Annotated in this window: 55 protein-coding genes (1 of these 55 cut by a window edge); 31 read left to right on the top strand and 24 right to left on the bottom strand. The window is 59.2% G+C overall.

Annotated elements, in window-relative coordinates:
* The 4 genes from GBC55_RS01830 to GBC55_RS01810 form a co-directional block, all read right to left on the bottom strand.
* A protein-coding gene (locus GBC55_RS01830; RefSeq protein ID WP_162436679.1) for a YifB family Mg chelatase-like AAA ATPase crosses the window boundary here: on the bottom strand, positions 1-1,012 show its 5' portion. It extends 482 nt beyond the left edge of the window; only the first 1,012 of its 1,494 coding nucleotides appear in the window; the start codon lies at positions 1,010-1,012; its stop codon lies beyond the left edge, outside the window.
* Positions 1,013-1,188: 176 nt separating this feature from the next.
* Positions 1,189-1,359 (bottom strand): hypothetical protein, encoded by a 171-nt coding sequence (locus GBC55_RS01825; protein ID WP_178114278.1) that lies wholly within the window; start codon positions 1,357-1,359, stop codon positions 1,189-1,191.
* A gap of 407 nt (positions 1,360-1,766) precedes the next feature.
* Positions 1,767-2,294 carry a Bro-N domain-containing protein gene (locus tag GBC55_RS01815; protein ID WP_162436680.1) on the bottom strand — a complete coding sequence of 176 codons (528 nt, stop codon included), beginning with the start codon at positions 2,292-2,294 and terminating at the stop codon, positions 1,767-1,769.
* Positions 2,295-2,696: 402 nt separating this feature from the next.
* A complete protein-coding gene (locus tag GBC55_RS01810) occupies positions 2,697-2,957 on the bottom strand; it encodes an accessory factor UbiK family protein (protein ID WP_162436681.1) in 261 nt (86 codons plus the stop codon).
* Between the two features lie 417 nt (positions 2,958-3,374).
* Here GBC55_RS01810 and glnK point away from each other — a divergent pair, with 417 nt between their 5' ends.
* From glnK to sutA, 4 genes are all read left to right on the top strand, one after another.
* Positions 3,375-3,713 (top strand): P-II family nitrogen regulator, encoded by a 339-nt coding sequence (gene glnK, locus GBC55_RS01805; protein ID WP_002555808.1) that lies wholly within the window; start codon positions 3,375-3,377, stop codon positions 3,711-3,713.
* A gap of 39 nt (positions 3,714-3,752) precedes the next feature.
* Complete coding sequence (locus tag GBC55_RS01800; RefSeq protein WP_162436682.1) at positions 3,753-5,090, top strand: ammonium transporter; 1,338 nt, start codon at positions 3,753-3,755, stop codon at positions 5,088-5,090.
* A 212-nt stretch (positions 5,091-5,302) separates the two neighbouring features.
* Positions 5,303-5,728, top strand: coding sequence for a secondary thiamine-phosphate synthase enzyme YjbQ (locus tag GBC55_RS01795; protein ID WP_046818495.1), 426 nt, complete (start codon positions 5,303-5,305; stop codon positions 5,726-5,728).
* Positions 5,729-5,830: 102 nt separating this feature from the next.
* Positions 5,831-6,154 (top strand): transcriptional regulator SutA, encoded by a 324-nt coding sequence (gene sutA / locus GBC55_RS01790; RefSeq protein WP_094470027.1) that lies wholly within the window; start codon positions 5,831-5,833, stop codon positions 6,152-6,154.
* A 178-nt stretch (positions 6,155-6,332) separates the two neighbouring features.
* On the opposite strand, the gene GBC55_RS01785 is transcribed toward sutA, so the two are convergent.
* The 6 genes from GBC55_RS01785 to GBC55_RS01760 are packed head-to-tail and all read right to left on the bottom strand — an operon-like array spanning position 6,333 to position 10,946.
* Positions 6,333-7,043: an HAD family hydrolase gene (locus GBC55_RS01785; RefSeq protein ID WP_162436683.1), complete on the bottom strand. Its 711-nt coding sequence runs from the start codon at positions 7,041-7,043 to the stop codon at positions 6,333-6,335.
* Complete coding sequence (gene xerC, locus GBC55_RS01780; protein WP_162436684.1) at positions 7,040-7,939, bottom strand: tyrosine recombinase XerC; 900 nt, start codon at positions 7,937-7,939, stop codon at positions 7,040-7,042. Before xerC ends, GBC55_RS01785 begins: the two co-directional genes overlap by 4 nt.
* A 2-nt stretch (positions 7,940-7,941) precedes the next feature.
* A complete protein-coding gene (locus tag GBC55_RS01775; RefSeq protein ID WP_162436685.1) occupies positions 7,942-8,667 on the bottom strand; it encodes a DUF484 family protein in 726 nt (241 codons plus the stop codon).
* A 13-nt stretch (positions 8,668-8,680) separates the two neighbouring features.
* Positions 8,681-9,511, bottom strand: coding sequence for a diaminopimelate epimerase (gene dapF / locus GBC55_RS01770; RefSeq protein ID WP_162436686.1), 831 nt, complete (start codon positions 9,509-9,511; stop codon positions 8,681-8,683).
* 4 nt (positions 9,512-9,515) lie between these two features.
* A complete protein-coding gene (lysA, locus tag GBC55_RS01765; RefSeq protein WP_052964521.1) occupies positions 9,516-10,763 on the bottom strand; it encodes a diaminopimelate decarboxylase in 1,248 nt (415 codons plus the stop codon).
* Positions 10,764-10,772: 9 nt separating this feature from the next.
* Entirely contained in the window at positions 10,773-10,946 is a 174-nt protein-coding gene (locus GBC55_RS01760; protein WP_162436687.1) for a lipoprotein, read from the bottom strand.
* Between the two features lie 306 nt (positions 10,947-11,252).
* Between GBC55_RS01760 and cyaY the strand changes: the two genes are divergently transcribed.
* The 3 genes from cyaY to rnk all read left to right on the top strand — a co-directional run bounded on the left by cyaY (position 11,253) and on the right by rnk (position 12,375).
* Positions 11,253-11,585, top strand: coding sequence for an iron donor protein CyaY (gene cyaY / locus GBC55_RS01755; protein WP_162436688.1), 333 nt, complete (start codon positions 11,253-11,255; stop codon positions 11,583-11,585).
* Positions 11,586-11,589: 4 nt separating this feature from the next.
* A complete protein-coding gene (locus GBC55_RS01750) occupies positions 11,590-11,808 on the top strand; it encodes a DUF1289 domain-containing protein (protein ID WP_162436689.1) in 219 nt (72 codons plus the stop codon).
* Positions 11,809-11,964: 156 nt separating this feature from the next.
* Positions 11,965-12,375: a nucleoside diphosphate kinase regulator gene (gene rnk, locus GBC55_RS01745; RefSeq protein ID WP_162436690.1), complete on the top strand. Its 411-nt coding sequence runs from the start codon at positions 11,965-11,967 to the stop codon at positions 12,373-12,375.
* 6 nt (positions 12,376-12,381) lie between these two features.
* On the opposite strand, the gene GBC55_RS01740 is transcribed toward rnk, so the two are convergent.
* From GBC55_RS01740 to GBC55_RS01730, 3 genes are all read right to left on the bottom strand, one after another.
* Positions 12,382-15,219 carry a class I adenylate cyclase gene (locus tag GBC55_RS01740; RefSeq protein WP_162436691.1) on the bottom strand — a complete coding sequence of 946 codons (2,838 nt, stop codon included), beginning with the start codon at positions 15,217-15,219 and terminating at the stop codon, positions 12,382-12,384.
* A 207-nt stretch (positions 15,220-15,426) separates the two neighbouring features.
* On the bottom strand, positions 15,427-15,672 hold the full coding sequence (locus GBC55_RS01735; protein ID WP_162436692.1) for a TIGR02647 family protein: 246 nt from the start codon (positions 15,670-15,672) through the stop codon (positions 15,427-15,429).
* Positions 15,673-15,900: 228 nt separating this feature from the next.
* On the bottom strand, positions 15,901-16,185 hold the full coding sequence (locus GBC55_RS01730; protein WP_008150274.1) for a hypothetical protein: 285 nt from the start codon (positions 16,183-16,185) through the stop codon (positions 15,901-15,903).
* A 125-nt stretch (positions 16,186-16,310) separates the two neighbouring features.
* On the opposite strand from GBC55_RS01730, the gene GBC55_RS01725 reads away from it, so the two are divergent.
* Positions 16,311-16,970 (top strand): glutathione S-transferase, encoded by a 660-nt coding sequence (locus GBC55_RS01725; RefSeq protein ID WP_162436693.1) that lies wholly within the window; start codon positions 16,311-16,313, stop codon positions 16,968-16,970.
* A gap of 107 nt (positions 16,971-17,077) precedes the next feature.
* On the opposite strand, the gene argH is transcribed toward GBC55_RS01725, so the two are convergent.
* On the bottom strand, positions 17,078-18,472 hold the full coding sequence (gene argH / locus GBC55_RS01720) for an argininosuccinate lyase (protein ID WP_162436694.1): 1,395 nt from the start codon (positions 18,470-18,472) through the stop codon (positions 17,078-17,080).
* 461 nt (positions 18,473-18,933) lie between these two features.
* On the opposite strand from argH, the gene GBC55_RS01715 reads away from it, so the two are divergent.
* From GBC55_RS01715 to rsd, 7 genes are all read left to right on the top strand, one after another.
* Positions 18,934-19,680: a LytTR family DNA-binding domain-containing protein gene (locus tag GBC55_RS01715; protein WP_162436695.1), complete on the top strand. Its 747-nt coding sequence runs from the start codon at positions 18,934-18,936 to the stop codon at positions 19,678-19,680.
* 138 nt (positions 19,681-19,818) lie between these two features.
* Positions 19,819-20,760 (top strand): hydroxymethylbilane synthase, encoded by a 942-nt coding sequence (gene hemC, locus GBC55_RS01710; RefSeq protein WP_162436696.1) that lies wholly within the window; start codon positions 19,819-19,821, stop codon positions 20,758-20,760.
* Positions 20,757-21,524: a uroporphyrinogen-III synthase gene (locus tag GBC55_RS01705; protein WP_162436697.1), complete on the top strand. Its 768-nt coding sequence runs from the start codon at positions 20,757-20,759 to the stop codon at positions 21,522-21,524. The genes hemC and GBC55_RS01705 overlap by 4 nt, the downstream gene beginning before the upstream one ends.
* A 16-nt stretch (positions 21,525-21,540) precedes the next feature.
* On the top strand, positions 21,541-22,695 hold the full coding sequence (locus GBC55_RS01700) for a uroporphyrinogen-III C-methyltransferase (RefSeq protein WP_162436698.1): 1,155 nt from the start codon (positions 21,541-21,543) through the stop codon (positions 22,693-22,695).
* The gene (locus tag GBC55_RS01695; RefSeq protein WP_162436699.1) at positions 22,692-23,930 is read left to right on the top strand and encodes a heme biosynthesis protein HemY; all 1,239 of its coding nucleotides are present in this window, start codon (positions 22,692-22,694) and stop codon (positions 23,928-23,930) included. Before GBC55_RS01700 ends, GBC55_RS01695 begins: the two co-directional genes overlap by 4 nt.
* Before the next feature lie 229 nt (positions 23,931-24,159).
* Positions 24,160-24,711, top strand: coding sequence for a disulfide bond formation protein B (locus GBC55_RS01690; protein ID WP_162436700.1), 552 nt, complete (start codon positions 24,160-24,162; stop codon positions 24,709-24,711).
* 178 nt (positions 24,712-24,889) lie between these two features.
* The gene (rsd, locus tag GBC55_RS01685) at positions 24,890-25,348 is read left to right on the top strand and encodes a sigma D regulator (protein ID WP_162436706.1); all 459 of its coding nucleotides are present in this window, start codon (positions 24,890-24,892) and stop codon (positions 25,346-25,348) included.
* A gap of 58 nt (positions 25,349-25,406) precedes the next feature.
* Here rsd and GBC55_RS01680 read toward each other — a convergent pair whose 3' ends face one another.
* Entirely contained in the window at positions 25,407-26,072 is a 666-nt protein-coding gene (locus tag GBC55_RS01680) for an FKBP-type peptidyl-prolyl cis-trans isomerase (RefSeq protein ID WP_162436701.1), read from the bottom strand.
* Between the two features lie 192 nt (positions 26,073-26,264).
* Here GBC55_RS01680 and GBC55_RS01675 point away from each other — a divergent pair, with 192 nt between their 5' ends.
* A complete protein-coding gene (locus GBC55_RS01675; RefSeq protein ID WP_162436702.1) occupies positions 26,265-27,392 on the top strand; it encodes an AlgP family protein in 1,128 nt (375 codons plus the stop codon).
* On the opposite strand, the gene GBC55_RS01670 is transcribed toward GBC55_RS01675, so the two are convergent.
* A complete protein-coding gene (locus tag GBC55_RS01670; protein ID WP_162436703.1) occupies positions 27,389-27,853 on the bottom strand; it encodes a TIGR02444 family protein in 465 nt (154 codons plus the stop codon). The genes GBC55_RS01675 and GBC55_RS01670 overlap by 4 nt on opposite strands.
* Positions 27,854-27,903: 50 nt before the next feature.
* Here GBC55_RS01670 and GBC55_RS01665 point away from each other — a divergent pair, with 50 nt between their 5' ends.
* The 5 genes from GBC55_RS01665 to GBC55_RS01645 all read left to right on the top strand — a co-directional run bounded on the left by GBC55_RS01665 (position 27,904) and on the right by GBC55_RS01645 (position 33,933).
* Entirely contained in the window at positions 27,904-29,814 is a 1,911-nt protein-coding gene (locus GBC55_RS01665; protein ID WP_247266849.1) for an ATP-binding cassette domain-containing protein, read from the top strand.
* Complete coding sequence (locus tag GBC55_RS01660; protein WP_162440478.1) at positions 29,814-30,395, top strand: mechanosensitive ion channel family protein; 582 nt, start codon at positions 29,814-29,816, stop codon at positions 30,393-30,395. The genes GBC55_RS01665 and GBC55_RS01660 overlap by 1 nt, the downstream gene beginning before the upstream one ends.
* 237 nt (positions 30,396-30,632) lie before the next feature.
* On the top strand, positions 30,633-31,265 hold the full coding sequence (locus GBC55_RS01655) for a LysE family transporter (protein WP_162440477.1): 633 nt from the start codon (positions 30,633-30,635) through the stop codon (positions 31,263-31,265).
* 284 nt (positions 31,266-31,549) lie between these two features.
* Positions 31,550-33,448: an FTR1 family protein gene (locus GBC55_RS01650; protein ID WP_162440476.1), complete on the top strand. Its 1,899-nt coding sequence runs from the start codon at positions 31,550-31,552 to the stop codon at positions 33,446-33,448.
* 29 nt (positions 33,449-33,477) lie between these two features.
* Positions 33,478-33,933, top strand: a complete 456-nt coding sequence (locus GBC55_RS01645; RefSeq protein ID WP_075946435.1) for a YaiI/YqxD family protein — start codon at positions 33,478-33,480, stop codon at positions 33,931-33,933.
* Positions 33,934-34,012: 79 nt separating this feature from the next.
* On the opposite strand, the gene elbB is transcribed toward GBC55_RS01645, so the two are convergent.
* Complete coding sequence (gene elbB, locus GBC55_RS01640; RefSeq protein ID WP_162440475.1) at positions 34,013-34,681, bottom strand: isoprenoid biosynthesis glyoxalase ElbB; 669 nt, start codon at positions 34,679-34,681, stop codon at positions 34,013-34,015.
* A 115-nt stretch (positions 34,682-34,796) separates the two neighbouring features.
* On the opposite strand from elbB, the gene GBC55_RS01635 reads away from it, so the two are divergent.
* Positions 34,797-36,032: a sterol desaturase family protein gene (locus GBC55_RS01635; protein ID WP_162440474.1), complete on the top strand. Its 1,236-nt coding sequence runs from the start codon at positions 34,797-34,799 to the stop codon at positions 36,030-36,032.
* Here the strand turns inward: GBC55_RS01635 and GBC55_RS01630 are convergent.
* Complete coding sequence (locus GBC55_RS01630; RefSeq protein ID WP_162440473.1) at positions 36,013-36,645, bottom strand: DedA family protein; 633 nt, start codon at positions 36,643-36,645, stop codon at positions 36,013-36,015. The two genes, GBC55_RS01635 and GBC55_RS01630, sit on opposite strands and share 20 nt — an antisense overlap.
* A gap of 208 nt (positions 36,646-36,853) precedes the next feature.
* On the opposite strand from GBC55_RS01630, the gene hemB reads away from it, so the two are divergent.
* Positions 36,854-37,867, top strand: coding sequence for a porphobilinogen synthase (gene hemB, locus GBC55_RS01625; protein ID WP_162440472.1), 1,014 nt, complete (start codon positions 36,854-36,856; stop codon positions 37,865-37,867).
* Positions 37,868-37,884: 17 nt separating this feature from the next.
* Positions 37,885-40,107: a polyphosphate kinase 1 gene (gene ppk1, locus GBC55_RS01620; RefSeq protein ID WP_162440471.1), complete on the top strand. Its 2,223-nt coding sequence runs from the start codon at positions 37,885-37,887 to the stop codon at positions 40,105-40,107.
* Positions 40,108-40,292: 185 nt separating this feature from the next.
* On the opposite strand, the gene ppx is transcribed toward ppk1, so the two are convergent.
* Positions 40,293-41,795 (bottom strand): exopolyphosphatase, encoded by a 1,503-nt coding sequence (gene ppx, locus GBC55_RS01615; protein ID WP_162440470.1) that lies wholly within the window; start codon positions 41,793-41,795, stop codon positions 40,293-40,295.
* A 304-nt stretch (positions 41,796-42,099) separates the two neighbouring features.
* Here ppx and trxA point away from each other — a divergent pair, with 304 nt between their 5' ends.
* From trxA to GBC55_RS01590, 5 genes are all read left to right on the top strand, one after another.
* A complete protein-coding gene (trxA, locus tag GBC55_RS01610) occupies positions 42,100-42,429 on the top strand; it encodes a thioredoxin TrxA (protein WP_003177349.1) in 330 nt (109 codons plus the stop codon).
* Positions 42,430-42,677: 248 nt separating this feature from the next.
* Positions 42,678-43,937, top strand: coding sequence for a transcription termination factor Rho (gene rho, locus GBC55_RS01605; protein ID WP_007942421.1), 1,260 nt, complete (start codon positions 42,678-42,680; stop codon positions 43,935-43,937).
* Positions 43,938-44,075: 138 nt separating this feature from the next.
* A complete protein-coding gene (gene ubiD / locus GBC55_RS01600) occupies positions 44,076-45,542 on the top strand; it encodes a 4-hydroxy-3-polyprenylbenzoate decarboxylase (protein ID WP_162440469.1) in 1,467 nt (488 codons plus the stop codon).
* Complete coding sequence (locus GBC55_RS01595) at positions 45,542-46,510, top strand: CDP-6-deoxy-delta-3,4-glucoseen reductase (protein ID WP_162440468.1); 969 nt, start codon at positions 45,542-45,544, stop codon at positions 46,508-46,510. The genes ubiD and GBC55_RS01595 overlap by 1 nt, the downstream gene beginning before the upstream one ends.
* 233 nt (positions 46,511-46,743) lie before the next feature.
* Positions 46,744-47,412, top strand: a complete 669-nt coding sequence (locus GBC55_RS01590) for a gamma-glutamylcyclotransferase (RefSeq protein WP_162440467.1) — start codon at positions 46,744-46,746, stop codon at positions 47,410-47,412.
* Here the strand turns inward: GBC55_RS01590 and glpT are convergent.
* Positions 47,388-48,737, bottom strand: a complete 1,350-nt coding sequence (gene glpT, locus GBC55_RS01585) for a glycerol-3-phosphate transporter (protein WP_162440466.1) — start codon at positions 48,735-48,737, stop codon at positions 47,388-47,390. The genes GBC55_RS01590 and glpT overlap by 25 nt on opposite strands.
* A 324-nt stretch (positions 48,738-49,061) precedes the next feature.
* Here glpT and GBC55_RS01580 point away from each other — a divergent pair, with 324 nt between their 5' ends.
* Complete coding sequence (locus tag GBC55_RS01580) at positions 49,062-49,676, top strand: energy transducer TonB (protein ID WP_162440465.1); 615 nt, start codon at positions 49,062-49,064, stop codon at positions 49,674-49,676.
* A 61-nt stretch (positions 49,677-49,737) separates the two neighbouring features.
* On the opposite strand, the gene GBC55_RS01575 is transcribed toward GBC55_RS01580, so the two are convergent.
* Positions 49,738-50,715 (bottom strand): NADPH:quinone oxidoreductase family protein, encoded by a 978-nt coding sequence (locus GBC55_RS01575; protein WP_162440464.1) that lies wholly within the window; start codon positions 50,713-50,715, stop codon positions 49,738-49,740.
* Positions 50,716-50,865: 150 nt separating this feature from the next.
* Here GBC55_RS01575 and GBC55_RS01570 point away from each other — a divergent pair, with 150 nt between their 5' ends.
* Positions 50,866-51,273: a flagellar basal body-associated protein FliL gene (locus tag GBC55_RS01570; protein ID WP_162440463.1), complete on the top strand. Its 408-nt coding sequence runs from the start codon at positions 50,866-50,868 to the stop codon at positions 51,271-51,273.
* A gap of 59 nt (positions 51,274-51,332) precedes the next feature.
* Here the strand turns inward: GBC55_RS01570 and GBC55_RS01565 are convergent, their stop codons facing one another.
* From GBC55_RS01565 to GBC55_RS01555, 3 genes are all read right to left on the bottom strand, one after another.
* Positions 51,333-52,451: an ABC transporter permease gene (locus GBC55_RS01565; RefSeq protein ID WP_162440462.1), complete on the bottom strand. Its 1,119-nt coding sequence runs from the start codon at positions 52,449-52,451 to the stop codon at positions 51,333-51,335.
* Positions 52,451-55,180, bottom strand: coding sequence for a ribosome-associated ATPase/putative transporter RbbA (gene rbbA / locus GBC55_RS01560; RefSeq protein WP_162440461.1), 2,730 nt, complete (start codon positions 55,178-55,180; stop codon positions 52,451-52,453). Before rbbA ends, GBC55_RS01565 begins: the two co-directional genes overlap by 1 nt.
* On the bottom strand, positions 55,177-55,675 hold a 499-nt coding region (locus GBC55_RS01555; protein ID WP_247266848.1), incomplete at its 5' end, for an HlyD family efflux transporter periplasmic adaptor subunit. The genes GBC55_RS01555 and rbbA, both read right to left, overlap by 4 nt.

Here is a 55,675-nt window from a genome sequence, read left to right as displayed (position 1 = left end):
AGCGAGCCGGAAACCGCACCCGGTCTTTGGCCCGGGAGATCACGATATGTCCCGACTCCAGCGGCTCCCTCAGCACTTCCAATACTTTGCGATCAAACTCGGGAAGCTCGTCCAGAAACAGTACGCCGTGATGGGCGAGGGTGATTTCGCCGGGTTGCGGTTTCGAGCCGCCGCCGACCAATGCAGGGCCGGAAGCCGAGTGATGGGGCTGCCGGAACGGGCGCTGTGGCCAGTGACTCAAGGGGACGCAACTGACCACCGACTTGATGGCCGCGACTTCCAGTGCTTCGCTCTCGGCCAGCGGTGGCAGCAAGCCTGGCAGGCGGCTCGCGAGCAACGTCTTCCCCGTCCCCGGAGGTCCGCTGAATAACAGGTTATGCGCACCCGCCGCGGCAATCAGCAAGGCACGCTTGGCCGCCATTTGGCCCTGCACCTCGTTTAAATCCGGGTAGGGCCTGCTGGCATGCATCAAGCCATCTGAAACGTAAGGCGCAATGGGCAGGTGCCCATTGAAATGCGAAACGGCTTCCAGCAGGTGATCCACTGCGATGACCTTCAACCCTGACGCCAGACAAGCCTCCTCTGCATTTGCCCGCGGCACCATCAACGAACGCCCGGCCTTGCGCGCCGCCAGTGCTGCCGGTAGCACGCCTCGCACGGCCCTTACTGCCCCCGACAGCGCCAACTCTCCCAGACACTCGATGTCATCCAGTGTGAGCGCCGGCACCTGGACACTGGCCGACAGAATCCCCAAGGCAATCGCCAGATCAAACCGTCCGCCATCTTTGGGCAGATCTGCCGGTGCGAGATTCAGCGTGATGCGCCGCGCCGGAAATTGCAGCCCCGAATTGATGATCGCACTGCGTACACGGTCCTTGCTTTCCTTCACCGCAGCTTCAGGCAAGCCGACCATTGTCAGTGATGGCAAGCCGTTGGCGAGGTGGACTTCGACGGTCACGGCAGGTGCTTCCACGCCAACCTGGGCACGGCTGTGGACGATGGAGAGGGACATGGTCGTTCCTTGAGCTGAAAGAGGACCGCTTCCTGCGGCTTTTCAAGGGTAGTCGTGAGTAGGTGGTTTAGCCTGTTGGCGCAGGCGTCAAACTTTCGCAGGATGTTGCGAGTGTCGGTGAGCTAATGTGGATGCGAAAAAAAACCGCCACTTGGCGGTTTATTCGGGGATCACGGTCAGCCTCGTGCACCTGCAAGCAAGCCATCAGGTTCAAGCTCTTTGCCATACATTGCTGCCACTTTGAAAAAGCGATGTTGGCTGGTAGAAACGCTCCCGGCCAAACGGAGCGCCTCGGCATGATAGTCAGCAATCATTAGCGGCTTCGCTTTTTGCTTTTTACGTTTCATAGACATCTCGCATGCCTGGATGAGTAGATTGATCTTATTGGTCGTCTATAGAAATGACAAGGCGGTTGGTCTTGTCAAAAATGAATCCAAGTTTTTGATAATAGGAGATGGCACCCGGGTCGGGTTCTTGCACCTCGATCTCAACGCAACCGAGCATCAGACTTGAATATCTGATTGCGGAGTTCTGTGCCTTTTCCCTTTCTTCTCATCGCGTTTGTACTACTAAGGTCGAGCCAAAAAAGGTAGCGGACGCAGGTATGGTCACGTAATCAGTTGCAGGAGTTGGCTAATGTAGGACCGTGCCGAGATCAATGAAGGGCGCCAGAAGCGTGGCGGGTGAACTTGGGTTTGGTTATGGAAAAGGACTACGTCTGTTAAGGGGCAAACGTAGTCGTTGAAAGTGAATGTCAAAACGATTGCAGCGCCTGCGAAGCTCGCTTCCACCACGGCGTAAGGATTGCCGGTCTTGGTGCCGTGCGATCAGGCAGTACTAGCGGCACGTCTTGTAATCGAATCCACGGTTGGTTGTTCCAGTGCAGCAGGCTCAATGACATTCCCGGCCAATTGAGCAGGCTTAGTTGCGGGCGTTCTGTTGCGGTCGGTTGCTTTGCGTCTCGGAGTGCTGGCACCACGTCGTGGGTGAGCCATTCGCGCAGGCTTCGGTATTCGGGGCAGTAGTGGTAGACGAGCAGTGCGTAGACGCCGGATTCGCTGATCAGCAGGGTTTTTTCGAGGCTGCCGTGGAGGAGCATTCGGGCGGTTTGGTGTTGGTCGGAGTCGAGTTTTCGAATAGTGCGCTCATCGATGTGTAGACGTATGAGGCGGCCGAGGTCGCGGGCGCTGAACCAGGGTTGGTTTTCGAGTAGAAGGGCGTGGAGGTGGAGTTTGTGGCGGGTGAAGACGTGCGGGGTTAGATAATCGTCATTGCAATTCATTGATACAGCTCCTTTTGCCTAAAGGGCTGCCAGTAATTGTCGCCAAACAATTGGGTGGCAGTTGTGCGCGGGTTGGCGAGCCGGAGCAAAAGGAACCCGGCAGACCCGAAGGTCTCCCACGCACAACCGCCATGACTCGAGTCGATGGTCGTCGCGCTCCTTAAACTTCCAGGTCGCCAAACCCAGTGCTGAACATTCAGCAGTGGGTGAGCTTAGGAACCGGAGCTGTGCGGCGCAATCGGACGGCGGATGAGAATTTTGTAGGACGTTGCCGGGATGTTTGCAGGCTTTAAGATCAAAAGATCGCAGCCTGCGGCAGCTCCTACAGGGAAGCAGTTTGGTGTCATTAAAATTGTGGTGAGGCCATCGCGGGCGAGCCCGCTCCCACAGGGATTGCGGTGTTTATTCGGTCGGCGGGGTCAGCTTCGCTTCCATCTCGGCGACTTTCGCCTCAAGGCTTTCCAGCCGCGCACGGGTGCGTGCGAGCACGACCATCTGACTATCAAACTCTTCCCGGCTCACCAGGTCCAGCTTGCTGAAGCCGCTCTGCAACAACGCCTTGAACTGGCTTTCGATTTCGCTTTTCGGCAGCGGGGTGTCGCCGCTGAAAAGGCGGGAGGCAGTGCCTGTCAGGGCGTCGAGGAAGTCTTTGGGCGCGAGCATGGGAAAGGTCCTGGAAACAATGGCGGGCAGTGTATCACGCAGTGTCTATAGTCAATCTCGATGCCAGGGGTGCACGCTTTTCGCGCATGCGGACGGACGGCAGCGCACCGTTGTTGTGCGTATACAGCGGGGCATTCGAATGAAGTGGTCGGTCGTCGAGGCCAATGGATTGAATTCAGTGGTTTTTGTGGAGATGGCAAGCTTTCTGCTTAGTGCCTAGTGACCCATGCACTGATGCAGTCGCTGTGACGAATGCAGTGCGCCGAGCGGAACGGGGAAGTGTTTCGTCAGGAGCGGTTAACTGGCGTCGGACGGGCAGGTAAGGCCGACGATGCGTTACAAAGCCAGGCACTGCGCTTAGACTTGAGTCGGGTTTGTTTTCCTGGGGCAAGTCCACCAATTCGGGAGAGAGTTTTCATGAAGCTAGTCACTGCCATCATCAAGCCGTTCAAACTGGACGACGTGCGCGAGTCGCTGTCCGAGATCGGCGTGCAGGGCATTACCGTTACTGAAGTCAAAGGCTTCGGTCGGCAGAAGGGTCACACCGAGCTGTATCGCGGCGCGGAATACGTGGTCGATTTCCTGCCAAAGGTGAAGATCGACGTCGCCATTGACGACAAGGATCTTGATCGGGTTATCGAAGCGATAACCAAGGCAGCCAACACCGGCAAGATCGGTGACGGCAAGATCTTCGTGGTTAATCTGGAACAGGCGATTCGCATCCGTACCGGCGAAACCGATACCGACGCAATCTAAAAAAGCCGCCACAAACCCAACGCCCCAGGAGAAAACAATATGACTCTGCGTAAATTCGCAGGGCTAGGAGCCCTGTTGTCCCTCGTAATGCCCAGCCTGGCTATGGCGGCAGACGAAGTGGCGGCCCCAGTCCTCAACTCCGGCGACACCGCCTGGATGTTGACCTCGACAGCCCTCGTGCTGTTCATGACCATTCCCGGCCTCGCGCTGTTCTACGGCGGTATGGTTCGGTCCAAAAATATTCTTTCCGTGATGATGCAGTGCTTCGCCATTACCGGTCTGATCAGCATCCTTTGGGTCATTTATGGCTACAGCATTGCGTTCGACACTACCGGCATGGAGCAGGGCGTCGTCAACTTCAACTCGTTCTTTGGCGGCATGGGCAAGGCGTTCCTCGCCGGTGTCACGCCCTCGAGCCTGACCGGTCCTGCGGCACTGTTCCCTGAGGCGGTGTTCATCACCTTCCAGATGACCTTCGCCATCATCACCCCTGCGTTGATCGTCGGTGCGTTCGCCGAGCGGATGAAGTTCTCCGCCATGCTGATCTTCATGGGCATCTGGTTCACCCTGGTTTATGCGCCGATCGCGCACATGGTCTGGTCCGGTAACGGTGGCCTGATGTGGGACTGGGGCGTGCTGGACTTCGCTGGCGGCACCGTTGTGCACATCAACGCCGGTGTGGCTGGTCTGATTTGCTGCCTGGTACTGGGCAAGCGCAAAGGCTTCCCGACCACGCCAATGGCGCCGCACAACCTCGGTTACACGCTGATGGGTGCTGCAATGCTGTGGGTAGGCTGGTTCGGTTTCAACGCCGGCTCTGCTGCTGCAGCAAACGGCACTGCAGGTATGGCGATGCTGGTCACCCAGATCGCAACCGCTGCTGCTGCATTGGGCTGGATGTTCGCTGAGTGGATTACTCACGGCAAACCAAGTGCTCTGGGTATTGCATCGGGTGTTGTGGCCGGTCTGGTAGCAATTACTCCTGCCGCTGGCACTGTGGGCCCGATGGGTGCACTGGTGATTGGTCTGGCAGCGGGCGTCGTGTGCTTCTTCTGCGCGACTACGCTGAAACGCAAACTCGGTTATGACGATTCCCTGGACGCATTTGGCGTACACGGCATCGGCGGTATCCTCGGCGCGATCCTGACCGGTGTGTTTGCCGCACCGTCCCTGGGTGGTTTCGGCACTGTGACCGACATTGCCGCACAAGTCTGGATTCAGTGCAAAGGCGTCGGCTTCACGGTGATCTACACCGCGATCGTCACCTTCATCATCCTCAAGGTCCTGGATGCCGTCATGGGTCTGCGCGTGACCGAGGAAGAGGAAGCGGTCGGTCTCGATCTGGCACTTCACAACGAACGCGGCTACAACTTGTAAGTACGCGCAAAAATAATGCCCGGTTCGCCGGGCATTTTTTTGTCCGGGATTTGTCATTGAAGGTGAGGCTGAAAGGTTTTTTCTGTCAGCTTTCGACACCTTTTCAACAGGCAATTTTGTACGGCCAATCGCTTACAACGTTGAAGGAATATTAGGGCCTTTGTTTTTTCCCAGAGCGCGCTAGAATGCGCCCCGAACGTGCGGAGAACTGTATGTGGCAACAGACTCTGATTACCTTGCGGGCAAGGCCCCGAGGCTTTCATCTGGTAACGGACGAGTTACTCGCCGGCTTGCCTGAACTCAAGGCATGTCGGGTCGGTCTGTTGCACTTGTGGCTGCAGCATACCTCGGCGTCGTTGACCATCAACGAGAACGCCGATCCGGCGGTACGTCGCGACTTCGAACGATTTTTCAATCGTCTGATCCCACAAGGAACAGACGGCTATGAGCATAACGACGAAGGCCTGGACGACCTCCCGGCGCACTTCAAGGCCAGCGTACTTGGCTGTCAGCTCAGTTTGCCGATTTCGGCAGGCCGACTGGCGTTGGGCACCTGGCAAGGCGTTTATCTGGGCGAGCACCGTGATCATGGCGGTGCCCGTAAAGTCCTCGCCACCTTGCACGGTGAAGGGGCATAAGCCGTTGGTCACCAATGGCGGTGGAATTTTTTCCGGCAGCCGTCGACAGACGGTGAAGCTGGGCTATAACTAATCTGCTTTTCGCAAGTCATGAGGTAGAACATGAGCGACGATGATCTGGAAAACGACGACCTCGAAGTAGGCGACGACGACGAAACCGAAGAAGGTCTGGAAGCAGCGGCGGAAGACGTCGCTGAAGACGATGGCGGTGAAACGCCCGTTCCGACCGCCAAAGGCAAAGCCAAGGCTGCGGTTTCGGTCGATGAGCTGCCGAGCGTCGAAGCGAAGAATAAAGAGCGCGATGCGCTTGCGCGGGCCATGGAAGAGTTCCTGGCCAAGGGCGGCAAGGTGCAGGAAGTGGAGGCCAATGTGGTCGCCGATCCTCCCAAGAAGCCTGATAACAAGTACGGCAGCCGGCCTATCTAAGCGTCTGCCCTTGCTTGCTGAAAAAGCCCGCCGTCGCTGCGGGCTTTTTCATGGGTTAAACAAAGATCCCCTGTAGGAGTGAGCCTGCTCGCGATTGCGGTGTGTCAGGCAACATAAATGCTGAATGTCACACCGCAATCGCGAGCAGGCTCACTCCTACAAGGGGATATCGGTGATATCAGGACGGGTGTCGGGAGTTCCAGCGAGCCAGCAACGCCGGCAATTCGGTCAGGCTGCGAATTTCGGCATCAGGCGAGTGATCGGCCTCCCAGATTTTACCCGCCGGATTAAACCAGATCGCCCGCAAGCCAGCCTGCTGAGCCCCCGCGATGTCATCACCCGGATGATCACCGATGTGCACCGCCGTCTCAGCCGTGGCGCCGCCGCGCTGCAAGGCCTCATGGAACAGCCGGGCGTCGGGTTTGGCGATGCCGATGTCTTCGGCGCACAACGCGAACTTGAAGTAGTCCGCCAGCCCTAAACGACGCACGTCAGCGTTGCCATTGGTGACCACGCCGAGAGCGTAATGGTTGGCCAGCAGTTCCAGGGTGGGTTGCACCTCAGGGAAGATTTCCAGCTGGTGCCGGGCATGCAGGAACACTTCAAAACTCTGATCGGCCAGTTCAGACGCCTCTGCGTGAGGGTAGCCGGCTTCTTCCAGCGCCTGGAACAACACGCGTCGACGCAGGGCACTGATGCGGTGCTTGAGGTTTGGCTCGATGCTCAGGATGCGTTCGCGAATGGCCCACAGATGTTCCACCGGCACCGCGCCCAGGTTGGGCGCATGATCGGTGAGCCAGGTGCGCAGTATCGCTTCAGCGCTGATGATCACCGGGGCGGTGTCCCAGAGCGTGTCGTCGAGGTCAAAGGTGATCAGTTGGAGAGTCATGAATCATCGCCCTTAATGCGTTTGGCCCGTGGATGGGCACTGTCGTAGACCGTCGCCAGGTGCTGGAAGTCCAGGTGGGTGTAGATCTGCGTCGTCTTGATGTCCGAATGGCCGAGCAATTCCTGCACCGCGCGCAAGTCCTGGGAGGACTCCAGCAAGTGGCTGGCAAAGGAATGTCGAAGCATGTGTGGGTGCAGGTTCTGCCCCAGCTCGCGTTCACCGGCGGCCTTGACCCGTACCTGAATCGCGCGCGGACCCAGGCGCCGACCTTGCTGGCTGACAAACACCGCATCGTCCGCCGGGTTGGTCAAGGCCCGCAACGGGAGCCACAGCTCCAAGGCTTCGCGGGCTTTTTTACCCACTGGCAACAGTCGCGTCTTGCTGCCCTTGCCCAGGACCTGAACCATGCCGTCAGCGAGGTCCAGCTGATCGAGATTGAGGCCGGTCAGCTCCGAAAGTCGCAGCCCGGAAGAATAGAACAGCTCCAGAATGGCCTGATCCCGACGCGCCAGGAAATCATCCTCCACCGCGCCTTCAAGCAGCTGTAGCGCGCGGTCAGTATCGAGGGTTTTGGGCAGACGGCGTTCACCCTTGGGCGGTGCCAGGCCGTTGGCCGGATCGTGGTCGCACAAGCCCTCGCGATTCAGATAATGGTACAGCCCGCGCACTGCGGACAGCAGTCGCGCCAGGCTGCGGGACGATTGGCCCTGAGAGTGTAAACGAGCGATCAAGCCGCGCAGACGCTGGATGTCCAGGGCCGCCCAACTACTGATGTTCTGTTTGATGCACCAGCCCAGAACCTTGTCGAGGTCGCGGCGATAGGCATACAGCGTGTGAGGCGACACCTGCCGCTCACTGCGCAGGTGTTCGCAGTAAGCGTCCAGTTGCCGTTCCATGGTTAACGTACCGAGCGCAGGGAGTTGTTGACCCGTGGCAGCACGCGACCCATGACTTCAGCGATGTAGCTCAGGAACAGCGTACCCACGGAGCTCTTGTAGTGCTGTGGGTCGCGGCTGGCGATCGCGAGCACACCGTGGATGCCTTGATAGCTGATGGCGACGACGGCGGTGGAGCCGATCTGCTTGCGCTGCTCTTCACCGAACAGGAAGTCCAGCTCATGCTCGCGCAGGCTGCCGCTGACACTTTTGTCTTCCGAGAGCAGGCCGCCAATGGCTGTCTGCGCGTCGGCATGAGTGACCCAGCGGCCGACCGGCATCGGGTTGTCACCGAGCAGGATCAGGCTGACAAAGGGCACCTGGAAGTCCTGGCGCAGGCTGTCTTCGACACTGATCACCACATCTTCAAGGCTGTTGGCGTCCATCAGCGCGAGAATCAAGCGGCGGGTCTTGTCGAAAAGGCGATCGTTGTCGCGGGCGACATCCATCAAATGCGAGAGGCGGTGACGCAACTCGATGTTGCGGTCGCGCAGGATGGTCATCTGACGTTCGACCAGCGAGATGGTGTCCCCTCGCTGATGCGGAATGCGCAAGGACGGTAGCAGTTCTTCGTGCGCGACGAAAAAGTCCGGATGAGCCTCCAGGTACGCGGCAATCGCCGCCGCCTCAAGGCTTTCGGAAGGGGATTCGTCGGGCTGTAGGGCGGGAACCTGGGGCTTGTCGGTCATGGGTTTGACTCACTCAAAGACGTACTTGTCCTTCATAAACTCGAACTGCCGGGCCGGTCATCATCACCGGTTGGCCAGGGCCTGCCCATTCAATGGACAGACGCCCGCCGGGCAGGTCGATTAATAGCGGCGAATCCATCCACCCCTGGCTGATCGCGGCCACTGCGGCCGCACACGCGCCGGTTCCGCAAGCCTGGGTTTCCCCGGCCCCGCGTTCCCAGACACGCAGTTGCGCGCGGTTACGGTCGATGACCTGAAGAAAACCGACATTGACCCGTGCCGTGAAGCGCGGGTGGTGTTCGATTTTCGGTCCCAGCTCATGCACCGGCGCATTGTTGATGTCGCTGACCCGCAGCACCGCATGGGGGTTACCCATGGACACGGCGGCCAGTTCGACCGGCGTGCCATCGACATCGATCTGGTAGCTCACGGCCTGTTCTGGCGCATCGAACGGGATGTCGGCCGGCACCAGGCGTGGCGCACCCATGTTCACACCAATCTGGCCGTCGCTGCGGATATCCAGTTCGATGATGCCGCTTTTGGTCTCGACGCGGATCTGCCGTTTCGCGGTCAGGCGCTTGTCGAGTACGAAGCGGGCGAAACAGCGCGCGCCGTTGCCGCACTGTTCCACTTCGGAGCCGTCTGAATTGAAGATCCGATAACGGAAATCCACATCCGGATTGCTCGGTGCTTCGACAATCAGCAATTGGTCAAAACCGATACCGGTGTGCCGATCGCCCCATTGCTTGGCATGCTTGGGCAGGATGTGCGCGTGCTGGCTGACCAGGTCGAGGACCATGAAGTCATTACCCAAGCCGTGCATCTTGGTAAAACGCAGCAGCATGGTTTTACTCCGGCAGCAGGCTTTCGCCAGCAAACAACTCGGCTACCGTCTCACGGCGACGCACTTCGAATGCCTGATCACCGTCCACCAGCACTTCTGCGGCGCGGCCGCGAGTGTTGTAGTTGGAACTCATGACAAACCCATAGGCGCCGGCCGAATGCACAGCCAGCAGATCGCCTTCCTCCAGCGCAAGCTGACGGTCCTTGGCCAGGAAATCGCCGGTCTCGCAGATCGGGCCAACGATGTCGTAGGCACGCGCAGCGGAGTCGCGAGGGCGCACGGCGGTGACGTCCATCCAGGCCTGATACAGCGCCGGGCGGATAAGGTCGTTCATGGCCGCATCGACGATGGCGAAGTCTTTGTGTTCGGTGTGCTTGAGGTACTCGACTTGGGTCAGCAGCACGCCGGCGTTGGCGACGATGAAGCGGCCCGGCTCGAACACCAGCGCCAGGTCGCGACCGTCAAGACGCTCGCGCACGGCTTTGATGTAGTCGGCAGCCAGTGGCGGCTCTTCATCGCGATAACGCACGCCCAGGCCACCACCGAGATCGATGTGGCGCAGGTAGATACCGCAATCGCCGAGACGGTCGACCAGGCCCAGCAGGCGGTCGAGTGCGTCGATGAACGGCGGCAGGGTGGTCAGTTGCGAACCGATGTGGCAATCGACGCCGACCACTTCCAGGTTAGGCAACTGCGCAGCGCGGATGTACACGTCTTCGGCGTCGGCGATGGCGATGCCGAACTTGTTTTCTTTAAGGCCGGTGGAGATGTACGGGTGAGTGCCGGCGTCGACGTCCGGGTTGACGCGCAGCGAGATCGGCGCGCGAACGCCCAGCTCGGCGGCCACGACCTGAAGGCGTTCCAGTTCGTCGGTGGATTCGACGTTGAAGCAATGCACGCCGACTTCCAGGGCGCGACGCATGTCGTCACGGGTCTTGCCGACGCCGGAAAACACGATCTTGTCAGCGCTGCCGCCAGCGGCCAGCACACGTTCCAGCTCGCCACGGGAGACGATGTCAAAACCGGCGCCGAGGCGCGCCAGGACATTCAGTACACCCAGGTTGGAGTTGGCTTTGACTGCAAAGCAGACCAGGTGCGGCATGCCGGCCAGTGCATCGGCGTAAGCCAGGTACTGGGCTTCGATGTGTGCGCGCGAGTAAACGTAGGTCGGTGTGCCAAAGCGCTCGGCGATGGCGGACAGGGCAACACCTTCCGCGAACAGTTCACCGTCACGGTAGTTAAAAGCGTCCATGGCGTTCCCTTAGTAGACGTCGTGCTTGTGTGCTTTGGATGCAGGCTGCTGCTGCGACGACTTGGCCTGCTCGACCGGGTCCTGGCTATCGTCAGGCAGGTACAACGGGCCTTTTTGACCGCAGGCCGATACCAGGCAGGCAACCGCGAGGAGCGCAGCAAGGGAAGAGATCAGGCGCTTCATGGCGAAATCCTTGAAAATGCTTTAATTGCGCCGGAGTATACCGGCCACCCGTCAGCTTGCCTATGCGACGGGGCTCCCGTCCGGCGGGGCTGTGCACATGTTTTCTGAATGACGCAATTCCCTGTGGGAGTGAGCCTGCTCGCGATCGCGGTGGTTCAGTCACCATTGATTTTGCCTGATACACCGCTATCGCGAGCAGGCTCGGCCACAAGTTTAATGATCTGTCGGTTATCCTTTGCAATCACCGGGGCTCGGCCGTATCGTGCGGCGCTCGAGCGTGAGTAGACACTTTTTGAGGTTGCCGTAATGAGTTTGACCGAAGCCCGTTTCCACGATCTGGTCGATGCTACCCAGCAAACACTGGAGGATATTTTCGACGAGAGCGACCTGGATATCGACCTGGAAAGTTCGGCCGGTGTGCTGACCGTGAAGTTCGAAAATGGCAGCCAGTTGATCTTCAGCCGTCAAGAGCCTTTGCGTCAGTTGTGGCTGGCAGCCGTGTCCGGTGGTTTTCACTTTGACTACGACGCCGAGAGCGAGCGCTGGATGTGCGACAAGAGCGAAGAGCAGCTAGGCGAAATGCTGGAGCGCATCGTGGTTCAGCAGGCCGGTGTCGAACTCGATTTCGAAGGCTTGTGAGATCGTGACCCAGCCTGTGTCTGTTCGTCCGCCCAAGCCGCTTTACAGCAATGTCAGCCCGGCGGTGGCTTCGCCGTGCAGCGGTGTCTGCCGGCTGGACGAGCAAAAGGTCTGTCTGGGATGTTTTCGCCATGTCGAAGACATTCGCGAATGGCGCTCGGCAGACGACGACCGTCGCCGTGTCATTTGCGCCCAGGCGGCACAGCGCAAAACCTTGGCGTAATGATCCGCGTCGGGCCGTGGTCGCCCCTGGCTTGTATATTTATTGAGCTGTGATAGTGTCCGGATACACCTCAACTCATCGAGGTTCGTGAAAACCCCGCCTTTTTCTGGCGGGGTTTTGCTTTTTTCGTGCAGAAGAAAGGAGTCTGCCCTGATCATGACCGCACCTTCCATCACCCTTACCCGACTGGACGTACAACGTCTGGAGCGCCTGATCGACAGCCTGGATGACTCGCTGCCGGGCGTTATCGCGCTGCAAACCGAGCTGGATCGCGCCGATACTCTGGTCGGCCACGAAGATGTGCCCGCCGATGTCGTGACCATGAACTCCAAAGTCCATTGCCGTGAAGAAAGCAGCGGCAAGGACTATCACCTGACGTTGGTCTATCCCAAGGATGCCAATGCCGACGAAGGCAAGATCTCCATTCTGGCGCCTGTTGGCAGCGCGTTGCTCGGCCTCAAGGTCGGGCAGCACATCGATTGGCCAGCGCCTGGTGGCAAAACGCTGAAACTGACACTGCTTGAAGTCGAATCTCAGCCTGCCAATGGCGGCGACTTCCCGGAGTAAAACCGTTCAAAACTGCTCGAGCGCCTCGTTCAATGCGCGCTCCAGGTCAGACTTGTAGCGCAGATACACATTGCTTGAGCTCTGCCCGTCACCGAGCAGGCCCGTCAGGTCCAGATCGGTGATGTAGCAGCGATAGCGCTCCGTTTCGCGTCGCTGCTCGACAATCTCTCGGGCGACCACTTTGAACAATTGGTCGCCATGTTCCAGCTCTGAAAACTCCCGCTGATTGCAATACAAGGTGATGTGCACTTTCCCCGGCGCAGCTTTGCCGACGATGGCCTGCACGTCGTAGAACGGTTTGTTGGCGGGGGTTTGTGGGGCGGCTCGTGCTTCAACACGGCGAGCCCTGACCGGGCCCGATGGCAGCAATTGGTAATAAATGATATCCATCGGTTGAACGGTGTTCAGTGGCTGCAACGCGTCACGTCGATACAGAATCGCCTGCAAGAACCGTTGCATCGGCACCAGCAAGCTTTGGTCGTCGTGATAGGGCAATCGCTGTTGCCACAGGGCATCGAATTCATCCAGCACGTACACATCGGCCTGATCGTCGTGAACCCGGTAAAACACCTGGATACAATCCGGCTGACCCATCGGCAGAATCAAGGCCAGATCCTGGTCTTCCAGCGCCATCGGATCCAGGTGCAGTGGGCTGTAGCGAGTTCGCTCGGCACCCAGGTAGTCGACCAGTGCCGGTAGCGTAGCGAGGGCGATGTGCTTGACCTGGCCGGGCACCAGTTCCATGACGTGGTAATGCTGCTGCACCTGAATCAGGTAACGATGATTGAGCTGGCTCAGCAGCAGGTTCTGCGCAGTGTCGAGGATGTCCTCAACCCGCTGCGCAATGAACTGCGCGCGGTTATGGCAGAAACAGCGTACCCGCAACTTCGGTTGTCGCGGCCCGTTCGGCAAGTTGTTGAGGTAATCGCGCAGGCAGTCGAGCAGCGCGTGGGGGCCATCGAAGCGGTTGACCAGCACTTCATTCCAGCTGTTCATCGTGATCTGGTCCAGGGTTAACACCAGGTTTTCCCGGACACCGGCGTAACTCAGTGAGTCGGTGCGTTCGGTGGTCATCAGAATGTTCAGGTCGCGATGGTGCTTGAGCGGGTCAACGCCGACGTTGACCAGAATCAGCACCTCGCTGGGCACGCTGGCGCGCAGCAGCGGTTCTTCGGCGACGGTGGTCAGGGGCAGGGCGATGCTCTGTTGAAGGCTGCCGAGCAGGTTGAACAACTCGAACTCGCTCATATCGCTGCTGCCCGGATGCAAGGCCAGACGGGTGCTGCTGTCGATCACGCCGTTACGGTGACACCAGGTCAACAGTTCCAGCAATTGGCGGCTGCGCTTGATCGGGGCGAAATGCTCCCACTCATGGGCAGTCAGGCTGCCGTTGTACAAGCCCCATTGGGTTTGTCCTGGTTCTTTCTTGTTCGCCGCGTACACCAGGGTGAGCGTGTCTTCGGCCAGGTCCGGTGCGATGCCCGGGTTGACGAATTCGACCTTGTTCGCCTTGCGCTCAAACGCTGCGTACAACCGTCGTCCCAGTACGTTAAGGTCACGCTTGTTGATCAGGCTGACGGTTTGTTCAGTGCGCGCGAATTGGGTCAGAAAGCGGTAGCTGTAATTCAACTCGCTCACCAGCGCCCGCCGCTCAGCGCTGACCTGGCGGACTTTCCACTGGCTACGGCTATCGAGCAAGGCCAGCTGGCGAGCGTCCCATTGCCATTCACGGGCCAGGCGTTCGAGCAGGGAACGCTGCCAGCTCGGGGTGCGGCTGCTGCCGGTGAGCTTGCGATTGACCTTCAAATACAGCGCACGGCGCACCAATTCCAGGCGTTCCAGCTCGCCACGGGCTGTAAGGTATTCCTCGATGCGTCGGTAGACCACGACATAAGGGTCCAGCTCGTCCAGGTCGAGCTGATTGGCGAAAACCGCTTGCTTGAAACGCAGGCTGAGGCAATGAACCCTGGGGTGTTCGCTGGCGTAGACCTCGATCAACAGCAGCTTGAGCACTGATTTGTAGGGCGATTCGATGCCCTTGAACAGCTGCCAGAGCCCGGCACCGATGAATTCGCCGGGAGGGATGTAGGCCAAGTGCCCGAGGTCCAACGTTTCATCGGCGCGAATGAATCGCTTCGACATCAGCGTGTGGGTATACCGGTCGTAACTCGCTTCTTCGTAGACCGGCACCAGCCACCAGATCGGCGTACGTCCGGCCAGCCAGATTGCGGTGCGGTAAAACTCGTCGAGCAACAGGTAGTGCTGGCTTGTGCCGCAATCCTCGGAGCTGAGTTGTGTGTCACGCTCGCCGCGAACAAAGCGCGCCGCGTCGATTAAAAAGAAGTGCGCCTCGGCACCCTGGCTGGCCGCCCAGACCTCCAGGAGTTGGCATTTTTTGCGCAGCTCGTTGAGTTCGTTCTCGCCGAGATCCGTTGCGTGGCAGACCCAGACGTCCATATCGCTTTGATCAGCCTGAGCCAGCGTGCCGAGGCTGCCCATCAGGAACAGGCCGTGAATCGGTCGCGGCGGGTTGCTGCCATGACGCGGCTTGTAGGAAAACGATCGGGTCAGGCGCTGGGCTTCTGCGAGGGTATTGGCCTCAGGTTCGTAGTTCGATAAACCGGCCGGTGTACTGCTGGAGACATAACCGGGCAGCAGCGGATGATTAACGTGGAAGAACAGCGGCAGGAGTGCCAGCACGGTTTGTTGGCGGGTCGACAAACCTTCCATGGCGCGGGCCATGCGGCCTTCGTTGAGCTTCAGAAAACGGGCGCGCAGCTGGCTCAATACCTTGCGGTCGATTCCTTGGTCCAGGTCGGGGCGGATTTCATGGTTGCGGGTCATGTCAGCTCAAACCGGCTCGCGAGGCACGGACGTAGGTGGTCTCAAGGATGAGGGGCAGTTTAGCGCCTCGGTCCCGGGACTTTTTAGCTGATTTTGTATTTCTGGCGTCAGATTTTTATCGCAGGGCGACGGCAGATAACAGGGCAGGTACGAAACAGGCCCGCGGAAATCCCGTGACAGGGGTTCCCGTGGGCGATGCAGTGCGTATCAGGCAGTTTCTTCTACGTTCAAAATCGTCAGTACGGTTTGCACATTTTGCGCAGCGTCACGACCCAGGCTGGTCAGATAACCGCCATCGGGTTGGTCGATCAGGTCTTTTTCATACAGGCGTCGAGCAGCGGCGATGGCTTTCGGGGCAGCGGTCTGATGGATTTTCAAACCTTCCTGGGAGCTGTCCAGGGGGAAGAGTGCGAGGATTTCCAGTTCGGCAACCAACTCAGGGGTAAACGACATAAGGACTCCAGACTTTCTAGGAATTGGACGACAGCGCCCCTAAGGTGATCCCACTCGTGCGGCATGTCCAGTGCTCGCGACAGGGTTTTTCACCTGGGGCAGCATTCCCCGGCAGGTAGGGCGGCAGCGGGGTGCGTACCAGTGTAGTCAGGGTCTTGGGGAAGGCAGGTTTGATTGGTGACAATCTGTGTGGGAGCGGGCATTTCCCGCGCCCACACGGGGATTGGTTTACTTCTTTTCTGGCGGCAATTCCGGCAATGCACGCAACGCTGCTTCGTACCATTCGGTATTGAACGCGCGGTCTTCTTCCAGGATTGCGTCGATTTCTACCGCCAATACGTGGGCCATCAAGTTCAGGATTTCTTCACGCTCGTAACCCACCAGGGTCAGTTTGTTGAAGGTTGCTTTGGCCGCCGGCGGGTTGTCGCTTTCGATCTGGTTTTCGATTGCTTCAACCAGGGTGTTCTCGGCGAACTCTTCTTCGTCAATCTCGATATCAGTTGGCTCGCTCATGGCAGGCTCCTCAAGTTAAGACGGGCAGTTTACCTGCATTCAGCGTCGTGATGCTGCTGGCAGAAACAGCTTCGGCGTTCTATAAAACAGGCACTGCCAACCCCGCACGGCCTGGAGGCTTTGTGATGCTCAAGCTTTATGGATTTTCCGTCAGCAACTACTACAACATGGTCAAACTGGCACTGCTGGAAAAAGGGCTGCCGTTTGAAGAAGTACCGTTCTATGCGGGCACCAGCCCCGAAGCGCTGGCGATCAGCCCGCGTGGCAAGGTACCTGTTCTGGAGGTCGAGCAAGGTTTCATCAATGAAACCAGTGTGATTCTCGAATACATCGAGCAAAGCCAGGCAGGCGTGCCGCTGTTACCGACCGATCCTTTTGAGCGGGCGCAAGTGTTGGCCCTGGCCAAGGAAATCGAGCTGTACATCGAACTCCCGGGGCGAGCCTCCTACGGCGAGGCATTTTTTGGCATGCCCCTGCCGGATGCGATCAAGGAGAAGACCAAGGCTGAGCTGCTACTGGGATTCGCCTCGTTGGGCAGGCATGGCAAGTTCGCCCCTTATGTCGCAGGGGAAAGCTTGAGTGTGGCGGATTTGTATTTTCTGTACAGCGTGCCGCTGGCTTGCGCGGTGGCGAAGAAGCTGTTTGATCTGGATTTGCTGGCTGGGATGCCGGCGGCGAAAGCGCTGCTGGAGCGTTTGGAGCAGAACCCGAACGTGCAGCGGATCGCGAAAGACAAGGAAGCGGCGATGCCGGCGTTTATGGCGATGGTTGCGTCCAAGAAATGAGTTTTGCCGTGTTGTGAAGTCAGCCATCGCGAGCAGGCTCAATACCACACTGGATTCAAGGTGTTCACCATCAATCCAATGTGGGAGTGAGCTTGCCCGCGATGCTTTTAGCGGCTGGCGAGTAGTGCCTGACCGCGCGCCACGGCCTTCTTGACCTGCGCCGGCGCAGTACCGCCGATATGGTCACGGGCATTCACCGAGCCTTCCAGGGTCAGCACCGCGAACACGTCCTGGTCAATCTGGTCGCTGAACTTGCGCAGTTCTTCCAGGCTCATTTCCGCCAGGTCTTTCCCGCTTTCCACGCCGTACTTCACGGCATGGCCAACGATTTCGTGGCAATCGCGGAACGGCAGGCCACGGCGAACCAGGTAGTCGGCGAGGTCGGTCGCGGTGGAGAAACCGCGCAACGCCGCTTCACGCATGATGGCGTGTTTCGGTTTGATCGCCGGGATCATGTCGGCAAACGCCCGCAGCGAGTCGCGCAACGTGTCGGCGGCATCGAACAGCGGCTCTTTATCTTCCTGGTTGTCCTTGTTGTAGGCCAATGGCTGGCCTTTCATCAGGGTCAGCAAGCCCATCAGGGCGCCGAATACGCGGCCAGTCTTGCCTCGCACCAGCTCAGGAACGTCCGGGTTTTTCTTTTGCGGCATGATCGAGCTGCCGGTGCAGAAGCGGTCTGGCAGATCGATGAACTGGAACTGGGCGCTGGTCCACAGGACCAGTTCTTCGGAGAATCGCGACAAGTGCATCATCGAGATACTCGCAGCCGAGCAGAATTCGATGGCGAAGTCGCGATCCGACACGTTGTCCAGAGAATTGCCGCCGACCGCGTCGAAGCCCAGCAACTGAGCCGTGTACTCACGGTCGATCGGGTAGGTGGTGCCCGCGAGTGCAGCGCTGCCCAGCGGCATGCGGTTGGTGCGTTTGCGGCAGTCCACCAGGCGCTCATAGTCGCGGCTGAGCATCTCGAACCAGGCCAGCATGTGGTGCCCGAAGGTCACTGGCTGGGCGGTTTGCAGGTGAGTGAAGCCCGGCATGATGCTGCCGGCTTCGCGTTCGGCTTGTTCCAGCAAACCTTGCTGCAGGCGAGTGATCTCGGCCAGGATCAGGTCGATTTCATCCCGCAGCCACAGGCGGATATCGGTAGCGACCTGGTCGTTACGGCTGCGGCCGGTGTGCAGTTTTTTACCGGTCACGCCGATCCGGTCGGTCAGGCGCGCTTCGATGTTCATGTGCACGTCTTCGAGGTCGATGCGCCAGTCGAACTGGCCGGCCTCTATTTCACCCTGAATGGTTTTCAGGCCATCGGTGATGCTGTCGCGCTCGGCATCGGTCAGCACGCCGACTTTGGCCAGCATGGTTGCGTGGGCGATCGAGCCCATGATGTCGTGGCGATACAGGCGCTGGTCGAAGGTGACGGAGGCGGTGAAGCGGGCGACGAAGGCGTCGACGGGTTCACTGAAGCGGCCGCCCCAGGACTGATTGGTCTTGTCAGTGCTCATGAATTCGCTCGTATCGGCTGGAAAAAAGTGACGTTGAAAGCTGTCGCGGATAATAACAGGGTTGCCAATCCTGTCGTTGACGCTGGTCGACAGGTTTTTTTCTCTCAGAGCGGTCCATACTCGGATCAGGGGTTGTCGTGATTTGCGCAACGATATTTTTCGATTGAGCAATATCGTCCCGGCAACCGTCTACAGTTGGACAGAAGGATCAGCGCACTTCCGGGCGCTGGAAAACGACTATAAGAAGAGGGGGTGTTCGTATTGTGTATCAGCAAACCCTACGGCGATGCCTCGCCAACGCGGGCCTGGGCCGCCAAACGCCCGGCAGATGAAAATTTAGCCGTCGTTCCAGCGGCACTTTTTGGCCCTCGCGCTAGTCTTAGCGTGGATCGCGGTGACGGACGTCACTTCACCTGTCTACGCTATCCTTGTGCGAGACTCACGCAGGAATCCAGCGCAATATGAATGTCCTGATCGTTGATGACGAACCCTTGGCCCGCGAGCGCCTGAGCCGAATGGTCGGCGAACTCGAGGGATACAGCGTCCTGGAGCCCAGCGCCACGAACGGCGAAGAGGCGTTGGCACTGATTGACAGCCATAAACCGGATATCGTGTTGCTCGATATCCGGATGCCAGGCCTCGATGGCCTGCAAGTGGCTGCGCGATTGTGCGAACGCGAAACCCCGCCCGCCGTGGTGTTTTGCACAGGGCCCGATGAATTTGCCGTGGAAGCCTTACAGGCCAGCGCCGTAGGCTATGTGGTGAAACCTGTGCGCACAGAACAACTTCATGAAGCATTAAAAAAAGCCGAGCGACCCAATCGCGTTCAACTTGCAGCATTGACCCGTCCCGCCGCCGAAACTGGCAGTGGTCCACGCAGCCATATCAGCGCTCGCACTCGAAAGGGCATCGAGCTGATTCCGCTGGACCAGGTGGTTTATTTTATTGCGGATCACAAGTACGTGACCTTGCGCCACGAAGGCGGCGAGGTGTTGCTGGATGAGCCGCTCAAAGCGCTCGAAGATGAGTTTGGCGATCGATTTGTGCGTATTCATCGCAACGCACTGGTTGCCCGTGAACGCATCGAGCGTTTGCAGCGGACACCTCTGGGGCATTTTCAGCTGTTCCTCAAAGGCTTGAACGGTGATGCCTTGATCGTCAGTCGCCGCCATGTGGCAGGCGTTCGGAAGATGATGCAACAGCTTTAATCCGCTGCTCGCCGGCGTGTTGTGTACCCCATTGCAGGACATCCAGGGCCAGGGAGGCCACGCTGTTTCTGATACAAGTCAAAGCGGATTTGGCTGAGCTGTTATTATCCGCCGTATCTATTCAGTACGGATTGATCCATGTCCTCTCGCGAAATCCGCATCGCCACCCGCAAAAGTGCTCTCGCCCTGTGGCAGGCCGAATACGTCAAAGCCCGTCTGGAAGAAGCCCATCCGGGTCTGCTTGTGACGTTGGTACCCATGGTCAGTCGCGGCGACAAGCTGCTCGACTCGCCACTGTCGAAGATCGGTGGCAAAGGCCTGTTCGTCAAAGAACTGGAAACCGCGCTGCTGGAAAACGAAGCCGATATTGCCGTGCACTCCATGAAGGATGTGCCAATGGACTTCCCGGAAGGTCTTGGGCTGTTCTGCATTTGCGAGCGTGAAGATCCACGCGACGCATTCGTTTCCAACACGTTCGCCAGCCTTGAAGAACTCCCGCCAGGCAGCATCGTCGGTACGTCCAGCCTACGCCGTCAGGCTCAATTGCTGACCCGTCGCCCGGACCTGGAAATCCGTTTCCTTCGTGGCAACGTCAACACTCGGTTGGCCAAGCTCGATGCGGGTGAATACGACGCCATCATCCTTGCCGCTGCCGGCCTGATTCGCCTGGGCTTCGAAGACCGCATCACCTCAGCGATCAGTGTCGACGACAGCCTGCCCGCCGGCGGCCAGGGCGCAGTGGGCATTGAATGCCGCAGCGTCGATAGTGAGATTCACGCGCTGCTGGCACCCCTGCATCATCTGGACACCGCCACCCGCGTGACCGCGGAACGAGCTCTCAACAAACATCTGAATGGCGGCTGCCAGGTGCCGATCGCCTGCTACGCCGTGCTTGAAGGCGAGCAGATCTGGTTGCGTGGCCTGGTGGGTGATCCGAGCGGCGGGCTGCTGCTCAGTGCCGAAGGCCGTGCACCGCGCAGTGATGCCGAGAACCTGGGCGTACGAGTCGCTGAAGACCTCTTGAGTCAGGGCGCCAACGACATTCTCAAGGCAGTCTACGGCGAGGCAGGTCACGAGTGACTGGCTGGCGCCTGCTGCTGACGCGTCCGGCGGATGAGTCGGCGGCGCTGAGCAGCGTTCTTGCCGACGCGGGGATTTTCAGCAGCAGCTTGCCGCTTCTGGACATAGCGCCGATGCCGGTCTCGGACACAATGCGCGAAGTGATTCAGGATCTGGATCGCTTCTGCGCAGTGATCGTAGTCAGCAAGCCCGCAGCCCGGATCGCGGTGAATCTGGTCAGCCAGTGTTGTCCACAGACGCCCGCCTCGAAGTGGTTCAGCGTGGGGGCCGCGACTGCCCGGATTCTGGAAGACCATGGACTGGACGTCAGCTTCCCGCAGGAAGGTGATGACAGTGAAGCCTTGCTCGGGCTGGCCTCGTTGTCTGAGGCAATCACCCGGAACAATCCTCGTGTGTTGATCATGCGCGGGGAGGGCGGTCGGGAGTTGCTGGCTGAGCGTTTGCGCGAGCTTGGTGCTAGTGTCGAGTATCTGGAGTTGTACCGCCGCGAGCTGCCTCACTACCCACCGGGAACGCTTGCCGACCGGATTCAGGCGGAACGCTTGAACGGGCTGGTGGTCAGCAGTGGACAGGGTTTTGAGCACCTGCACCAATTGGCTGGCGATGCATGGCCGCAATTGGCGAGGTTGCCGTTGTTTGTTCCAAGCCCCAGGGTCGCCGAGCTGGCGTGCGCCGCCGGGGCCCAAATAGTTGTGGATTGTCGTGGCGCCAGTGCCGCGGCTTTGCTGACGGCGTTGCGGGAGCATCCCGAACCCGTTCTCTAATGCAAAGGATGGACACGTGAGCGAAACAGCCTTGCCAAAAGATGACGTCCTGCCGGTGCTCGACGCGCCAGGAGAAGCACCGGTTCAAACTGAACCACCCGCGCCAGTGGAGCGCCGTAGCAATGGGTTGGCAATCGTCGCTCTGCTGTTGGGCGCCGCCGGTGTCGCCGTCGGCGGCTGGGGAGTCTGGCAGGTGCGTCACCTGCAAGCCAACAACCAGCAGCAGCTTAGTCAGGTGCAGGCGTTGAACGATCAGGCTCAGAGCCTGAAACTCAATGAGCAGCGTCTGAGCGCCCGGCTTGAGCAGCTTCCCCCTGCTGACGAACTTGAAGCTCGCAACCGTCTGGTGACTCAGCTGCAAGGCGATCAGCAACGCCTGAACCAGCGCCTGGAAACAGTGCTCGGTGCCAGTCGCAAGGATTGGCGTCTGGCGGAGGCGGAGCACTTGCTGCGCCTGGCCAGCCTGCGTCTTTCTGCACTGCAAGACATCAGCAGCGCCCAGGCCCTGGTCCAGGGAGCGGATGAGATTTTGCGCGAGCAAAACGATCCGGGTTCCTTTGCAGCTCGCGAGCAAGTGGCCAAAACGCTGGTGGCGCTGCGCAGTACCGAGCAGCCTGATCGCACCGGTTTGTTCCTGCGCCTGGGGGCTCTGCGTGACCAGGTCATCAGCCTTACCGAGCTGGCGCCCGAGTACAAGGACCGTGGCGAATCGCTGCTGGGGCTGACCGCCGATGGCGATGGCGCCAGTCGCTGGGCTCAATGGTGGGACCAGATCTCGCGTTACATTCGCATCGATTTCAATGCCGACAAAAATGTCCGTCCATTACTCGCAGGTCAGAGCCTGAGCCAGGTTCGCCTGGCGTTGAGCCTGGCGCTGGAGCAGGCACAATGGGCGGCGCTCAATGGTCAGGCGGCGGTTTACACTCAGGCGCTGGCCGAAGCGCGGGATGTCCTCAAGGGTAATTTCAACCCGGATAATCCCCAGAGCAAAGTGATGCTTGAGCAGGTTGGCGAACTGAGCAAGCAACCTGTCACTGTCGTCACACCGGACCTGACCGGCACACTGAGCGCAGTCCAGGGGTATCTGGAGCGGCGTAATGTGAACGCCGAGGACTCGATCAAACCGATGCCCAAGCCTGCCGCAGACACCGCGCAGGAGGCCACACCATGAAACGCCTCTATGTGATCGTGTTTCTGGTGATCGCTGCGGCGGCGGCACTTGGGTTGGCCATTGCCGAGCATTCCGGCTATGTCCTGATCGCCTACAAAAGCTTTCGTTTCGAGTCGAGCCTGTGGGCGACCCTGGCGCTGGTTGCGGTGCTCTGGCTGGTGTTCTGGGGCATCAAGGCGTTGATCGAGCTCGTGATGACCTCCAGTGGCGTGGTCAACCCGTGGTCGCGGCGTAATCGCAGCCGCCGGGTTCAGGTGGCCATCGAACACGGTCAACTTGATCTGGCGGAGGGTCGCTGGGCCAGCGCGCAGCGTCACCTTCATCGCGCTGCGGAAGCTGAGCGTCAACCGCTTCTTTACTACCTCGGCGCTGCCCGCGCCGCGAACGAGCAGGGCAAGTACGAAGAGAGCGATAACCTGCTCGAACGCGCGCTGGAGCGTCAGCCTCAGGCAGAGTTGGCCATTGCCCTGAACCATGCGCAACTGCAAACCGACCGTGGAGACACCGAAGGCGCACTCGCCACCCTGCAAGCCATGCACGAACGCCATCCGCATAACGTCCAGACTTTGCGTCAGTTGCAACGCCTGCATCAACAGCGCGGCGATTGGTCCGCAGTAATTCGTCTGTTGCCAGAGCTGCGCAAGGACAAGGTTCTGCCCCCCTCCGAACTCGCAGAACTGGAGCGCCGAGCCTGGGGAGAAAATCTCTCGCTGGCCGCGCATCGGGAGGAAGACGGAACCGTCGGCTTGCAGTCACTCAATCGCGCCTGGCAGCAACTGACCTCGGCTCAGCGCCAGGAGCCGCAGTTGGTGCTCGCCTACGCAGAGCAATTGCGTCAACTGGGTGCTCAGGCTGAAGCCGAAGAAGTTTTGCGTACAGCGCTCAAGCGCAGCTATGACAGCCATCTGGCCAGACTGTATGGACTTGTTCGAGGCAATGATCCGGCGCGTCAACTGCAAACCGCCGAGGGCTGGCTCAAGGACCATCCGGCTGACCCGAGCCTGCTGCTGACGCTGGGACGCCTGTGTCTGCAAAGCAGCCTGTGGGGCAAAGCCCGAGACTATCTTGAGAGCAGTTTGCGAGTGCAGCGCAACCCTGAGGCCTGCGCTGAACTGGCGCGGCTGCTGGCACAGTTGGGCGATACCGAACGCAGCAATCAACTGTTCCAGGAAGGTTTGGGTCTACTGGATGAACGCTTGCTGGCAGCACCGCTCCCGGTACCAGTACACGCATGATTTTGTGATGAGGGAGCCCGCTCCCTCTTCAAAAAATTACCCCCAGCTGTCAGATTTATTCCCTTGTGGTCCTTTGCAGGAAACATCCTACAAAGGGCTACACCTGATCCTCCAGATCCTGTCGGCAATTCCCTCGACCTCTATAGCCCTGTCCCTGCTGGCATCCCTTGAAAGGTCGGCTCTCTTTCCTCTAACGTAAACGCTTGTCTCTTACTGTTACGGAAAAGCCATGTCTTTGGCCTGCTCACGATCCTTGTTTTTCATGGCGTTTATCGCGGGTGCTCTGGCGTTGGGCGTTTCCTATTACCTGGAATATGCGGTCGGCCTCAAGCCTTGCGGTTTGTGCCTCATGCAGCGAGGCAGCCTGGCATTGTTAACCGGCTTTTGTCTGCTGGCTGCGGTGCAGGGGCCCGGGCGCCTCGGCACTTCCCTGTATTGGCTGCTTGTATCTATCTGCAGCTTGGGGGGGATGGTCACGGCTTGGCGGCAAGTGGTTTTGCAGAGTGATCCGCTGCGTTACTTGTCCGATTGCTCGTCCGGTCTGTCTGAGGTTTTCAAGGACGCACCCTGGTTGAGCAGGGTGGAGCAATTGTTCAGCGGCACCGCCGAGTGCGCGCAAATGTCCTGGACATTGTTCGACTTGAGTATCCCTGAATGGAGTTTGTTGTTCTTCGTCGCCGTGATGGTTTTAGCAGGCGCGCAGATGCAGCGACTGCTCTGGATCGCGTTTCGCCGACCACTCAGCGGCGAGTCGTCGCACCGGGCCCTGGCGGGCGATTAAACACTTGTATGAACTTTCTCTCCTGCGTACCTTGAAGCGATAGTCGCGCGGGCATAATCTGGCCCGCACGTGTCATTGGAATTATGTTGCTCGAATGACGCTCTGCCTGGCCGATCCTTGATCTTCAAGTGTGCGACAGGTGTAGGGCAGCATGACCCACAAGGGAAGAGAGATCACCATGCTCGAAAGTTGTCAGAATGCTCAAGAACGATGGGGTGGAGTGCATCTGCTGATCGATCGCTGGTTGCAGGAGCGTCACGAACTGGTTCGGGCCTATGATGCTCTCGGCGCCAAGCCTGAGGCTCTGGGCGAGAACCGAAAGCCGTTGCAGGAGTTCTGCGGAGTGCTGGTCGATTACGTATCGGCGGGGCATTTCGAGATCTACGAACAGTTGACCGGTGAGGCCAAGGCATTTGGCGATACTCGTGGGCTGGAGTTGGCCGAGACCCTCTACCCTCGTATCGACGTCATCACCGAGAAGCTGCTCGCGTTCAACGACCTGTGTGATGCCGGTCAATGTGTCGCTGAGAAATTCAAAGAGCTGGGTGGCTTGTTGCATGAACGCTTCGAACTGGAAGACTGCCTGATCGAAGTGCTTCACACCGCTCACAAGGAAGAGGATTCGGTTCAGGCCTGAATCTCTTCCCGCAAGATAAAACGGTGCGCTTTGCGCGCCGTTTTTTTGTGCCCGCCGTTTAACCCGTGGCGCCGCGTAATTCTACTTCGAACACCAAAGGAGTGAACGGCGCGATCAAGTCGCCAGCACCGTCCGCGCCATAGGCTTGGGCTGACGGAATCACCAGACGCCATTTCGCGCCCACCGGCATATTCTGCAGGGCAGTGCGCCAACCAGTGATCACACTGTCGAGACTGAACCATTGCGGCTGACTGTTCTGATCGAACACCGAGCCGTCGGGAAGGCGTCCGATGTAAAGCACCTGCACTTTTCCGTTCGGTCCGGCTTTGGCGCCGGTGCCGGGTGTCAGCTCCGTCAGCAAAATTCCGTTCTCCAACTCACGAACACCCGGCTTGGCTTTTTCTTCGGTGAGAAATCGCTGCTCTCTTTCCAGTGCGACTTCGCTTTGCGGTATGGCCGGTTGCTCCGCGATCTGCGCTTCGTGCTCGGCCAGAATCTGATCGATCTGCTCGTCTTTCAGCGCCAGCGGCTTGCCTTGATACGCTTGCTGCAAGCCTTCCAGCAGCGCCTGCAGCTGCAAGTCCGGAACCTCTTGGCGAAGGCGTTCACCGAGGCTCGCACCCAGGCTGTACGCGAGATCATGGGCGTCATTTCCTGTGGGTTTTTCGGCAGCTTGCGCGACGGAAAAAAACACGCACAACGATAAAAAAAGGTAACGCGACATGGGCACTCTCCGGCCTGAGATGCGGCAGATTATGCCAGCGTAAATACGCTTAACGGTGAACTGGTTTTGCGTGGGCGCAGAAGATTTTCGATCCTTTGCAACGTAGTGCTTTCGATACTGTCAAGATGACCTAGCGGCGGTGTCTGCAGAGGTCTAGTATGAGCCGCACCCACGTCAGCCAGGAGGTAAACCATGTCGGCCACCAAGAAGCCAGTAAATACCCCGTTGCACTTACTCCAACAACTCTCGGGCAGCCTGCTCGAACATTTGGAAACCGCTTGTTCACAAGCCTTGGCTGATGCTGAAAAACTGCTCGCCAAACTGGAAAAGCAGCGCGGAAAAGCGCAGGAAAAACTGCACAAGTCCCGCACCAAATTGCAAGATGCGGCGTCCGCCGGAAAGGCCAAGGCACAGACCAAAGCCAAGGGTGCGGTGAAAGAACTTGAGGACCTGCTCGATGCCCTCAAGGATCGTCAATCCGAAACGCGTACCTACATTCTGCAACTCAAACGCGATGCTCAAGAAAGCCTGAAACTGGCCCAGGGCGTCGGTCGTGTGCAAGAGGCTGTCGGCAAGGCGTTGTCCCTGCGTTCAGCCAAGCCTGCTTCTGCACCTGCCAAGAAAGCCGCTGCCAAACCAGCTGCTGCAAAAGCACCGGTTAAAGCTGCCGCGAAAGCACCAGTGAAAGCTGCAACAAAACCTGCCGCCAAAACTGCTGCCGCCAAACCAGCTGCAAGAACTGCCGCTGCCAAACCTGCTGTGGCGAAAACAGCTGCTGCCAAACCAGCGGCCAAGCCAGCTGCAAAACCTGCTGCCAAACCAGCGGCTAAAACCGCTGCTGCGAAGCCGGCTGCCAAGGCCGCTGCAAAACCGGTTGCCGCAAAAACCGCTGCCAAGCCAGCGGCGAAACCGGCCGCTAAAACTGCTGCTGCGAAACCGGCTGCCAAGCCTGCCGCGAAACCTGTAGCGGCAAAAACCGCAGCCAAGCCGGCGGCAAAACCAGCTGCTAAACCTGCTGCAAAAGCTGCGGCCAAGCCTGCCGCCAAGCCGGCTGCAAAAACTGCTGCTGCGAAACCGGCCGCCAAACCGGCCGCCGCTAAACCGGCTGCAAAACCTGCGGCCAAGCCTGCAGCAAAACCTGCCGTGAAAAAACCGGCTGCTGCTGTGAAACCGACCGTTGCTCCTGCTGCCAAACCAGCAGCTGCAGCACCGTCTGCTTCGGCTTCGACTGCTCCAGCCGCCACTACCTCGGCTACCTCGCCGGCGCCAACGCCAGCCGCTTCGTCGAGCACCAGCACCACGCCGACCAGCGCTTCCTAAGTGCCGGTCGCCGCGACGCGCAGCTGATGCAGCGCGTCGCGGTCCAGGTTGGCGGTGTCCGCCGCGACACCTTCCAGCCAGGCCGATAAATCGGTCACCTCATCTTGCGGCCATCGCTGCGCCGTTTGCTCCAATCGCAGCAACAGGCGTCGCTCGGCTTCCAGTTCCAGCGCCTTCACTTTCTCGCGTAACGCATCCAGATCGGCATCTTCGGCCGCGGCGGCCTTCCATTGAGTACGCAAAGCACGAAGTGGCTGCACGACATCTGCGTCCCAATTCTCGGCTACGCGTCCAAGCTGCTGCAATCGCTGCTCACTGCATGCGACTTTCCGTTGATCCAGCCACAGCCCACAAAGCAGCAGGCACACGTTCGCACCCGCCGCCTGCAATTTCAGGCATGCCTGTTCAACGCCGGGTCGGGCGTACGTGGTAAGGGAAAAGCTCCACAGGTCAGAGGACATAGTGCTACTCGCGCCAGTTGCGAGCGAAGCTGGTAGACTCCGCCGCCATTATGATTCGACTTCAGAACCTGACTTTACAGCGTGGCCCTCAACGTCTGCTAGAAGACGCCGAGCTGACCCTGCACGCCGGCCACAAAGCCGGCCTCATCGGTGCCAACGGCGCCGGCAAATCGAGCCTGTTCGCCTTGCTACTGGGCGACCTGCACCCGGATTCGGGTGATTGCTTCTTGCCGGCGGACTGGCGCATCGCCCACATGCGCCAGGAGATCGACACCCTCGATCGCATCGCGGTCGACTACGTGCTCGATGGTGACCTGCGCCTGCGTGAGGTGCAACGTGACCTCGCCGCGGCCGAAGCGGCCCATGACGGTGCCGCTCAGGCCCGCCTGCACGCTGAACTCGACAGCGCCGACGGTTACACCGCCGACGCCCGGGCGCGCAAGCTGCTGGCCGGTCTGGGGTTCACCAACGATCAGATGGATCGTCAGGTTGGGGATTTCTCCGGTGGCTGGCGGATGCGTCTGAACCTGGCGCAGGCATTGATGTGCCCATCGGACCTGTTGTTGCTCGACGAACCAACCAACCACTTGGACCTCGACGCCATTATCTGGCTCGAAGAATGGCTGAAAAGCTATCCAGGCACCTTGATGCTGATTTCCCACGACCGGGATTTCCTCGATGCCGTGGTCGATCACGTGGCGCACGTCGATCAGCGCAAGATCACCTTGTATCGCGGTGGCTACAGCGCCTTTGAACGCGCCCGTGCCGAGCGTCTGGCTCAGCAACAGCAGGCGTACGAGAAGCAGCAGGCGCAACGTGCGCACATGGAAAGCTACATCGCCCGCTTCAAGGCCCAGGCCACTAAGGCCCGTCAGGCGCAGAGCCGGATCAAGGCGCTGGAGCGGATGGAGGAATTGTCCGCCGCCCACGTTGATTCGCCGTTCGACTTCGTTTTCCGCGAGTCGCACAAGATCTCCAGCCCGTTGATCGACATCTCCGACGCTCGATTGGGTTACGGCGAGCGAGCCGTGCTGGAGAAGGTCAAGCTGCAACTGACCCCCGGTGCGCGTATCGGTTTGCTCGGTCCCAACGGTGCCGGTAAATCGACCCTGATCAAAAACCTTGCCGGTGAGCTCGATCCGTTGTCCGGGCGCCTGACCCGTGGCGAGAACACCGTGGTTGGTTATTTTGCCCAGCATCAGCTGGACTCGCTCGACTCCAAGGCCAGCCCATTGCTGCACATGCAGCGACTGGCGCCGACCGAGCGCGAACAGACCCTGCGCGATTTCCTCGGTGGTTTCGACTTCCGTGGGGCGCGTATCGACGAGCCCGTCCTGAATTTCTCCGGTGGTGAGAAAGCCCGTCTGGCTTTGGCGTTGATCGCCTGGGGCCGGCCGAACCTGCTTCTGCTCGACGAACCCACCAACCACCTCGATCTGGAAATGCGTCTGGCACTGACCATGGCGTTGCAAGAGTTCTCGGGCGCGGTACTGGTGGTCTCCCACGATCGTCATCTGCTCAAAAGCACCACCGACAATTTCTACCTGGTGGCGGATGGCAAGGTCGAGGAGTTCGACGGCGACCTTGAGGACTACACCCGTTGGCTGGTGGATTATCGTCAGCGCAATGCGCCGGTCAGCAACACACCGGTCAATCCGGACAAGACCGACAAGAAGGCCCAACGTCAGGCTGCCGCCGCATTGCGTCAGCAACTGGCGCCGCACAAGCGCGAAGCGGACAAGCTTGAAGTCGAGCTGGGCAAACTTCACGAGAAACTGGCGAAGATCGATACCAGCCTTGGTGACAGTGATATTTACGAGCCGGCGCGCAAGAACGAATTGCGAGATCTGCTGGCTGAACAAGCCAGGCTGAAGGTGCGTGAAGCCGAGCTGGAGGAAGCCTGGATGGAAGCCCTCGAATTGCTCGAAAGCATGCAGGCGGAGCTGGAGGCGCTGTCCTGATGGAAGCGTTCAGGGTACCGCTGTCGGCTGTGTGGATCGAACCGATCTGGCTGGTTGTGCAGATTCTGCTGATCCTGTTGGCGGGTTACATCGCCCAGCGCTTTGTCGCCAAATGCCTGAACCGTCTGGGCGAGCGTTATCCGTTTCCACCACAGTTGCTGTTGCCGCTGCGGGGCGGTCTGCGCTGGCTGATCATGGGCAGTGCGCTGATCTTCGTGCTGGAACGACTCGGGGTATCGGCCACGGTGCTCTGGACGGCATTGTCCGGTTTCGTTGCCGTAGCAGCTGTGGCGTTCTTTGCCATGTGGAGCGTGCTCTCCAATCTGCTTTGCGCCATTTTGATCTTTACGGTCGGCCCGTTTCGCATCGGTGATGTGGTCGAGTTGGTGGACACTACCGACAAACCGGGCGTCAAAGGTCGGGTGGTGGCAATCAACCTGCTCTACACCACGCTGATCGAGGCCGAAGAACTCGGTACCGGCAGCGCCATGGTGCAAGTACCCAATAGCCTGTTCTTCCAGCGCTCGGTTCGACGCTGGCGCGGAAGTGATGTGTTTCCTTCGAGCGGGTTTGAAAAATAGCTTTTCCGTTGCATGACATTTCGTCATCGCGAGCAGGCTCGCTCCCCAAAGGGAGCGCGTCGATCACACATCCGCAATCCAACCGCAAACCTTCGCGATCACGGTCTGTCAGACGACGCCCGCTCCAGGCCCTCAGCACGTCCCTTAGTCGCAACATCCTGCAAAAAAATCATTAGTCATCGGCCCAGCGCCGCATTAGCTTAGACGTCTGTCAACGAGTCCAAGTCGAGGTGCGCAATGGAGCTTCAAACATGGCTGGCGTTCTTTGCCGCCTGCTGGGTGATCAGCCTGTCCCCCGGTGCCGGCGCTATTGCGTCGATGTCCAGTGGTCTGCAATACGGTTTCTGGCGCGGTTACTGGAACGCACTCGGCTTGCAGCTGGGCCTGGCGGTGCAGATTGCAATCGTCGGTGCGGGTGTAGGCGCGATCCTCACCGCATCAGCCACGGCGTTCTATGCCATCAAATGGTTCGGCGTTGCCTACCTGGTTTACCTCGCGATCAAGCAATGGCGCGCGCTGCCCAGTGACATGAGCGACGATGCGGCGATACGTCAGATCGGCAAGCCGATGGCTCTGGTGTTCCGCGGCTTCCTGGTCAACATCAGCAACCCCAAGGCACTGGTATTCATGCTGGCGGTGCTGCCGCAGTTCATTGACCCGCATGCGCCGCTGTTGGCTCAATACCTGATCATCGGCGTCACCATGGTCTGTGTGGATCTGATCGTCATGGCCGGCTACACAGGCCTGGCATCGAAGGTGCTGCGTCTGCTGCGCACACCCACGCAGCAAAAACGCATGAACCGTACGTTTGCCGGACTGTTCATCGGTGCGGCGGCGTTTATGGCGACATTGCGCAAGGCGGCGGTGTAAAGCTTGCGAGCCTGAATAATATGGTCATTGCATTCAGTTAAGCCTTACGCAAAACCTGTGGCGAGGGAGCTTGCTCCCGCTGGACTGCGTAGCAGGCCCTTTTTTGGGGCCGCTTCGCTGCCCAGCGGGAGCAAGCTCCCTCGCCACAATTAATTCAGCTGACCGAGACACTTTGACTCCACCTTGAATCTGCGCAGAACGTCCGGTATCAGCGAACAAAGCTTGAGTGAATGGGATTCGAAGTGAACAATGTGTAACTTCGTATTTCCAACTGAGATTCATTCATGATTGCCCCGTCACGACTACTGGCTTGGCTCGTGTTGCCGCTCGCTGCGCTCGGCAGTTTCCAACTGCTGGCCGACACCGTGGAAGGCGCGCCACAAGCGCTGCACATGCTCGATTACATTGGCGCCGACTATCCGCAAGCGGTCCAGGCGGGCAAGGTCATCAATGAATCCAAATACCAGGCGCAGCTCGATTCCATAAAAGCGCTACAAGGCCTGATCGTCGCGATGCCCGCCAAGCCGGAGCAAGTCGGGCTGGAGCAGGGCGTCAGCGCATTGCGCAGTGCCGTTACCGAACACCGGAACGGCGCGGACGTCACCCGTCAGGCGCGGCAGCTCGGTGCAAAACTCGCCGTCGCTTACGAAGTCAGTCAGGCGCCGATCATTACGCCCGACCCGACCCGGGGTGCGCCGCTGTATGCACAGCATTGTTCGGTCTGCCACGGTGATGCGGGCGCAGGCGACGGCCCGGCTGGCGTTGGCCTGACGCCGCCGCCATCCAATTTGCGCGACAGCGCACGCATGGATCACCTGAGTCTCTACGCGATCTACAGCACGCTGGGCCTGGGTATCGAAGGCACCGATATGCCAGCCTTTGCAGATCAACTGGACGATCGTCAGCGCTGGGACCTGGCGACCTATATCGCCAGCTTCAGCGCCGATCCGGCTGCTGCGGCATCTGAGAAAACCTACAACATTGCGGACCTGTCCCGACAAACGCCTGCTGAAGTGCAGGCCGCCGAAGGACAGCAAGCCGCCGGGGTCTATCGTGCACAGCGAGCTCAGCCACCGCAGGCCAAGCGCGGCCCGGCGCAACTGCTCGACTACACGGCAGCGACTCTGGACAAGAGCATCGCGGCCTATCGAGCCGGCGATCACGATCAGGCATATGACTTGTCGGTAGCGGCTTACCTGGAGGGCTTCGAACTGGTCGAGAGCTCCCTGGACAACGTCGACGCCAACGTCCGCAAGGACACTGAAAAATCGCTGATGGCGTACCGTCAGGCATTGCAGGATGGTCTGCCAGTGGCCCAGGTTCAGCAACGACTGGACACGGCGAAAACCAAATTGAAGGAATCGGCCGGTCTGTTGGGCAGTGACGGTCTGAGTTGGTCCCTGAGTTATATTTCCGGTCTGTTGATTCTGTTGCGCGAAGGCCTGGAAGCGATTCTGGTGCTGGCGGCGATCCTTGCGTTCCTGCGTAACACCGGCCAGCAATCCGCCGTGCGCAGCGTCAACGCGGGTTGGGGCCTGGCGCTGCTGGCAGGTCTGGCCACGTGGGCGCTGGCGGCGTATGTGATCGATGTCAGCGGTTCCCAGCGCGAATTGCTCGAAGGCGCGACGGCACTGTTTGCCAGCGTCATGGTGCTATGGCTCGGCGTCTGGATGCACGATCGCCGTCATGCGGCGGCCTGGCAGGATTACATCAAGAGCAGCCTGGTGGGCGGTGGTGGGCGTTTCGGGTTCGCGACGCTGGCGTTTTTCTCCGTCTACCGCGAGTTGTTCGAGGTCATCCTGTTCTACGAAACCTTGTGGTTGCAGGCGGGCCCGGCCGGTCATAACGCGGTGTTGGCCGGCGGAGCAACGGCGTTGGTGCTGCTGGTCGGTTTGGCCTGGGTGATCCTGCGAGGCTCGGCAAAACTACCGTTGTCGTTGTTCTTCGGCATCAACGCTGGACTGCTGTGCGCGTTGTCGGTCGTGTTCGCCGGGCATGGCGTGAAGGCATTGCAGGAAGCCGGCATCTTTGGCACCCATCCTGTGCCATTCTTTGACTTCGACTGGCTGGGCATCCAGGCTGATGCCTATTCGCTGAGTGCGCAGGCGGCGGCGATCATTGCGATCATTGTCTTGTATGGCCGTAGCCGGTTGGCGGAGAAGCGGCGGGTTCAGGTTTCCTGACCTGATTGGTGTTTAAAGAGGAAACATTCATGCGTGTGTGGATCGATGCCGATGCCTGCCCTCGGGCGGCGAAGGACCTGGTCGTGAAGTTCGCCCTCAAGCGCCAGTTCGAAGTGGTGCTGGTGGCCGGGCAGCCGCAAATCAAACCGGGGCTGGCCCTGGTGAAATTGATTGTGGTGCCCAGCGGGCCGGACGCGGCAGACGACTATTTGGTGGAACACGCGGTGCCTGGCGAGCTGGTGATCTGCAGTGATGTACCGCTGGCCGATCGTCTGGTGAAGAAGGGCGTTGCTGCTCTGGATCCGCGTGGCAAGGAGTTCGATGCACAGAACATGGGCGATCGACTGGCGGTGCGTAACCTGTTCACCGATCTGCGTGAGCAGGGTCAGATGAGCGGTGGTCCAGCGCCATTTGGCGAGCGCGAGAAGCAAGCGTTTGCCAATGCGCTGGACCGGATACTCACACGGCTTTCCCGCAAGCCCTGAAGCGATCGCAGGCTCTTAAAAAGGTGCGCATCCAGTCCACGTAGGAGCTGGCGAAGCCTGCGATCTTTTGATTTTTCTTTTACACGTCGTTTTCGTGGGTCAGTTCGAGCACGCGGTCGACCAGTTTATTGATCCCCGATGCCGCCTCACCGATGCTCTGAGCGAGCATGTAAGCCGGGGTGCTCACCAGTTTGCGCGCCTTGTCTTCAACGATGTCAGTCACCGCGCAATCCGCGTGAGTAGCCCCCATTTTGTTCATGGCGGCAGCTGTCTCGGCATCGTTGCCGATGGTGCAGGTCACGCCAGGACCATAGATTTTCGCCGCAAGCGCCGGAGAAATGCAGATCAGCCCGACCGGCTTACCCGCTTCGGCGAAGGCTTCGGTCAGCGCCAGAACGTCCGGATGCACCGAGCAGCCGGCGCCTTCGATGGCAAAGGTCGACAGATTTTTCGCCGCGCCGAAACCGCCCGGCACGATCAGCGCGTCGAAGTCATCGACACTGGCTTCGCGAATGTCCTTGATATTGCCCCGTGCGATTCGCGCGGATTCCACCAGCACATTGCGCGACTCGGGCATTTCTTCCCCCGTCAGATGGTTGATCACATGCAGCTGCGCGATGTTTGGGGCAAAGCACTGCACCTGAGCGCCGCGCTGGTCCAATCGCAGTAGAGTGATCACGCTCTCGTGGATTTCGGCGCCGTCGTAAACGCCACAGCCGGAAAGGATCACTGCAATTTTTTTGCTCATGGGCTTTTCTCCTTATTTATGGCGCTAAATGTCCACTAATTTGTCATCGGTTGCCATAGGGATAATGGGCGGCTACACCTAGGATCTGTGTTCAAGATCCCGATCAGGACGCGTCATGGACCTCATTCTGTATGCCGTTCCGTTTTTCCTGGTGCTGATCGCCGTAGAGCTGTTGGCTGACCGTTGGCGCGGGATGAGCAATTACCGGATCGCCGACGCGATCAACAGCATCAGCACCGGTGTCTTGTCGACCACCACGGGACTGCTGACCAAAGGTGTCGGGTTGCTGACCTATGCCTATGCGCTCAAGCATCTGGCGCTGTTCGAGCTGTCTGCCGACAGCGTCTGGGTCTGGGTGTTTGCCTTTGTCCTTTACGATTTCTGCTACTACTGGCTGCATCGTATGGGCCATGAACGCAACATTCTCTGGGCCGCGCATTCGGTGCATCACCAGAGCGAGGACTACAACCTCTCCACGGCTTTGCGCCAAACCAGCACCGGCTTCTTGCTGAGCTGGATTTTCTACCTGCCCATGGCCGTGCTGGGTGTACCGCTGCTGGTGTTCATCAGCGTCGCGGCGCTGAACCTGCTTTACCAATTCTGGGTGCATACCCGACACATTCCCAAACTTGGCTGGTACGAGTGGTTTTTTGTCACGCCATCCAATCATCGGGCTCACCATGCACAGAACGCTCTCTACATGGATCGCAACTATGGCGGTGTGTTCATTATTTGGGACCGTCTGTTTGGCTCGTTCCAGGAAGAAGACGACAACGAGCCGGTTATCTTCGGCGTGACCACACCGCTCGCGAGCTGGAACCCACTGTGGGCGAACGTGCAGTTTTACGTGCAGTTGTGGGATGACGCGCGACGGACGCAGAGCAGACGGGACAAGCTGCGCATCTGGTTCATGCGCACCGGATGGCGCCCGGCAGATGTCGCGGCAAGCCACCCGATGAGCAAGCCGGACCTGAGTCAGTTCCGCAAGTTTGAAGTGCCTCTGGACGGGCGTCAGCAGGTGTATGTGGCGCTGCAGTTTTGCGTCTACATCGCGCTTGGCAGCTATTTGATGAATATGGAGCGAAGCCTGTCGAGCGCCGCACTGGTGCTCGGCTGGGGCGCAGTGGCGTTGGGATTGTTCACGTTGGGCGTCGCCCTGGAGAATCGGCCGTGGGCGGTGAAGCTCGAGCTGCTGAGGCTGGCTTCGAACGTGCCGCTGGTATGGCTGGCGCCGATGGTCGGGCTGTGGCCCGCCAGTGCGGTGGGCTGGATCGCGTTGCTGAGTTACAGCCTGCTGAGCGGGATCGGCCTCTACTGCTGCAGAGACCGGGTTACTCGGTTGGCGTCTTAGTCGCGTCAGCTTTGGCCTGTTCGGCCTTCAGGGCTTGCTCGTCAGCGTAGACTTTCCTGGCCAGGCGAGCGTTCTTGAAGCGCCGGCGCAGCCACAGGCCGACACCCAGCACCAGCAGGGCGCCGAGCACCCATAGCTCGTATTTCTTGACGCTGCCGAGCATGCCTTCAAGCACCGCGCCGAAGTGATAAGCCGCCGCTGCCAGCGCGCTTGCCCAGATCGCCGCGCCTATGCCGTTCAGCAACAGATAGCGTCCGGGCGGATAGCCCGACAGGCCAATCGCCACGGGCATGACGGTGCGCAAACCGTAGACAAACCGAAAACTCAGGACCCAGATGTCGGGGTGCTTGCGGATATGCTCCAGTGCCCGATCACCCAGCAACTGCCAGCGTGGCTTGCGCGCGAGCAACTTGCGCCCGTGCTTGCGACCCAGGAAGTACCACAGCTGGTCACCCGCGTAACTGCCACAGAACGCCACGATGGTGACGATCTTGATGTCCATGTATCCGCGAAACGCGAGGAAGCCTGCGAGCACCAGAATGGTTTCGCCTTCGAAGAACGTGCCGAGAAAGAGGGCGAAATACCCGAATTCCTGAAGAAATTGCTGGAGCATTGTCTGGGTGCTGGCGAAATGAACGCGCAGCCTAACCCTTCGTGCACATTCATGAAAGTGTCCAAATGTGTCTCGACGTGAACATTTCCTACAAGGACAATGGAATTTGGCTACAGAATATGGGAGTGCACATAACTGTCACACGACGGTCATAATGCCCGCTTATAACTGTCACGCTCGCCCGTCAGCACGGGCTCAGGAGTCTGCCGTGAGTTTCACCCCCGCCAATCGTTTGTTTCCTGCAACCCGCCTGCGTCGCAACCGTCGTGATGATTTTTCGCGTCGACTGGTCCGTGAAAACGTTCTGACCGTCGATGACCTGATCCTGCCGGTGTTTGTGCTGGACGGTGAAAACCGTCGTGAAGCGGTGGCATCGATGCCGGGCGTAGAACGCCTGACCATCGACCTGTTGCTGGAGGAAGCGGCGAAGTGGGTCGAACTGGGCATTCCGGCGCTGGCACTGTTTCCGGTGACCCCGCCGGAACTCAAGTCCCTGGACGCCGCCGAAGCCTGGAACCCCAACGGTATTGCCCAGCGCGCCACGCGAGCGCTGCGAGCGCAGTTCCCGGAGCTTGGCGTGATCACCGACGTCGCCCTGGACCCGTTCACCACCCACGGGCAGGACGGTATCCTCGACGAAGAAGGCTACGTGCAGAACGACATCACCGTCGATGCGCTGGTCAAGCAGGCCTTGTCCCACGCCGAAGCGGGCGCTCAGGTGGTGGCCCCCTCGGACATGATGGACGGTCGGATCCAGGCGATCCGCGAAGCACTGGAACTGGCCGATCACGTCAACGTGCGGATCATGGCCTACTCGGCGAAGTACGCCAGTGCGTACTACGGGCCGTTCCGCGATGCGGTAGGTTCGGCGCTGAACCTGGGCAAGGCCAACAAGGCCTCCTATCAGATGGACCCGGCGAACAGCAACGAAGCCCTGCACGAAGTGGCGGCAGACTTGTCAGAAGGCGCGGACATGGTCATGGTCAAGCCAGGCATGCCGTACCTGGACATCCTTTACCGGGTCAAAGAAGAATTCAAAGTGCCGACGTTTGTTTACCAAGTCAGCGGCGAATACGCCATGCACATGGCGGCAATCCAGAATGGCTGGTTGAGCGAAGGGGTTATCCTCGAATCCCTGACCGCTTTTAAACGTGCAGGCGCCGATGGCATCCTGACTTACTTTGCCGTCCGTGCCGCTCAATTGCTACGAGAGCAACAATAGCCCTCCAGGAAAAGGTCATGAATACCGAAGGACTCACTGAAGTTGCCGTAAAAGAAGCTCAACCCGTGGTGGAGCAAATCGCCGAAACGCCACCGGAACTTGAGCCTGCTCCACCCACGGTAGTGGCCGAGCCCGTTTCGTCGGCGCCCGCGATTGCCATTCCCGGCCTGGATGACAGCAGCCTGTACATCCACCGCGAGCTCTCGCAACTGCAGTTCAACATCCGGGTGCTGGAGCAGGCGCTGGATGAGTCCTACCCCTTGCTGGAGCGGCTGAAGTTCCTGCTGATCTTCTCCAGCAACCTGGACGAGTTCTTCGAGATTCGTGTTGCCGGCCTGAAGAAGCAGATCACCTTCGCCCGTGAACAAGCCGGTGCCGACGGCCTGCAACCGCATCAGGCTCTGGCGCGCATCAGTGAGCTGGTACACGGCCACGTCGACCGCCAGTACGCGATCCTCAACGACATTCTGTTGCCGGAACTGGAAAAGCATCAGGTCCGCTTCATCCGTCGGCGTCACTGGACCACCAAGATCAAAACCTGGGTGCGCCGTTATTTCCGCGACGAGATCGCGCCGATCATCACCCCGATCGGCCTCGACCCGACGCACCCGTTCCCGCTGTTGGTGAACAAGAGCCTGAACTTCATCGTCGAGCTCGAAGGCATCGACGCTTTCGGTCGCGATTCCGGTCTGGCGATCATTCCGGCCCCGCGTCTACTCCCGCGCGTTATCAAGTTGCCGGAAGAAGTGGGCGGCTCTGGCGACAATTATGTGTTCCTGTCGTCAATGATCCACGCGCACGCCGATGACCTGTTCCAGGGCATGAAGGTCAAGGGCTGCTACCAGTTCCGCCTGACCCGAAACGCCGACCTCGCGGTGGATACCGAAGACGTGGAAGACCTGGCACGCGCCCTGCGCGGCGAGCTGTTTTCCCGTCGCTACGGTGACGCGGTGCGTCTGGAAGTGGCCGACACTTGCCCTAAACACCTGTCCGACTACTTGCTCAAGCAGTTCAACCTGCACGAAACCGAGCTGTATCAGGTCAACGGCCCGGTGAACCTGACCCGTCTGTTCAGCATCACCGGTCTGGACAGTCAGCGCGAGCTGCAATACATGCCGTTCACGCCGCAGATCCCGAAGCTGCTGCAGAACAGCGAGAACATCTTCAGCGTGATCAGCAAGCAGGACATCCTGCTGCTGCACCCGTTCGAGTCCTTCACGCCGGTCGTCGACCTGCTGCGTCAGGCCGCGAAGGACCCGCATGTACTGGCAGTCCGTCAGACGCTGTACCGCTCCGGCGCCAACTCGGAAATTGTCGATGCACTGGTCGATGCCGCGCGCAACGGCAAGGAAGTCACCGCGGTGATCGAATTGCGTGCGCGGTTCGATGAAGAGTCCAACCTGCAACTCGCCAGCCGTCTGCAGGCAGCCGGCGCAGTAGTGATCTACGGAGTGGTCGGCTTCAAGACGCACGCCAAGATGATGCTGATCCTGCGCCGCGAAGCCGGTGAGATCGTGCGTTACGCGCACTTGGGCACCGGTAACTACCACGCGGCCAACGCCCGTCTGTACACCGACTACAGCCTGCTGACGTCGGACGACGCCTTGTGCGAAGACGTCGGCAAGTTGTTCAGTCAGTTGATCGGCATGGGTAAAACCCTGCGCATGAAGAAGCTGCTGCACGCACCCTTCACGCTGAAGAAGGGCATGCTCGACATGATTGCCCGGGAGACCCAGTTCGCCCTCGACGGCAAACCGGCGCACATCATCGCCAAGTTCAACTCGCTGACCGATCCGAAGATCATTCGCGCGTTGTACAAGGCCAGCCAGTCCGGGGTGCGTATCGATCTGGTGGTGCGCGGCATGTGCTGCCTGCGTCCTGGCATCGCCGGGGTTTCGCACAACATTCACGTGCGCTCGATCATCGGTCGCTTCCTGGAGCACACCCGGGTCTTCTACTTCCTCAATGGCGGCGAAGAACAGATGTTCCTGTCCAGCGCCGACTGGATGGAGCGCAACCTCGACAAGCGCGTCGAGACCTGTTTCCCGGTGGAGGGCAAGAAGCTGGTCATGCGGGTCAAGAAAGAGCTGGAGCTTTATCTCACCGATAACACTCACAGCTGGAGCCTGCAGTCTGACGGTCGCTACATCCGCAATACGCCGACCGGCAACCAGAACCCACGCAGTGCCCAGGCCACGCTGCTGGAGCGGTTGGGCAGTCCGATTCTGGCAGTGCGTTAAGCAGCATTAGTCGAAGCAAAAAAATGGCGATCCCTGCGGATCGCCATTTTTATTTATCTGCCTGAACCACCCCCTGTAGGAGCTGCCGAAGGCTGCGATCTTTTGATCTTGCTTTTAAGAATCAAAAGATCGCAGCCTTCGGCAGCTCCTACAGGGGGTGCGAATCATCAAATACCGCGACAGCTTTAACGGACGTTGAGCACGAAACCAACCCGCGTCAGCCATTCCGCTTCCAGCGCGAAATCAGCCTGGGTCAGCTGGTTTTCGTCCAGCCAGTTGGCCGGGAACAACACATCCAGACTGTCGCGATTGGCGCGCAGTATCACCTGAGGCATTTCCTGTGTGCCGCGGATGTGATGGAACAGGATTGCAAAGCGCAACAGAACGCACAGGCGAATCAGCTTGATGCCGTCATCACCAAACTCGGCAAACTTGTCTTTTGGAATGTTGCGTCGATGACCACGCACCAGTAAAGCGAGCATTTGCTGGTCTTCTCGGGAGAATCCGGCAAGGTCGGAGTGCTCGATCAGGTAGGCGCCGTGCTTGTGGTAATGATAGTGAGCAATGTCCAGGCCCACTTCATGGACCTTGGCTGCCCAGCCGAGCAATTCACGCCAGACACCCTCGTCCAGGTCCCAATCTTCGGCAACTTGATCGAACGCGTGCAGCGCTTTGCGTTCAACCCGTGCAGCCTGTTCCAGATCGACGTGATAACGCTCCATCAACGAGCTGAGAGTGCGCTCGCGGACGTCTTCGTGATGATGACGGCCCAGCAGGTCGTACAGCACGCCTTCGCGAAGGGCGCCTTCACAGTGGTCCATGCGCTGCAGTTCGAGGGCATCGAAGATTGCTTCAAGAATCGCCAGGCCGGCCGGGAAAATCGCCCGACGGTCAGGCTTGATGCCTTCGAAATCGATTTTCTCGACGTCGCCCAGTTTGAACAGCTTGCGCTTGAGCCAGGCGAGGCCTTCGGCATTCACCTCGCCGGTACCATGACCGCCAGCCTTTAGCGCTAGGCCGATGGCGCGGATGGTGCCCGAGGAGCCGATGGCTTCATCCCAGGTCAGGCGGTGCAGGGCGTGTTCGATGCTCATGATCTCCAGGCGTGCCGCCGTGTACGCCTGGGCGTAGCGGGCCGGAGTGATCTTGCCGTCCTTGAAATAGCGCTGGGTGAAGCTCACGCAGCCCATTTGCAGGCTTTCGCGCAGCAGCGGTTCGAAACGCTGGCCGATGATGAATTCAGTACTGCCGCCGCCGATGTCCGCCACCAGACGTTTGCCCGGGGTGTCGGCGAGGGTGTGGGAAACGCCGAGGTAAATCAGGCGCGCTTCTTCGCGGCCGGAGATGACTTCCACGGGGTGTCCGAGAATGGCTTCGGCGCGGCGGATGAATTCGCCGCGGTTGCGGGCTTCACGCAGGGCGTTGGTGCCAACGATTCGCACGGCACCCAAAGGCATACCGTTGATCAGTTGGGCAAAGCGCTTCAGGCAGTCCAGGCCGCGTTGCATGGATTCTTCGTTGAGTTGGCGTTCATCGTCGATGCCGGCGGCCAGCTGAACCTTCTCCCCGAGACGTTCGAGAATACGGATTTCGCCGTTCTGGGCTTTGGCCACGACCATGTGAAAGCTGTTAGAGCCCAGGTCGATTGCGGCGATCAGGGACAGATTCTTGGCTTGGGATTGCGGCATGGTCAGGGGGTCTCGGTCGATAACCTCGACATCGTGCCACGATCAAACGCTGCCGCCAACGCGCAGTGTTCAAAGCATTGATCCGGCGCAGGAAAGCCGGTGACTGCTCGCGATGGCTGCCTTGAAAGCACCCAATGTCGGATTACGCACCGAATTTCTCTCCTCCGGCCCCGTCACTCCTTGACTTGAGCTATACCCAAACTCATGCAGCACCATAGCGAGACTCAATCATCTGCACCTTCCTGAACGAGGGAAGGGCAGCTATGATGGGCCACGTTTTTTTGCTTACAACCTGGAGACTTCCATGAGCAGCGATCTTATCAAACACGTTAGCGACGCTAGCTTCGAGGCCGATGTACTCAAGGCCGAAGGCGCTGTACTGGTCGACTACTGGGCTGAATGGTGCGGCCCTTGCAAAATGATCGCTCCTGTTCTGGACGAGATTGCAGAAACCTACAAAGGCAAGCTGACTATTGCCAAGCTGAACATCGACGAGAACCAGGAAACTCCGGCCAAGCACGGCGTGCGTGGTATCCCGACCCTGATGCTGTTCAAGAACGGAAACGTTGAAGCGACCAAGGTCGGCGCACTGTCGAAGTCGCAACTGGCTGCTTTCCTCGACGCCAACATCTAAGTGTCGATGTAAAGTGTCCGAAAAAAGGCCCCGCTAATTGCGGGGCTTTTTCGTTATTGAGGGCTAGACGCTCCGAAACTCAGGTGGTACATTCGGCCCCGCACTGGTTTCTCCATTGCCCCCTGCTAGCCGTCGCCGACGCACTCCTTTTCGAATAAGTACGCGATCCTGTCGCCTTCTCTGCGGCGCGGCCTCATTAAGCCAAAAGCTTAATTTCCCCCCTCCATAAATGATTACGTCATTCCTATATGAATCTGACTGAACTCAAGCAAAAGCCGATTACCGAACTGCTCGAATTGGCCGAACAGATGGGCATAGAAAATATGGCCCGTTCGCGCAAGCAGGACGTGATTTTCTCCCTGCTCAAAAAGCACGCTAAAAGCGGCGAGGAAATCTCCGGTGATGGCGTGCTGGAGATTCTCCAGGACGGCTTCGGCTTCCTTCGCTCCGCTGACGCTTCCTATCTCGCTGGCCCTGACGATATCTACGTCTCGCCAAGCCAGATTCGTCGTTTCAACTTGCGCACCGGTGACACCATCGTTGGCAAGATCCGCCCTCCAAAGGAAGGCGAGCGTTATTTCGCGCTGCTCAAGGTCGACACGATCAACTACGATCGTCCCGAGAACGCGAAAAACAAGATTCTCTTCGAGAACCTGACCCCGCTGTTCCCGACTGTGCGCATGAAGATGGAAGCCGGCAACGGTTCCACCGAAGATTTGACCGGTCGTGTGATCGACCTGTGCGCCCCGATCGGCAAAGGCCAGCGCGGTCTGATCGTTGCACCGCCGAAAGCCGGTAAGACGATCATGCTGCAGAACATCGCGGCGAACATCGCTCGTAACAACCCTGAAGTTCACCTGATCGTTTTGCTGATCGATGAGCGTCCGGAAGAAGTAACCGAAATGCAGCGCACCGTGCGTGGCGAAGTGGTTGCCTCGACGTTCGACGAGCCGCCAACCCGCCACGTGCAGGTTGCCGAAATGGTGATCGAAAAGGCCAAGCGCCTGGTCGAACACAAGAAAGACGTGGTGATCCTGCTTGACTCCATCACCCGTCTGGCTCGCGCCTACAACACCGTGATCCCGAGCTCCGGCAAGGTACTCACCGGTGGTGTCGATGCCCACGCCCTGGAGAAACCGAAACGTTTCTTCGGTGCCGCGCGGAACATCGAAGAAGGCGGTTCGCTGACCATCATCGCCACGGCGCTGGTTGAAACCGGCTCGAAGATGGACGAAGTGATCTACGAAGAATTCAAAGGCACCGGCAACATGGAACTGCCTCTGGACCGTCGTATCGCTGAAAAACGCGTTTTCCCGGCCATCAACATCAACCGTTCCGGCACCCGCCGTGAAGAGTTGCTGACGGCCGACGACGAGTTGCAACGCATGTGGATTCTGCGCAAGCTGCTGCACCCGATGGACGAAATCGCTGCCATCGAGTTCCTGGTCGACAAGTTGAAGACGACCAAGACCAATGATGAGTTCTTCCTGTCGATGAAACGCAAGTAAGTCGATAGACCAGCAAAAGCCGGGGAAACCCGGCTTTTTGCTATCTGATTTTTGATGAACGGCAGTTCGTTGTTCTGAACAGAAGGGTTCGGCGCTAAACTGCCAACCCCGAACGCCACGGCAATACGAGGCTCACGCATGCAGTATCGCGACTTGCGCGACTTTATCAGCGGTCTGGAAAAGCGCGGCGAACTCAAGCGCATCCAGGTTCCGGTGTCCCCAGTACTCGAAATGACCGAAGTGTGCGATCGCACCTTGCGTGCCAAGGGCCCGGCCCTGCTTTTCGAAAACCCGACGGGCTACGACATTCCTGTACTCGGTAACCTGTTCGGCACACCTGAGCGCGTCGCGCTGGGTATGGGCGCCGAAGCGGTCAGCGAGTTGCGCGAAATCGGTAAGCTGCTGGCGTTCCTCAAGGAACCCGAGCCACCGAAGGGCCTGAAAGACGCCTGGTCCAAACTGCCGATTTTTCGCAAGATCATCGCCATGGCACCCAAAGTCGTCAAAGACGCGGTGTGCCAGGAAGTGGTCATCGAAGGCGACGACGTCGACCTTGCGATGCTGCCCGTGCAGACCTGCTGGCCCGGCGACGTCGGTCCGCTGATCACGTGGGGCCTGACGGTTACCAAAGGTCCGAACAAAGATCGCCAGAACCTGGGTATCTACCGTCAGCAAGTGATCGGCCGCAACAAGGTCATCATGCGCTGGTTGAGCCACCGTGGCGGCGCGCTGGATTATCGTGAGTGGTGCGAGAAGCATCCTGGTCAGCCGTTCCCGGTGTCTGTGGCCCTGGGCGCTGATCCGGCAACCATCCTCGGTGCCGTGACGCCTGTCCCTGACAGCCTCTCCGAATACGCCTTCGCCGGTCTGCTGCGGGGCAACCGCACCGAACTGGTGAAATGCCGGGGCAACGATCTGCAAGTACCGGCCACCGCCGAGATCATTCTTGAAGGCGTGATTCATCCGGGTGAAATGGCCGACGAAGGTCCGTATGGCGACCACACCGGTTACTACAACGAAGTCGACAGCTTCCCGGTGTTCACCGTCGAGCGCATCACCCACCGGATCAAACCGATCTACCACAGCACCTACACCGGTCGTCCGCCGGATGAGCCGGCGATTCTGGGTGTCGCCCTGAACGAAGTGTTCGTGCCGATCCTGCAGAAGCAGTTCCCGGAGATCACCGACTTCTACCTGCCGCCTGAAGGCTGCTCGTACCGCATGGCCATTGTGACCATGAAGAAGTCCTATCCCGGCCATGCGAAGCGGGTAATGCTGGGTGTCTGGTCGTTTTTGCGACAGTTTATGTACACCAAGTTCGTTATCGTCTGTGACGACGATATCAACGCACGTGACTGGAACGACGTGATCTGGGCCATCACCACGCGCATGGACCCCAAGCGCGACACGGTGATGATCGATAACACGCCGATCGACTACCTCGACTTCGCCTCGCCGGTATCCGGCCTGGGATCGAAGATGGGGCTCGATGCCACGCATAAATGGCCGGGCGAAACCACCCGCGAGTGGGGCCGGGTCATCGTCAAGGACGAAGCCGTGACCCAACGGATCGATGCCATCTGGAATCAGTTAGGAATAGATTGATGCGTGTAACCTTGCAGCCTTCCGGAGCAGTGCTTGAGATTCTGCCCGGCGAGCGGATTCTTGATGGAGCGCGGCGCCTGGGCTATGAGTGCCCGCAGAGCTGCCGCAACGGCAATTGCCATGTGTGCGCTGCACTGTTGGTGGAAGGTCGGGTCGAGCAGGCCGGCAATGTGCGCGACCACGGCGAGTTCTACACTTGCATAGCAGAGCCGCTGGAAGACTGCATCGTGCTGTGGGATGGCGTGCTCGCGCTGGGAGAATTGCCGGTGCGCAGTTTGGCGTGTCAGGTCATTGAATGCAGGGACGTCGGCGGTGACACCTGGCGAGTCAGCCTGCGAGCGCCCGCTGGTAAACCACCTCGCTATCATGCCGGTCAGTATTTGATGATCGAGCGCGAGAACGGCGAAAAATCCGCATTTTCCCTGGCCTCGGCACCCCACGCGGGACGAGACCTGCAAATCCATGTGCTGGCGCGCGAAAGTAGTGCGCTCAGCCTGATCGAACAGCTGCAACGCAACCCGTTAGTGCGCATCGAGATGCCGTTCGGCGATACCCATCTGGCGGAATTGCCGGACGGTCCACTGGTGCTGATTGCCGCTGGCACGGGCATGGGTCAGATCCATAGCCTGATCGAGCATTGCCGGGCTGCGGGTTTCAAACATCCGGTCCATCTGTATTGGGGTGTGCGTCGTCCTGAAGATTTCTATGAAATCGAGCATTGGGATGAATGGCGGAAGCTGCCTAACCTGTTTTTGCATAAAGTCGTCAGCGATCAATGTGGCTGGGAAGGGCGTTGCGGCATGCTGCATGAGGCGGTATGCGAGGACTTTCAGGACCTGAAGCCACTTCATGTGTACGCGAGCGGCTCTCCGGCGATGGTCTATGGCACGCTGGATGCGCTGGTCGAAGCGGGTATGGATGCTCATCAGATGCGTGCCGACGTATTTGCGTACGCGCCGCGATCTTGATCCGCGATCTTGATCCACGATCTTGATCCTCGCTCTATTCGTTATAACTCCCCATATAGCCGATCGGTATTTATAGAATCTTATAAATACCGGTAGGTTATATCTCTCAAAGGCAACTTTTAAAGAACTGTGCCATGGCACTTAAATTGCCTTGAAACATATGTGCCTTATTGTTACAGCGGTGCGTTCTATTAAGTAATTCTTCACTCGCGGGGAGCTGAACGCTAATCGCCATGAGCGCCATTGAATCTGCTTTTTTGAATCTGGCTTACCCTCCGCGGCTCGATCTGGGGCCGCAGCTCACTCACGAACAATTGCTTAGCTCGATGCAGTCGACCATGGCGCGCCACAAAGGTGGGCCGGTCTGGTTGTTCGCTTATGGTTCGTTGATCTGGCGCCCTGAATGCCCGGCCGTTGAACGTGTGCGCGGCCGAGTGCATGGCTATCACCGCGGCCTGTACCTGTGGTCCCACGAACATCGCGGCACACCGGAAGTGCCGGGTCTGGTCTTTGGTCTGGATCGTGGCGGCTCTTGCAGCGGTTTTGCCTATCGCTTGCCCGAAGAGCAACTTGATGCCTCGCTATACGCCCTGTGGCAACGCGAAATGCCATTCCCGTCCTATCGCCCGCACTGGCTCAACTGCCGTCTCGAAGACGGCAGCCAGGTTCAGGCATTGGGCTTTGTGTTGGAGCGACACCTGCCCAGCTACGCCGGCAACTTGCCGGATCATGTGCTGAGCCAGGTGTTCGAAAGCGCTTGCGGGCGATACGGCACGACTCGCGATTATGTCGAGCAAACCGCACACGCCCTGCGCAGCCACGCCATGCCAGACCGAAATCTGGAGGCGCGGCTCAAGCGCTGCAGGTCATCGGGCGATCAGGCAACCGCTTCACGGCCCTGACTGGCCACTTGTTTGTGCCACAGCGTGGGGGCGAGGAACGCCATTGCCAGCAGACACGAGCCGATCAGCAGCACGAAGCCGCCATCCCAACCGAAGTGGTCCACGGTGTAGCCCATCGCTGCACTGGCCGCGACCGAACCGCCCAGATAGCCGAACAGCCCCGTGAAACCTGCCGCAGTCCCCGCCGCTTTTTTCGGCGCGAGTTCCAGTGCCTGCAAACCGATCAGCATGACCGGGCCGTAGATCAGGAAGCCAATCGAAACCAATGCGATCATATCCACCGTCGGGTTGCCGGCCGGATTCAGCCAGTACACCAGTGTCGCCACGGTCACCAGGGCCATGAACACCATGCCGGTCAGGCCACGGTTGCCACGGAAGATCTTGTCCGACATCCAGCCGCACAGCAGCGTGCCCGGAATACCGGCCCACTCGTAGAAGAAATAGGCCCAGGAGGTTTTATCCACGGAGAAGCCCTTGGCTTCCTTCAGATAGGTCGGCGCCCAGTCCAGTACGCCGTAGCGCAACAGGTAAACAAAAACGTTGGCCAAGGCGATGTACCAGAGCATTTTGTTACGCAGCACGTACTTGACGAAGATTTCCTTGGCGCTGAATTCTTCTTCGTGGCTGGCATCGTAGCCTTCCGGGTAATCGTTCTTGTACTTCTCAATGGGCGGCAGGCCGACCGATTGCGGGGTATCGCGCATCGTAGCGAAGGCAAATACCGCTACCGCCAATGCGACCGCGGCGGGCACATAGAATGCAGCGTGCCAGTCATTGAACAGGCCCATGCCGAGCAGGAACAGCGGGCCAATCAGGCCTCCGCCAACGTTATGCGCCACGTTCCACAGTGACACCACGCCACCGCGTTCCTTCTGCGACCACCAATGAACCATGGTTCGTCCGCTTGGCGGCCAGCCCATGCCCTGCGCCCATCCATTGATGAAGAGCAGGATGAACATGATGGTCACGCTCGACGTCGCCCACGGAGCGAAACCGAAAATGAACATGACCCCCGCCGACACCAGCAGGCCGAACGGCAGGAAAAAGCGCGGGTTGGAGCGGTCGGAAACGATGCCCATCAGGAACTTGGACAAGCCGTAAGCGATGGCAATGGCCGACAACGCCAGACCCAATTCACCGCGGGTGTAACCCTCTTCGATGAGATAGGGCATGGCCAGGGAGAAGTTTTTACGCAGCAGGTAATAACCTGCATAGCCGATGAAAATCCCGGCAAAAATTTGCCAGCGATGACGTCGGTAGGTGCTGTCTATTTTTTCGTCAGGCAATGGAGCCTGATGTGCGGCAGGACGAAAGAAAGCAAACATTCAAGAGCTCCAGTTTTCTTGTTTTGACTGCGGATGCGAATGTTACAGTTTCGTTACCGAAAATAGCACCGGTTCGCATAGGTCAAACAGCGGAAATATTGAAGATCGCATGTTCTTTTACGAACATGTCGCTCAGACGTAAGTGCAGGACGTTGTGGGAAACGTTACCTTCGCGTCATTCAGCGCTGCATCTTCTCGTTTTAACGGAAGGTTCTCGGAAGGATCCTTCGTTCAAACAGGAAGTCGTGACGTTCTGTTTCAGGGCGTTGAGCCGTAACCTTTGCAGGAAGCAGTTTTGGAGTTTTGTTCATGGAGGAGAGCGGTATGCGGCGGTTAGCCATTTTGCTTTTGCTGGTGTTGGCAGTAGAGGTCAAGGCGCAGGAAGTGCTTCTGATACCGGAGGATAATCCCCGGCCGACGTACCCCAGGAACCTCCAGCGGGCCGGGTTCACCGGTGATGTTCGGGTCAGCTTCTATGTCAATGCCGATGGTTCGGTTAACCGGGTGAAGATTCTGGAGTCCGACCACCCGGACCTGGCTGAAGCTTCTAGAGTGACGATTGAGAAGTGGCGGTTCAAACCGTGGGTTGTCAAAGACGATCGACCATCTGAGTTGGAAGTGGTCGCGCCGCTGGTATTCCGACTGGATCTGACTTCGCCCATTCATACCAATCAGTGGATCAAAGGACTGAAGTGCCGTGACATTAACGAAGAGTTGCTCCATGTACCGGAGTACGCCTGGATTGATGCCAGACCGTTTCATTACACCCGCGCATATCTGTCGAACGTCTTTCACACCACCCAGTTGCCGAAGGAACAACGGCTGGAATGGATCGCAAAGCTGAACAAGCGTGTGCCGACGATTGTCCAGCAATGCAGGGCGAGCCCTGTGCGCAAGTACATGAGTTTGCTGCCGGAGGAGATTCGACAGTTGCTTTAATCACGTCGAAGGCGTGATCTGGACAGCGTTGCTGCAGCCCGGATCACCGCCTTCGAGTCACTCAGCGAACCTGCACCACCACTTTCCCGACGGCCTTGCGCTGGCCGAGATCATTGATTGCCTGCGCGGCATTGCTCAGTGGGTAAACCTGCGACACCAACGGCTTTAACTTGCCTTCCGCGAACCAGCCGAACAACTGCTGGAAGTTCGCCGCGTTGTCCTGTGGCTGACGTTGCGCGAACGAACCCCAGAATACGCCGACGACCGCAGCGCCCTTGAGCAATGCCAGATTCACAGGCAATTCCGGAATGCGTCCGCTGGCGAAGCCGACTACCAGCAGACGGCCGTTCCAGGCGATGGCGCGCACAGCCTGGTCGAACAGGTCGCCGCCGACCGGGTCGTAGATCACGTCGGCGCCCTGGCCATCGGTCAGGCGCTTGATTTCGTCCTTGAGGCTGGTTTCACTGTAATTGATCAGTTCATCGGCACCGGCCGCCTTGGCCACGGCCAGTTTCTCCGCGCTGCTGGCGGCGGCAATCACACGAGCGCCCATGGCTTTACCGATTTCCACAGCGGCCAGCCCGACACCGCCGGATGCGCCTAGCACCAACAGGGTTTCACCCGGTTGCAGGTTGCCTCGTTGTTTGAGCGCATGCATCGACGTGCCGTAGGTCATGCTGAAGGCGGCGGCGGTGTTGAAGTCCATGGACGGTGGAATCGGTAGCACGTTGTAGCCGGGAACGGCCACCTGTTCGGCGAAGCTGCCCCAGCCCGTCAGGGCCATGACCCGGTCACCAACTTTCAGATGGCTGACCTTTTCGCCCACCGCGCTGACCACACCCGCTGCTTCACCGCCCGGGGAAAACGGGAAGGGCGGCTTGAACTGGTATTTGCCCTCAATGATCAGCGTGTCGGGAAAATTCACCCCGGCGGCATGTACATCCAGCAGGATTTCATTCTTCTTCGCGACAGGACTGGCGACGTCTTCCAGCACCAGCGATTCGGCAGGGCCGAAGGCTTTGCACAGCACGGCTTTCATCAGGGCTATTCCTTTGGGAGTGATGGCCGATAAGTGTAGGTGTGTGAGTCGATGGGTCAACGAGCATGCCCGACCCTGATAGTCAGCCATAAGCTTGTGCTTGAGGAGGGGGTCGTTATGCTAGGCCGCAAACCGGATAAGGAGCGAATTGTGAAAGCGTGGATCATGTTGATGTTGGCCTTGTCGCTGCCTGTTGCAGCCATTGCCGAAGAAGCCAAGGAAGAGGCAGCGCCGAAGGTTAACTACATCACCCTCAGCCCGCCGTTCGTGGGCAATTATGGGTTGGACGGGACGCCGAAGCTCAAGGTTTACAAGGCTGATGTAGCGTTACGCGTGACCGGTGATGAGGCGACCAAGCTGGTCAAGGCCAATGAACCGTTGATTCGTAATCAACTGGTGGCGTTGTTTGCCCAGCAAACGACTGAGGCGATGAACAATGTGGATGCCAAGGAAAAGCTTCGTCAGGAAGCCTTGAGACAGACCCAGCAAATCATGAATGACGAGACCGGCAAGCCGGTGGTCGAGGATTTGTTGTTCAACAACCTCATCATTCAGTAAGTCATTGTTGTCCGGGCTGGCCTCATCGTCGGAACGCCGCTCGTAGCAAGCTCGCTCCATCAGGACGCCAGGCTCTTGCGAAACCGCATCAGCGCTATCGCAAAGAACACCAGCCCAATGGCGGTCAGCGCGAGCAAGTCCGGCCAGACAACGCTCAGCCCGGCGTCGCGAAACAGAATCGCGGCGCTCAGGCTGACAAAATGTGTCGACGGTGAGCCCTGCATGACCCATTGCAGCCATTGCGGCATGCTATCCAGTGGCGTGCTGCCGCCGGACAGCAGCAACATCGGGATGATCACCGGAATCGCTAACAGACCGAACTGCGGCGTCGAGCGGGCCAGCGTCGCGAGAAAAATCCCCAGCGCCGTACTGGCGAACAGATACACCGCAGTCACCAGCAAAAACAACGTCATCGATCCCGCCAACGGCACGCCCAGTGCACCTTTGACGATGACTTCCAGCGAGATCCAGGTGCAAAGCACCACCACCAGCATGTTGCTCCAGATTTTCGCCAACATGATTTCCAGCGCGGTCAGTGGTAGCACCAAGAGATGGTCGAGGGTGCCGTGTTCCCGTTCCCGCAGCAGCGCCGTACCGGTGAGGATGATGGCGAGGATGGTGATGTTGTTGACGATCTGAATCACCGCCAGGAACCAGCCTCCTTCCAGATTGGTATTGAACAGCGAGCGAGTGGTCAGCAGCGCTGGCGCCTTGCTGGCTGGATCGGTCTGGCCGCTGTAGGTCAGCAGTTCGCGCTGGAATATCCGTCCGATGTAGCCCGCGCCCATGAATGCCTGGCTCATTGCCGTGGCATCGACGTTGACCTGCACCGCCGGTTGGCGACCGGCCAGCAGATCTGTCTGGAAATTCGCTGGCACGTTGATCACGAACGTGTACTGGCCGCTGTCCATGACCTGATCGAGTTGCCCGTAAGGCAACAATACCGGGCGCTGGAACTCTGGGGGTTGCAGGGCCTGGGTCAGCTCCCGCGAGAGTTGGCTGTGATCTTCATCGACGATGGCCACGCTGGCGTTGTGCACGCCGATAACGGAGCCGGCGGCGGGCATGTAGATCGCCACGGTAAAGGCGTAGAACAGAAACAGCAGTAACACACTGTCGTGGCGCAGGCTGGTCAGTTCCTTTAGGCCCAGCCGCAAAATATGCGCAAGCTTATGCATCAGGCCTCCTGCTTTTTCAGCATGACCAGGCTGAGCCCGGTGAACCCGAGAAAGAACCCGAACAGCGCCAGGCATTGTGGCCATAACTGTCGCAGGTCCAGCGCTTTGGTGAAGGTGCCAACGGCGATGTCGAGGAAGTAACCAGCCGGGAACAGCATGCCCATCACGGCCGCTGCGCCTTCGAGGGATGAGCGCGGTACTATCAGCCCGGAAAACTGGATGGTCGGCAGGCTGGTGATGATCATGGTGCCGAGGATCGCGGCGATCTGGGTGCGGGTGAACGCCGAAATCAACAAGCCCATGCTGGTGGTGGCCAGCACGTAGAGCAAACCGCCGAAGGCCAGGGTCACGCCGCTGCCCTTGAACGGTACGCCAAACAGCCAACGGTTCATCGCCACCAGCACCGCCAGATTGACCAGGCTAATCGCCAGATACGGCGCCTGTTTGCCCAACAGGAATTCCAGCCGGGTTAACGGTGTGGCGTAGAAATTGGTGATCGAGCCCAACTCTTTCTCACGCACGATCCCCAGCGCGGTGAGCATCGCCGGGATGAAGGCGAGGATCAGCGCCATCACCCCAGGGCCGATGGCGTTAACGCTGACCACGTCCTGGTTGTAGCGGAAACGGGTTTCCAGTTTCGCCGCTGGCGGCCGGTTCAGCGCAGGGCTGCTTTGCTCGGCTAACTGCTCGATGTTCGCTTGGTGCACCGCTTCCACATAGTTGCGGCTGGTCTCGGCGCGAAACGGCATGCCGCCATCCAGCCACGCAGCCACGGTCGGTTGGAGTCCGGCGTACAAGTCGCGGCCAAAGCCTGGTGGAATCTCCAGCGCCAGTTTGATTTCCGAGCGTTGCAGCCGTCGGTGCAGTTCTTTGCTGTCGCGAATCGGAGCCTGTTCGGCGAAGTAGCGTGAGCTGCGGAACGCCTCCAGGTAGGTGCGACTTTGCGGCGTCTGGTCTTGATCGAACACGGCGAAGGCCAGTTTTTCCACGTCGAGGGAAATCCCGTAGCCGAAGATCACCATCATGAAAATGGCCCCCAGCAGGGCGAAGGCCATTCGCACTTTATCGCGTAGCAGTTCCTTGCCTTCGCGACTGGCCACCGCCATCAGGCGCCCGACACTGAAACCACGTTCCTTCATCGGCGCGGCGGGCGTGACAAGTGCGCCGGCGGACGCTGCGGGCGTGGGCGTGGGCGTTTCTGCCGGGGCCTGGGCTTGCTCCAGGCAGATAACAAACGCCGCCTCCAGAGTCTCACCCTTGAACTGCTCTTGCAGCGCCGCCGGGGTATCACAGGCCAGCACCTTGCCGGCGTGCATCAGCGAGATGCGGTCGCAGCGCTGGGCCTCGTTCATGAAGTGGGTGGAGAGAAAAATCGTCACGCCTTGCTCGCGGGACAACTCGATCAGCAATCGCCAGAAGTCATCCCGCGCGGCGGGGTCGACGCCGGAGGTCGGTTCATCGAGGATCAGCACTTCCGGGCGATGCAGCACCGCGACTGCCAAGGATAGGCGTTGACGCAAACCCAAGGGCAGGCCGCCGGCCTGTTGATCGGCAACGTTGACCAGGTTGAAGCGCTGGATCAGTTCATCGATGCGCTGGTCACTGTGGGCCTTGGGCAAATCGAACAGTCGCGCGTGCAAATCCAGGTTTTGCCGCACGCTCAACTCGCCATACAGCGAGAAGCTCTGCGACATGAAACCGACCCGTTTGCGGGTGGTCAGGTCCTTGGCGTTCACCGGTTTGCCGAGCAGCGTGGCGGAACCTTCGCTGGCCGGTATCAGTCCGGTGAGGACTTTCATGGTGGTGGTCTTGCCGCAGCCGTTGGAGCCGAGAAAGCCGAAAATTTCCCCGCGACCGATGGCGAAGCTGACCTTATCCACTGCCGTGAAGTCGCCGAAGCGGAGTGTAAGGTCGTGGGCTTCGATGGCGATGTCGGTATTGGCGCCGGTTCGCGGCGGGATCACCAAGGCTTGGTTGTCGTGTCCGCTGTCGCCCTGGAAATGGGTAAAAGCTTCGTCGAGTTTAGCGCTGGGGGTCACCGCGGCCAGTTCGCTGCTCAGGCCTGTGGCGATTAGTTTGCCACCGTCGAGCATCAGACAATGTTCGAACTGCTCGGCTTCTTCCATGTATGCCGTGGCAACCAGCAGCGTCAGTTGCGGGCGCTGGCGGCGCACATCGTCCACCAGTTCCCAGAAGCGCCGCCGGGACAACGGATCGACGCCGGTGGTCGGCTCATCGAGGATCAGCAGGTCAGGCTCATGGATCAGCGCACAGCAAAGCCCGAGCTTCTGCTTCATGCCGCCCGAAAGCTTGCCGGCCGGGCGATCGGCGAAGTGCAGCAGATCGGTGGCCAGTAGCAGGCTGTGCATGCGCTGATCGCACTCGGCTTTCGACAGGCCGAACAGGGTGGCGAAAAAGTGGATGTTCTCGCTGATCGACAACTCGGGATACAGGTTGCCGCCCAAACCCTGAGGCATGAAGGCGATACGCGGGTAGAGGCTGTTGCGATGGCGGCGATCCTGGATTGAGCCGCCCAACACGTCCAGTTGACCTTGTTGCAGGCTTTTCACCCCGGCGATCAGCCCCAGCAAGCTCGACTTGCCGGCGCCGTCCGGGCCAATCAATCCGCAACGGGTGCCGGCGGGAAGGCTGAAAGTGATGTCGGCCAGGGCCTGTTGTTTTCCGTAACGGTGATTGACGCCGGTGGCTTGCAGCGCCAGGCCAGTCATTGCAGATTGGCCGGCCAGCTAACAGGCGCGGTGCGCACGTAACCGGCGCCAGGCATGCCCGGTTTTGCCTGGGGCAGAGCGCTGGGGTCGGTCAGGCGCAGTTTGACGCGGAACACCAGTTTCTGCCGCTCATCGCGGGTCTCGACTTCTTTCGGCGTGAATTGCGACTTGCCGGCGACGAAAGTGATTTTGGCGGGTAATGGCTTGTCGGGCAGGGCATCGAGCAGGATACGTGCTTCATCGCCAACGGCTACGCGCCCGGTGACGGAGGCCGGGAGGTAGAGGTTCATGTATTGGTCGTTGGGGTCGATCAGCAACAAAACCCGTCCGCCTGCACCGAGCACTTCGCCGGGTTCGGCCATGCGCAACTGGATCACTCCTTCGATGGGCGCCCGCAGGCTGCTGTCGTCGATTTCACTGGCCAACATCGCGACTTGGGCCTGTGCCGCACCAATCGCTGCGCCGACTGCCGAGACCTGGGCTCGGGCCGCGGCG

The sequence above is a fragment of the Pseudomonas sp. TNT3 genome (genome assembly GCF_010095445.2).
Taxonomy (GTDB): Bacteria; Pseudomonadota; Gammaproteobacteria; order Pseudomonadales; family Pseudomonadaceae; genus Aquipseudomonas.
Note: the sequence above shows the minus strand (reverse complement) of the source record. Positions and strands in the feature narration are given on the sequence as shown.

What these genes read in the sequence shown, in the direction of transcription:
- GBC55_RS01825 (WP_178114278.1), bottom strand. Translation starts at nt 1,359, where the DNA reads ATGAAACGTAAAAAGCAAAAAGCGAAGCCGCTAATGATTGCTGACTAT.
- GBC55_RS01815 (WP_162436680.1), bottom strand. Translation starts at nt 2,294, where the DNA reads ATGAATTGCAATGACGATTATCTAACCCCGCACGTCTTCACCCGCCAC.
- GBC55_RS01810 (WP_162436681.1), bottom strand. Translation starts at nt 2,957, where the DNA reads ATGCTCGCGCCCAAAGACTTCCTCGACGCCCTGACAGGCACTGCCTCC.
- glnK (WP_002555808.1), top strand. Translation starts at nt 3,375, where the DNA reads ATGAAGCTAGTCACTGCCATCATCAAGCCGTTCAAACTGGACGACGTG.
- GBC55_RS01800 (WP_162436682.1), top strand. Translation starts at nt 3,753, where the DNA reads ATGACTCTGCGTAAATTCGCAGGGCTAGGAGCCCTGTTGTCCCTCGTA.
- GBC55_RS01795 (WP_046818495.1), top strand. Translation starts at nt 5,303, where the DNA reads ATGTGGCAACAGACTCTGATTACCTTGCGGGCAAGGCCCCGAGGCTTT.
- sutA (WP_094470027.1), top strand. Translation starts at nt 5,831, where the DNA reads ATGAGCGACGATGATCTGGAAAACGACGACCTCGAAGTAGGCGACGAC.
- GBC55_RS01785 (WP_162436683.1), bottom strand. Translation starts at nt 7,043, where the DNA reads ATGACTCTCCAACTGATCACCTTTGACCTCGACGACACGCTCTGGGAC.
- xerC (WP_162436684.1), bottom strand. Translation starts at nt 7,939, where the DNA reads ATGGAACGGCAACTGGACGCTTACTGCGAACACCTGCGCAGTGAGCGG.
- GBC55_RS01775 (WP_162436685.1), bottom strand. Translation starts at nt 8,667, where the DNA reads ATGACCGACAAGCCCCAGGTTCCCGCCCTACAGCCCGACGAATCCCCT.
- dapF (WP_162436686.1), bottom strand. Translation starts at nt 9,511, where the DNA reads ATGCTGCTGCGTTTTACCAAGATGCACGGCTTGGGTAATGACTTCATG.
- lysA (WP_052964521.1), bottom strand. Translation starts at nt 10,763, where the DNA reads ATGGACGCTTTTAACTACCGTGACGGTGAACTGTTCGCGGAAGGTGTT.
- GBC55_RS01760 (WP_162436687.1), bottom strand. Translation starts at nt 10,946, where the DNA reads ATGAAGCGCCTGATCTCTTCCCTTGCTGCGCTCCTCGCGGTTGCCTGC.
- cyaY (WP_162436688.1), top strand. Translation starts at nt 11,253, where the DNA reads ATGAGTTTGACCGAAGCCCGTTTCCACGATCTGGTCGATGCTACCCAG.
- rnk (WP_162436690.1), top strand. Translation starts at nt 11,965, where the DNA reads ATGACCGCACCTTCCATCACCCTTACCCGACTGGACGTACAACGTCTG.
- GBC55_RS01740 (WP_162436691.1), bottom strand. Translation starts at nt 15,219, where the DNA reads ATGACCCGCAACCATGAAATCCGCCCCGACCTGGACCAAGGAATCGAC.
- GBC55_RS01735 (WP_162436692.1), bottom strand. Translation starts at nt 15,672, where the DNA reads ATGTCGTTTACCCCTGAGTTGGTTGCCGAACTGGAAATCCTCGCACTC.
- GBC55_RS01730 (WP_008150274.1), bottom strand. Translation starts at nt 16,185, where the DNA reads ATGAGCGAGCCAACTGATATCGAGATTGACGAAGAAGAGTTCGCCGAG.
- GBC55_RS01725 (WP_162436693.1), top strand. Translation starts at nt 16,311, where the DNA reads ATGCTCAAGCTTTATGGATTTTCCGTCAGCAACTACTACAACATGGTC.
- argH (WP_162436694.1), bottom strand. Translation starts at nt 18,472, where the DNA reads ATGAGCACTGACAAGACCAATCAGTCCTGGGGCGGCCGCTTCAGTGAA.
- GBC55_RS01715 (WP_162436695.1), top strand. Translation starts at nt 18,934, where the DNA reads ATGAATGTCCTGATCGTTGATGACGAACCCTTGGCCCGCGAGCGCCTG.
- hemC (WP_162436696.1), top strand. Translation starts at nt 19,819, where the DNA reads ATGTCCTCTCGCGAAATCCGCATCGCCACCCGCAAAAGTGCTCTCGCC.
- GBC55_RS01695 (WP_162436699.1), top strand. Translation starts at nt 22,692, where the DNA reads ATGAAACGCCTCTATGTGATCGTGTTTCTGGTGATCGCTGCGGCGGCG.
- GBC55_RS01690 (WP_162436700.1), top strand. Translation starts at nt 24,160, where the DNA reads ATGTCTTTGGCCTGCTCACGATCCTTGTTTTTCATGGCGTTTATCGCG.
- rsd (WP_162436706.1), top strand. Translation starts at nt 24,890, where the DNA reads ATGCTCGAAAGTTGTCAGAATGCTCAAGAACGATGGGGTGGAGTGCAT.
- GBC55_RS01680 (WP_162436701.1), bottom strand. Translation starts at nt 26,072, where the DNA reads ATGTCGCGTTACCTTTTTTTATCGTTGTGCGTGTTTTTTTCCGTCGCG.
- GBC55_RS01675 (WP_162436702.1), top strand. Translation starts at nt 26,265, where the DNA reads ATGTCGGCCACCAAGAAGCCAGTAAATACCCCGTTGCACTTACTCCAA.
- GBC55_RS01670 (WP_162436703.1), bottom strand. Translation starts at nt 27,853, where the DNA reads ATGTCCTCTGACCTGTGGAGCTTTTCCCTTACCACGTACGCCCGACCC.
- GBC55_RS01665 (WP_247266849.1), top strand. Translation starts at nt 27,904, where the DNA reads ATGATTCGACTTCAGAACCTGACTTTACAGCGTGGCCCTCAACGTCTG.
- GBC55_RS01660 (WP_162440478.1), top strand. Translation starts at nt 29,814, where the DNA reads ATGGAAGCGTTCAGGGTACCGCTGTCGGCTGTGTGGATCGAACCGATC.
- GBC55_RS01655 (WP_162440477.1), top strand. Translation starts at nt 30,633, where the DNA reads ATGGAGCTTCAAACATGGCTGGCGTTCTTTGCCGCCTGCTGGGTGATC.
- GBC55_RS01650 (WP_162440476.1), top strand. Translation starts at nt 31,550, where the DNA reads ATGATTGCCCCGTCACGACTACTGGCTTGGCTCGTGTTGCCGCTCGCT.
- GBC55_RS01645 (WP_075946435.1), top strand. Translation starts at nt 33,478, where the DNA reads ATGCGTGTGTGGATCGATGCCGATGCCTGCCCTCGGGCGGCGAAGGAC.
- elbB (WP_162440475.1), bottom strand. Translation starts at nt 34,681, where the DNA reads ATGAGCAAAAAAATTGCAGTGATCCTTTCCGGCTGTGGCGTTTACGAC.
- GBC55_RS01635 (WP_162440474.1), top strand. Translation starts at nt 34,797, where the DNA reads ATGGACCTCATTCTGTATGCCGTTCCGTTTTTCCTGGTGCTGATCGCC.
- GBC55_RS01630 (WP_162440473.1), bottom strand. Translation starts at nt 36,645, where the DNA reads ATGCTCCAGCAATTTCTTCAGGAATTCGGGTATTTCGCCCTCTTTCTC.
- ppk1 (WP_162440471.1), top strand. Translation starts at nt 37,885, where the DNA reads ATGAATACCGAAGGACTCACTGAAGTTGCCGTAAAAGAAGCTCAACCC.
- ppx (WP_162440470.1), bottom strand. Translation starts at nt 41,795, where the DNA reads ATGCCGCAATCCCAAGCCAAGAATCTGTCCCTGATCGCCGCAATCGAC.
- trxA (WP_003177349.1), top strand. Translation starts at nt 42,100, where the DNA reads ATGAGCAGCGATCTTATCAAACACGTTAGCGACGCTAGCTTCGAGGCC.
- rho (WP_007942421.1), top strand. Translation starts at nt 42,678, where the DNA reads ATGAATCTGACTGAACTCAAGCAAAAGCCGATTACCGAACTGCTCGAA.
- ubiD (WP_162440469.1), top strand. Translation starts at nt 44,076, where the DNA reads ATGCAGTATCGCGACTTGCGCGACTTTATCAGCGGTCTGGAAAAGCGC.
- GBC55_RS01595 (WP_162440468.1), top strand. Translation starts at nt 45,542, where the DNA reads ATGCGTGTAACCTTGCAGCCTTCCGGAGCAGTGCTTGAGATTCTGCCC.
- GBC55_RS01590 (WP_162440467.1), top strand. Translation starts at nt 46,744, where the DNA reads ATGAGCGCCATTGAATCTGCTTTTTTGAATCTGGCTTACCCTCCGCGG.
- glpT (WP_162440466.1), bottom strand. Translation starts at nt 48,737, where the DNA reads ATGTTTGCTTTCTTTCGTCCTGCCGCACATCAGGCTCCATTGCCTGAC.
- GBC55_RS01580 (WP_162440465.1), top strand. Translation starts at nt 49,062, where the DNA reads ATGCGGCGGTTAGCCATTTTGCTTTTGCTGGTGTTGGCAGTAGAGGTC.
- GBC55_RS01575 (WP_162440464.1), bottom strand. Translation starts at nt 50,715, where the DNA reads ATGAAAGCCGTGCTGTGCAAAGCCTTCGGCCCTGCCGAATCGCTGGTG.
- GBC55_RS01565 (WP_162440462.1), bottom strand. Translation starts at nt 52,451, where the DNA reads ATGCATAAGCTTGCGCATATTTTGCGGCTGGGCCTAAAGGAACTGACC.
- rbbA (WP_162440461.1), bottom strand. Translation starts at nt 55,180, where the DNA reads ATGACTGGCCTGGCGCTGCAAGCCACCGGCGTCAATCACCGTTACGGA.